The following is a 57,671-nucleotide window of genomic DNA, read 5'->3' as shown; positions in this document are numbered from 1 at the left end:
GTTGTCCTACTGGGGCGCGCTCGCGCCGTATTTCAAGGCATTGAACGACGAACACGGTCTCGGCCTCGCGCGCGCGCATCTGGCCGCGCTCGATGCGCCGGTGAGCGTGGGCCGCGAACCGGTCTACTACGACCGCGTGCTCGGCTTGTTCGGCGGCGGTTTCGTCGAGGGGCGTTATCGCTTCGACGACAACGGCCGCCTGGTCCCGAACTGGAGAAGCGCATGCTGATGCGAGTCAGGAAACGCGCATTGGCGCTTCACGTCGCGGCGGCGCTCGCCACGCTCACGCCGGTTGTGGCATCGGCGCAGACGAGCGATCCGTTGCAGGTGCTCATCGATCAAGGCAAATACTGGCAGGCGCACAAGCGCGGCGATCTCGCGGAACAGGCGTGGCAGAAGGTGCTGCGCGTGAATCCGCAGCAGCCGGATGCGCTGTTCGGCATGGGCATGGTGCTCGCGGACCGCAAGGACGGCAGCGGCGCGCAGCAATATCTCGCGCAGTTGCGGCAGGTCGCGCCTAGCTATCCAAACATCGACGAACTCGGGCGGCGGCTGGGCGAAACCAGTTCGCGCGATCAGACCGTCAACGATGCGCGCCGTCTCGCGCAGAGCGGACAAAGCGCGTCGGCGGTGCAGGAATACAAGCGCGCGATCGAAGGCAAGCCCGCGACGCCCGGCTTGCAACTGGAGTATTACCAGGCGCTCGCCGCCACGCCGCAAGGCTGGGACGAAGCGCGTCGCGGACTCGAACAGCTTGCGCGCCAGAATCCCGACGATCCGCGCTATGCGCTGGCGTATGCGCAACATCTGACCTACCGCGATTCGACGCGGCGCGATGGCATCGACCGGTTGGCGAAGCTCGCGAATGACAACACGGTTGGCGCGACGGCGCGTAAAAGCTGGCGTCAGGCGTTGTTGTGGCTCGGCGCGCGGGCATCCGATGCACCGCTGTATCAAGCCTATCTGCAAGGCTCGCCGGATGACGCCGCCGTGAAAGCGCGCTTCGATTCGATGGTGCAGCAAGACAGCGCGGCCCGCGAACGCGCGCAGGCGGATTCCGTCGTCAATGCGCGCGGACGCACGGTGGCCGAAGGTTTCGCGGCGGTGGATCGCGGCGATCTGGTGGCGGCGCAGGCGCGTTTCTCGTCGGTGCTCGCCAGCAACCCTAACGATGCCGATGCCCTCGGCGGGCTCGGCGTCGTCGCGCTCAAGCAGGAGCATTTTTCGGAAGCGCGCAATTATCTCGAACGCGCATCGCGGGCGGGAAATGCCGCGCGCTGGAAAGACGCGCTCACCAGCGCGACCTACTGGACTTACACGAGCGATGCCATCGGCGCGCGCAGCAACGGGCAGATCGCGCAGGCGAAGGCGCTGTTCGAACGCGCCATCGCCGTGAATCCGTCGGATGTCACCGCCCAGACGCAACTCGGCGAAATGCTGCTTGCCAACGGTGACCCGCGTGGCGCGGAGCAGGCGTATCGCATGGCGCTGCGGCGTCAGGCCGACAATCCCGATGCGATTCGCGGGCTGGTCGGCGCGCTCGCGGCGCAAGGTCGCGGCGATGAAGCGCTCGAATTCGCCAATCGCCTCAACACGGAACAGCAGACGAAGGCGGGCGGCATCAACAAGCTGCGTGGCGAGGCGCAGGCGGCACAGGCGCGCGCCGCCGAAGCGCGTGGCGATCTCGGCACGGCGCGCAGTCTCTTTGAAGACGCATTGCTCAACAGTCCCGACGATCCGTGGCTGCGGCTCGATCTCGCGCGCATTTACGTTCGGCAAGGCGCGGTGGGCAACGCGCGCAGCATGATGGACGGCCTGCTCGCGACCCATCCCGACATGACGGATGCGCTTTACGCAAGCGCGCTGCTTTCCGCCGAAACGCAGGACTGGTCGGCGGGACTCGCGCAACTCGATCGCATTCCGGCGGCGCAGCGCACCGCTGCGATGAGCGGGCTGCAACATCGTTTGTGGGTGCAGCAACAGGCCGAACTTGCGACGCGTGCGGCCGCAGCTGGCCAAAATCAGCAGGCGTTCGCGATTTTGCGCCGGGCCGAACCGGTCGCCGTGGGCAATGCGGAACTGACGGGCGCGGTGGCATCGGCGTATGTGAAGGCGGGTGATCCGTCGCGCGCGTTGGCGCTGATTCGTGGTGCAGTCGCCAATGCGCCGAACGATGTCGGCCTGCAATTGCAATACGCGGGCATTTTGTCGGCGACGCATCAGGACGCGGAACTTGGTTCGGTGATGCGACGCCTCGCCGCCACCTCGCTGACCACGCAGCAGCGCCGCGACTTCGACAATCTGAACGTGGGTATCGTGATCGCACAGGCGGATGCGGTGCGTCAGCGCGGCGATCTCGCCGCTGCGTACGACGTGATTTCGCCGTGGCTCGCATCGATGCCGGACAACGCCGATCTGCAAGCCGCGCTGGGCCGCATGTACACGTCGGCGGGCGATGATCGCAACGCGCTGACGTGCTATCAGACGGCGCTCGCGCGTCGTCCGGATGACATCGCCTTGCAGACGGCGGCGATGTCGGCGGCCAGCGGCGTGCGCGATTTCAAGCTGGCGGAAACGCTCGCGAATCAAGCGTACGAAGCCGCGCCGAACGATCCGGGCGTGCTCGCCGCGATCGGGCGGATGTATCGCGCAGAAGGCAAGCTCGACCTCGCCGCGCAATTCCTGCAACGCTCGCTGGTTGCGGCCAATACGCCCGCGATGGCGGCGGGCGGCGGCCAGAACAGCCGCGTGCCGCGTGACTGGCAGGCCGCGATGAACCGCATCGGCGCGATGCCGCTGCCGGGCACCAATCCGTTCGAAGGCAGGACCGCCGTCGATACGACCGCTGCTTCGTCGCTCACGGCGAACAGCGCGAATGTGTATCGACCCGCCACCACACAGACTTATCCGCAAGCCGTGCCGACCTATCTGCCGCCCAATCAGCCCTATCAGGCGCCGTATGTCGCGCCTTACTCCGCCCCGTCGATGGCTCCCGGCGCGCCGGCCAATGCGCCGCGCTCGGCTGCAAGCGGGGGTTATGGCGGCGATGCGTATGGTTCTGCGCAAGCCGGTGGCTACGGTGCGGATTCATACGGTGCTGCGCAAGCGGGCGGCGCACCGCTCCAGCCGTATCCGGGACAAGACGCGAACGGTTATCCCGCGCAGCCGTATCAGCAGCCCTACGCACAACAGCAAGCGCCGATGTACCCCAGCGCGCCGCCCGACGGCTACAACAATTCGCCCTGGCCGATGTCCCCCGCCGCCCGCGATGCACAGGCCAACGCCTACGCACCGCCGCCGGTGTCGAAGCGCAAGAACACGAAGGCGGCGCAGCCTGCTTATGCGTATGGCAACGCGCCGCAGCAACAGTATCAACAACCGTATCCGCAACAACCGTATCAGCAGCAACAATACGCACCGCAATACGCGCAACAGCCATACATCCCGCAGCCGCCCGCCGGATACGGTCAGCCCTACTACCCGCCGCAACCGCAAGCCGCCCAGCGCGCGGCATCGATCGGTGCGTCAGGCATGCCCGCGCCCGTAGCCAGTCCGCCAAGCGTGGGCGTCGCGGAAGAACTCGCGGCGATCAATCGCGAACAGGCGAGCACGGTGTCGGGCGGCGTCATCTTCCGCAATCGCAACGGCGAAGATGGCCTGTCGAACCTGACCGATATCGAAGCGCCGATCGAAGGCCGCATCAAGGCGGGCAACGGACATATCGTCGTGCGCGCGACGCCCGTCACGCTCGATGCCAGCAACGCCGGCAACACGCCCAACACGCTGGCGCGCTTCGGCGCGGGCACGAGCAACGGCGCGGGCACGCCCGGCAACACGGCCACGCTGAGCAACGATTTCGGCTCGCAGACGGCGACCGGCGTGGGCCTGTCGCTCGGCTATGAAAACCGCAACATTCAGGCCGATGTCGGCACCACGCCGCTCGGCTTCCGGCAAACGAACGTCGTGGGCGGATTGCAGTATCAGAACGCGATCACCGACAAGGTGTCGTATTCGCTCGCCATCGCGCGACGCGCGGTCACCGACAGCCTCTTGTCCTACGCCGGCGCACGCGATGCAGGCGCGGGCCTCGAATGGGGCGGCGTCACATCGAGCGGCGCACGCGGCGATCTCGGCTGGGACGACGGCACCAACGGCGTCTATGTGAACGCCGCGTTCCAGTTCCTCGACGGCCACAACGTCGCGACCAACACGGCCGAAAAGGGCGGCGGCGGCGTCTATACGCGCATCATCAAGGATGCGGACCAGACGCTGACAGTCGGCGCGAACACGACGCTGATGCACTACGACAAGAACCTTTCCTACTTCACGTACGGGCAAGGCGGTTACTTCAGCCCGCAGCAGTACGTGATCCTGAATTTCCCGGTCGAGTACATGGGCCGCACGGGCATGTTCAGCTATGACGTGAAGGGTTCGATCGGCGTGCAGCATTATCGTCAGGATGCGTCGAACTACTTCCCGACCGATGGCGGCCGTCAGAACACGGCGTCCGGCTCCACGCTCAATCCTGATTCGGGCGCGGTGTATCCGGGTTCGAGCAAGACGGGCGTGTCGTATTCGCTCAACGCGACGGGCGAATATCAGCTCGCGCCGCAGTTGGCGTTCGGCGCGACGGCATCGTTCGGCAACGCGTATCAGTATCGCGAATGGCTGGCGGCGGTTTATGTGCGCTATACGTTCACGAAGCAAGGCGGCGTGGCGCAGCCGGTGTTTCCGCCGCAGGCGTTCAGTTCGCCGTATTTGTCGATGGCGAATTAAAAGGACAGCGGCGATTTCGTTTGAAAGTCGCCGCTGCCCCTGCAGTTTCCCAACTGTCCGCAATCGCTTCGAATCCCCTTCCTGTTTGCGTGAACCGTTCGCCGCGCCCTTAGCGACGGCCTTCACGCATTCTCAAGCACGCTCTGCAAACGCTTAAAACCGTTGCGCGGACGTCACGCTCGTCTCAAAAAACCTGCATTCCGCAATGTTTCTTTCCAAAAATTTCTGTCGTGTGTAATGATACTGATTCGCATTTAGTTTATCGCAGCCATAGGCGACCCCTATGACTTGGCTGCGTGAACAGCGCGCAATCGGGCCTTCGCCGCAGGCAGTTCCGCCGGCTGGGCCCACTCCATCGGCAGATGAAAACCCGCTTCTCTGCCCACCGGACTCTCACTAACAAGCATCGGGGAAACGACAAATGTTGAGGAAAACGCCGCTTGCCGCGGCTTTGGTCACGCTGGCAACGGTTCCAATGGCCGCGCCGTTATACGCTCAGACCGCACCGCAAGCAGCATCGCAAGCTCCCGCCGCATCATCTGCAACACCCGCTTCTGCTTCAGCCGATACCACCGCCCTTCCCGCCGTCAAAGTCACCGGCACCGCCGACGCACCGGATTTCCAGCCGGACACGTCCAGCGTCGGCGCAAAAGTCCCGACCGCGCTGCGCGACATTCCGCAGGCCGTCACGGTCGTGCCGAAAGCCGTGCTCAATTCGCAAGCCGTCAGTTCCTTCTCCGATGCATTGCGCAACGTGCCGGGCGTCACGCTCGGCGCGGCGGAAGGCGGCCAGATCGGCAACAACATCAACCTGCGCGGGTTCTCGGCGCGCACGGATATTTACCTCGACGGTTTTCGCGATCGCGGCCAGTACTATCGCGACACCTTCAACCTCGAATCGATCGACGTGCTGTACGGCCCGTCCTCGCTGTACTTCGGGCGCGGCTCGACGGGCGGCGTCATCAATCAGGTCAGCAAGCAGCCGACGCTCAAGCCGCGCGCCGATGTCTCCGTGCAGGCGGGCACGCACGACCGCTACCGCACCACGGTCGATATCGATCAGCCGATGACGGATACCTCCGCGTTCCGCATCAACGCGTTCGGGCAGTCGCTCGGTTCCACGCGCGACGAGATGATCAACAAGGATTACGGCATCGCGCCGGAAGTAAAGTTCGGTATCGGCACGCCGACGCAGGTCACCTTGTCCGCGCTGATCCAACACAACCGCGATCAGCCCGACTACGGCATTCCGCCGCTGAACGGCCACCCCGCGCCGGTCGATACGAAGACCTTCTACGGCTTCACCGACGACCGCACGATCCAGGACGTGCAGACGGTGAACGCGCGCATCGAGCATCGTTTCGACGATATGTTCACGCTGCGCAACCAGACGCAGTTCAGCCACTACAGCACCGAAGCGCGCGCGACCAACGCCGCCGCCGTGCTGACCGGCCCGCTCGGCACGTCCACGGCGCTGACCAACGGCAATTACACGGCGCTGCCGCTGTCGTCACTGTTCGTGCGCTTGCAGGGCAAGGACCGCAACATCAACGATCACTCGGTCTACAACACGACCGATCTCGAAGGCAAGTTCGCGACCGGCCCGATCAAGCACGACATGCTGGTGGGCGTGGATCTGAGTCACGAGACGTACAGCAACCAGAGCTTCACCGCGACGACACCGGGCCTGCCGTCCAACACGCTGGCGATCGTGCCGCTCGTCAATCCGTCCTACGTGACGCGTCCCGCGAACTATCGCGAAGTGGCGACCAATCTCGCGGAGTCGAGCGCGAATGGCATCGGCCTGTATTTGAACGATACGATCTCGCTCGGCGAGCATTGGAAGTGGATCGGCGGCGTGCGCTGGGACCGTTACGAAGCGTCGCTCAACAACAGCATCAACGCGCCGGGTTACGCGACGCAGACGAACTACTTCACGAGCGTGCGCACCGGCGTGGTGTGGCAACCGACAGAAGCGCAGTCGTACTATGTATCGTATGGCACGTCGTTCGATCCTTCGCTGGAAGCGCTCACGCTCACCAACGGCCAGCAGAACCTGCCGCCGGAGCACAACAAGTCGTATGAAGTCGGCTCGAAGTGGGATCTGCTCAACGGCGGTTTGTCGATCACGCAATCGCTGTTCAACATCGAGAAGACGAACGCGCGCACGGCAAACTCGGACGGCAGCTACACGCTCGATGGCGATGTCCGCGTGCGCGGCTATCAGCTCGGCGTGGCGGGTCACATCACGAAGCAATGGCAGATGTTCGGCGGCTACACCTACATGGACGGCACGGTTTTGTCGGCCAAGGATGGCACCACCGGCAACCAGCTTGCCAACACGCCGCATCACATGCTGACGCTGTGGACGACTTACGATTTCACGCACGAATGGCAGATCGGCGGCGGGCCGTCGTACATCTCGTCGCGCTATGCGGCGAACAACGATCTCGTGCAGGTCGGTGGCTACGTGCGCTGGGACGCGATGGCCGCGTATCATCAGAAACGCTACGATATCCAGTTCAACGTGTGGAATCTGGCCAACAAGAAGTACTACGACTCGCTGATTCCGTCCGACGGCGGACGCGCGGTGCCGGGCATCGGCCGCACGTTCATCGCCACACTGAATTATCGTTTCCGTTGATGCATTGATGCACGCGCGCCGCTTTCAGCGAAGCGGCGCGCGTTCCATTGAGGGTAGTCATCGCAATGATTCTTTCCATACCGGATGTCCTGAACCCCGAACAAGTCGCCGCCATGCGCGCGCGGCTCGATGCCAGCGACGCCTGGGTCGATGGCCGCGCGACAGCGGGTTATCAGGGCGCGCCGGTCAAGCTCAATCAGCAGATCGCGGAAGGCTCGCCGATCGCGCATGAACTCGGCGATGTGATCGTCGGCGCGCTGGAGCGGCATCCACTGTTCATCAGTTCGGTGCTGCCGAACCGCGTGTATCCGCCGCTGTTCAATCGCTACGAAGGCGGCATGCATTTCGGCAGTCATGTCGATGGCGCGATCCGCATCGTGCCCGGTCATGGTGCGCGCGTGCGCACGGACGTGTCCGTCACGCTGTTTCTCACGCGTCCCGAGGATTATGACGGCGGCGAACTCATCATCGAAGATACCTTCGGCGTGCAGGAAGTGAAACTGCCGGCGGGTCATGCGATCGTCTATCCTGCGACGAGTCTGCATCAGGTGCGGCCGGTCACGCGAGGCGCGCGCGTATCGAGTTTCTTCTGGGCGCAAAGCCTCGTTCGCGACGATGCCCAACGCGCCCTGCTTTTCGATCTCGACAATTCCATTCAACGCCTGAACGCGACCAACGGCGACGAAGCCGCCAAGCGCACGCTGGTCGGCTGCTATCACAACCTGTTGCGTATGTGGAGCGAGACATAAACGTCATGGCGCGATGCAGCAGCGCGTTCTCTTGACTGCTGCTTGGTTCTTCGCATTCTCAAGCCAATGATTATGCTGCGATGCGAGCAAAAAGTGATGCCTCCAACAAGCGCCAACGCCTTCGAATAAGCGCACAATAGAACACCCGCGAACGCAGCGACGCGGAGGAGGCGCACCATGACGGTCATCACCTGGGTTCTCGCCGCGGATGTCAGCCGCGCGAGAATCTTCGAGACACGAGGGTTGAAACTCGATCTCCAGCAAGTCGAGGATTTACGCAATCCCGCCGCGCGCGTTGTTCAATCGAAGGATCAAACCGTTCAGGACGACAGCGCCAGCGAACGCTTCGCGCGCAGCATCGCGGAGTATCTGGAACGCAGCCGCACCCAGCATCGTTTCGACCGGTTGAGGCTTGCGGTTGATCCCAGATTTCTCGTGTTGTTGCGCGAGCAGTTGAGCCACGAAACACGCAAGCTCGTCTACGAAGAAAACAAGGAAGACGCCGCGAGCGACGAAGCCCGCGGCGCACAACGCCATCTGCAACGGCGCTGATTTTATCGACGCCAGGCTCACGCCGCCGGCACGATGTTCTGATTGCTGCGGAACACGTTCTCGGGATCGTAGCGCCGTTTCACCTGCGCCAGCCGCTCGAAGTTCGGCCCATACGCGGCCTTCACGCGCTCGCCTTCCTCGCCCGTCATGAAGTTGACGTACACGCTGCCGAGCGCGTGCGGCGTCATCGCGGCGAACATGTCGCGCGCCCAGCCGATGCATCGCTCGTCGTCAGCCGCATCGGTCCAGCGTCCGTGAATGTTGATCGTGTACGCGGATTCGCGATTCGCGTAGGCGGTGGCATCGGCGGGAACGCGGTTGGTTTGCCCCGCCATCGCGCCGATGAATACCTCGCAATGCGGCGATGGCAGGTTCTCCACGGCTTTCGTCAGGATGTCGAACGTTTCATCGTTTAACGAACCGAAGTTGTGCGACTTCCAGTAATTGCGTGCGCCGGGCGTGAGCAGCGGATCGAACGCCTTCTGCCATGCGGCGAAAGGCATCGGACCAAGATGTTCGCCGTAGGGCGTGCCGAAACCGTGTACCGCTTCCAACGCACGCGCGCCGTCTTCGATCGGCCCGATGTAACAGCACGCCAGCGCGACAATCGGCTTGCCGTGAACCTCGGGCGGCAGAAACGGCAGCGGAGGAGCCAGGCGCATCACGGCCCAGACGGTCAGATCGTCCGCACTTGCGTTCACGAACTCGCGATACTTCGGCAGCACTTGCGCGGCCTGTTCGAGCGGATACACGACCAACCCGCCATACACTTGCGGCCCGACTTCGTGGAGCCTGAACTCGAACAGCGTCACCACGCCGAAGTTGCCGCCGCCACCGCGCAAAGCCCAGAACAGATCGGCATCGTGTTCTTCGTCCACGCGCCGCCATTGACCATCCGCCGTCACGATTTCCGCCGCGACGAGGTTATCGACCGTCACGCCGAACTTGCGGCTCAGCCAGCCGAAGCCGCCGCCGAGCGTAAGACCCGCGACACCCGTCGTCGAGTTGATGCCGAGCGGCGTGGCAAGACCGAACGCCTGCGCTTCGTGATCGAAGTCCGAGAGCAGCGCGCCCGGCTCCACATATGCACGCTTCGCCTTCGGGTCGATGCGAACCGAGCGCAGAGTCGAGAGATCGAGCATGAGCGCATCGTCGCTGACGGCGCTGCCCGCGATATTGTGCGCGCCACCGCGTATCGACAACAGCAAGCCGTGTTCGCGCGCAAAGGCCATTGCGGTCATGATGTCCGCCGTGCCCGCGCAACGCGCGATCAACGCGGGACGCCGGTCGATGGTCGCGTTCCATACAGCGCGCGCTTCGTTGTAAGTGGGATCGGACGGTGTGATAACCGTGCCTCTCATCGATGATTTAAGTGTTTCCACCGCTTCGCGCGGAATGTCGATCATTGTGGACCTCGCTGCCTGAGTCGCGCGCTGCGTCGTGCCAGACCCTGCCATCGGGTACGCGAAAGCGCAAGGAACCGCCGCGCATGAACGCAACGGAAAGATTTGATGCAACGTTGATTAAAGGCGCTGACTTACTGAATGTAAAGGGCGATACCGAGCGCTTTCATGCATCGCATCTAGCATGCATCGGCCAGGCAGTTCGAATGGAATTCAGCGTTTCATGCTGATTGTTCCGGATGCCTTAGCTTTTTATTTTTTAAGCATGCGCGTTGTGCGCAATCTGTATGTGCGCAGCATCTAGGCAGATTTGATAACAAATGTTGAATGTCCTTACAACGGAATGCATTCCGTCAACGTGCGTGCTGCCTATGCGTTCTTGAAGGCGTCGCGAGCCATGTCGGCTTGCACGTTCCATCGAGGATTGATCGAATGAAAGCTCGTTTCGTAGTCGCACTGTTCATCGCTGCTCTGTCGTCCACCGCGTTTGCCAAGCATCATGGCGACGAGCATCACTTCAACGATCATCGCTTCAACGAGCACCACGAAAAGAACCGTGGCCATGACGAGCGCCGCGAGAACCGTGATCGCCACGAAGCGCGTGACAACCGTGATAACCGCGAGCGTCATGAAGCACGCGACGAGCATCAGGCGCCGAATCGCCAGGAAGGCAACCGCGACATGAACACGCACACCATGGGCGACGCAGGCTTCCCGAACGGCCACGCTCACTAAAGCTGCCGCCTCTCGGCCACGGCGACCAGGCCGGCCTTGTCGGACAGGCGCACCAGCTCCGCGAGCGAGTGCGCCTCCATCTTTTCCATCACGCGCGCCCGATGAACCTTCACGGTCTTTTCCACCGTGCCAAGCTCGCTTGCCACCTGCTTGTTCATCCAACCGCTCGCAACCAGTATCAAGACCTCGCGCTCACGCGGCGTCAGTCGCTCCACGCGCCGTCGAATAGCTTCGATCTCCGAATTGATGGCGAGCGATCGAGCGGAACGCTCTAGCGCCGCGCTTACCGCTTTCAACAGAACCGCCTCGGTCACGGGCTTCGCAAGAAAATCCGTTGCACCGGCTTTCATCGCGGCGACGGTCATCGGAATATCGCCGTGTCCGCTGATGAACACGATCGGCAGCGCGGCTTGCGTCGCCTGTAACGCCTGCTGCAATTCGAGGCCGTTGAGGCCGGGCAACTGGACATCGAGCACGAGACAGGCGCGGCCATGCGCGATGGGCGCATCGTCGAGAAACGCGCGTGCCGATGCGAACGCCGCCACGCGATAACCTGCCGCGCCGATCAACCGTGTCAGCGCGCGGCGCACGCTGTCGTCGTCATCGACGATGAACACGAGCGGTTCGATGGCGCTCATCGCGAGCCCGCCTCCGTCGGCAACGTGAAGAAGAACGTCGCGCCACGCTCCGCATTGTTGGCCGCCCAGATGCGGCCGCCGTGCATCTCGACGATGGAGCGGCTGATCGATAATCCCAGACCCAGACCATCGCGCTTGGACGTGCAGAACGGCTTGAAGAGATGCGCGGCAATCGCGGCATCGAGGCCGTGACCTTCGTCGCGCACGGAAACGCGAATGTGTCCCGTGTCATCGCGCACTGCGCGCACGAGGACGGTGCGTGGTGCGCTGCGTGAATCCATCGCGTCGAAGGCGTTGAGCAGCAGGTTCAGCACCACTTGCTGCAACTGCACGCGGTCGCCGCGCACGGGCGGCAAGTGCGGATCGATATCGAGCTTCACGTCGATGCCGCGCACGATGGCATCGCTATGAACGAGCAAGGCGACATCGCCGATCACGCTCACCACGGACACGGGCGCGAGTTCCAGTTCGCCCTTCTTCACGAGCGCGCGAATGCGTCGCAGGATTTCACTTGCGCGGTTAGTATCGGCGACGAGATCGCGCAGGATGTCGCGCATTTCCTCGAGATCGATCGGCTCGCGATTCATGAAACGCTGCGCGGCCTGCGCGTTGCTCAGCATCGCCGTCAAAGGTTGATTGAGTTCGTGCGCCAAGGATGCCGCGAGTTCGCCGAGCATCGACACGCGTGTCAGATGCGCGAGTTCCTGCCGGTTGCGCGCGAGTTCGTCCTGACCGGTGCGATCGGTGACCACGGCGAGCGTGCCCGGCATATCGCCGTTGATGGCGCTCAGGCTGACATCGGCGAGAAAGTGCGTATGGTCCTTGCGGCGGGCGAACAGCGTCATGCTGGTTTCGCCGTTCGTGGTTTGCATGTCGGGCAGAACCGCGTTGACGAGGATGCCGGCCATCTCTTGCCGCGCGTAGCCGAAGCGTTTTTCTGCGCTATCGTTCGCGAACGCGATGTGTCCGTCCGCGCTCATCATCAGCATGGCCAAGGGCACGCGTTCGAGCGTATCCGCCAATGTCTTGAGCGCCGTCTCGCGCAAGATCGGCATTGCCGCATGTTCAGGACTGCGCGAGACAAGACGAACACGCGATCTGAACATGGAAGGAAGTATTGCGGGAGAAGAGAGGACGCGTCTGTGCCACTTCGGCGGAGCGATGGCAAGCCCGAACCACACAGACCGGATGACCGCTGCGACGTGCGCGATAGCCATGACCCCGTGCTCCTGTCAGGCTCCCACACGGCATCGCGCGAGAGCGGGTGACATGCATGAAACCTTCATCTGTGTTGCCCGGTGCAATGGGAACACGAGCGCCGGGGTGAGAAAAATGGTAGGCGGTGCCGAATAGTTTGTAAACAGAATGCGCGTACACAATGGCATCTTGCTGCGCGCGATGTAGGAGTGTTTCGTTTTACGGGTGATTTACGTGGATTGTTTTGGTTATTGTGATGTTTCGGCTGGGCATGCGGTGTGCGCTTATCTTGGCATTGTCATCCTACCGAGCGATCCTCATGAAGAATCCCTGGACTAAGAAGAACCCTTTTATGAGTATGTGGCTTTCGGGCGCGAATTCGGTCGCTGGGACGGCGCGGGCGCGGGCTACTGCGGAGGTTAAGCGTCAAGCTGGGACGGCTGCCAGGCGTAGTCAGAAACAGGTGGCGGATTTTTGGACTGCGGTGTTGACGCCGCCTACGGTGGCGCGGGGGAAGAAGCGGAAGTGAGTTTTAGATAGGTTGGATTTTGTGGTTCTTTCATGAAAGGGGCTGCGCTTGTTTGTGGCTTTATTGCAGTAGCCGCCTCCCCGGCGGGGGGGTAACTTTCTTTGCTGCTGCAAAGAAAGTCACCAAAGAAAGCAGCTTTTACCCCTCCGCACGCTGGCTGGAAAGTGTGGTCTGAATTAACGATGCAGTGGCCGCAATAGGACTTTCCGCGCAAATCAAGCCGCTTAGGCAACCTCGCGATCACGCGCTCGAAAAATCTTCTCTTAGTGGACCGCATTCATTCAATCGGCCATGCGCTTCGCGCGCCGAGAGCTTTAGAACGGAATCCCGCAGCCTATAAGCGCCCAGCCACCTCATACTTCTCCGCAGGATTGCTATTCGGCCCTACCTTGGTTAGTGCTTCGACTAAAAGGTGACTTGCGTTGGTGTGTGCGCTTTGCCCAAAAGCACTTACCGAGGTAGGGCCGAATAACGAAATAGCGGTGACGTATGATTTGGCTGGGCGCTAATACGCTGCGGGATTCCGTTCTTAAGTTCTCGGCGCGCGCAGCGCATGGCCGAAAGAATGAATGCGGTCCACTAACACTAAAGACTTCGAGCGCTAAATCGCAAGGTTGCCCACACGCTTAACCAACCGAGGGACATCCTAACGCGGCCACTGCATCAGTTAATCCAGACCACCCTCTCCAGCCATCGTGCATGGGGTAAAAGCTGCTTTCTTTGGTGACTTTCTTTGCAGCAGTGTATAGACCGGAGACATGGTTGACAGATGTACGAGGACATCGTTGACAGTTTTATGGTCAGGCTTTTTCGCTCCTCAGGTCAAGTGTCATGATCCGATGATGGGCAAACCAGACGTCAAATACCCCGTCTTCACCCGGCTTTGCACGAGCCGCAACCGGCAGCCCATAAAGCGCGTTGGATAGCTTGATGCGTCGTCCTTCGAAGTCCACGCGCCCACCCGATCTGACCTTCATCACCACGTCGTCCGGGCTGTACTCGATCTCCGGCAGGACGGAGGGATACGCGCGCGAGCTTGCCCGATAACGGCTCTCGGGGGTGGCCATGCCGATTGCCTCGTGCGGCCGCTCGCAGTTATAGACGATGCGCCAGCGCTCAAACACCGTCTGCACGCGCTCCAGGTTCTCATAGCATCGCCCGTTCAGGACTTCGGCCTTCAGGGTGCGGTGAAACCGTTCCTCCTTGCCATTGGTCTGCGGGTGATAGGGCCGGCTGTAGCTGATGCCGATGTCCAGCCGGATCAGCCACACCGCCAGTTCGGTGAGTTGCCCCGGACTGCTGGGCGAGCCCCACGGCGCACCATTGTCGGTGTTGATGCGCGCAGGCAAGCCATACCGTGCGAACGCCTCGCACAGCCCCGCCTGCACGGCTGCGGTGTCGGTCGGGCCACAGGCACGCAGCAGGATATTGAAGCGCGAATGGTCATCGAGCACGGTCAGCGGACTGCAGCGCTGCTTGTCCAGCGTCTCGAAGTGTCCCTTGAAATCCATCTGCCAGAGCGCGTTGGGCTGCGCGTGCTCAAAGCGCTTCCAGGGCTCGCTCCGCGCCGACTCGGCCGGCAGGATGAGTTGGTGCCGATGCAGGATCGAAGTCACGGTGCTGGGGTGCGGCACCCCTTCAAAGCCCAGATCCTGAAGGCGTCGGCTGATTTTGCGTCCGCCCCAGCACGGATGGGCCAGACGCAGTCGAACCACTTCCTGCTCGATAGCCTCAGAACTCTTCGAAGGACTGCTGGCGGGACGGCGCGAGCGATCGGCCAGCGCCTGTTCGCCCCGCTTGAGCCATTTGTAGCCGGTCTGCCGGCTGATGTTGAAGCGCTCGCACAACTCCGTCATCGTGAGGGTGTGTTGAGTGGCCAAATGAACGAATTCTTGTCGCAGGCTCATCGTGTCTTTTATGTTCCAAGTCATGGTCGGCACCGGGGTTTCAGTACCCGAAAGTGTCAACCATGTCCTCGTACGTTTGTCAGCGATGTCTCCCGTCTATACACAGCAGCAAAGAAAGTTACCCCCCCGCCGGGGAGGCGGCTACTGCAATAAAGACCCAACCAACAGCAGCCCCTTCCACGCAAACCCAACCCAAGTCAAACCCTCTCCAACGCCACCAACTCCCTCACCACCACCAGCAACATCGACAAACTAGCCGTCCCACTCGCCCGCAACTCCGCCAGCAACCGCGTATACCGCTCAATCGCATCCGCGCGTTTCGCACGCCAGCTTTCCACGATCACATCCGGCGCATCGATGCCCCGCGACTGCTCCAGCGCGCTCACCGTCAACGCACGCCTGACGCGCGCGAACTCCTCCATCGCGGCCGCGCGCGCGAGCAAGTCCCAATGCGTCGCGACCGGCAAGGCCATCGCTCGTTCCGCGATACCGCTGTAATCCAGCAACGTCCCGATGCCGAAATACACACTCGCCACGAGCTCCAGACTGCGCTCCGAACACGCCGCCACTTCCGCGCTATCGAGCACGGCGGTCGCAATCTCGCCGCTTGCCACTTGCGCCGCAAGACTGCTCTCCACGCCCGCATCTTCAAGCTCACGCCGGCGCGCATACCATGCATCCAGTTGCGCGGACGGCAACAGCGCGGGCAATTGCGGCGCGAGCCGTTGCGCGGCTTCGCGGCAACGCGCGAGCACGGCACGAGCTTCCTGCACATTCGCTCCGTGATGCTTCAAATGCCGCAGGAACCACAGCGAGGTGTCATCGAGCAGACGCACGACTTCGAGGAACATGCGCGCCTGCACTTCATCCGCGACGATGTTGTCCAGCCCGTCGATACTCCGCCACAAGGCATCGAGCCCGAACACATCGCGCGCCATCAGCGCCGCGCGCACGATATCGCTCGCACGCGCATCGGTTTCTTCCATCAGACGATGCACGAACACGCAGCCCGTGCGATTCACCAACGCGTTGGTCAGATGCGTCGCGAGAATTTCGCGCTTCAGCGGATGCCGCTGCATGGCCGCGCCGTAACGCGCCTGCAAGGGCTTCGGAAAGTAATCCGGCAGAAGGTCCGCGACGAGCGCATCTTCGGGCACATCGGAGTCGAGCAGTTCGTCGTAGAGCCACATCTTTCCGTACGCGAGCAATACCGCGCGTTCCGGTGACGTCAGCCCTTGCTTCGCAGCGGCGCGTTCCGCGATGTCGTCATCGGAAGGCAGGAACTCGATCCTGCGCTTGAGCCGGCCGATGCGTTCGAGAAAGCGCATCATGCGCGCTTCGGCATCGAGCGTATCGGCCACGTGACGCTTCGCGATGGACAGCGCCTGCGTCTGCGCGTAATTGTCCTTGAGCACGAGCAGGCCGACTTCATCGGTCATTTCGGCCAGCAGCACATTGCGCTGCTTCTCGGTCATCTCGCCATCCGCGACGATCAGGCCCAGCAGAATCTTGATATTGACTTCGTGATCCGAACAATCCACGCCCGCCGAGTTATCGATCGCATCCGTATTGATGCGCCCGCCATTCTGCGCGAACTCGATTCGACCCAATTGCGTCAGCCCGAGATTCCCGCCTTCCGCGACCACTTTCACGCGCAGCTCGGCACCGTTCACGCGCACGGCGTCGTTCGTCTTGTCGCCAACTTGCGCATGCGTTTCGCCGCTTGCCTTCACATACGTACCGACGCCGCCGTTATAAAGCAGATCCGCTTCCGCAAGCAATATCGCGCGAATGAGTTCGTTAGGGGCAAGCGTCGATGCAGAAATACCCAACACTTTCTGCACCTGCGGCGAAACCGGAATGGTCTTCGCAGTGCGCGCATACACGCCGCCGCCCGTGGAAATCAAGGTGGAATCGTAGTCGGCCCAACTCGAACGCGGCAATGCAAACAACCGCTGACGTTCCGCAAAACTCGCCTCAGTGTCCGGCATCGGATCGAGAAACACATGCCGATGATCGAACGCCGCGATCAGCCTGATATGACGCGACAACAACATGCCGTTGCCGAACACATCGCCCGACATATCGCCGATGCCGACCACGCTGAAATCGGTCGTCTGCGTATCGACGTTCATCTCGCGGAAATGCCGCTTGACGGATTCCCACGCACCGCGCGCGGTAATGCCCATCTTCTTGTGGTCGTAGCCGACCGAGCCGCCCGAAGCGAAGGCATCGTCGAGCCAGAAGCCGTATTCGTGGGCGAGCGCGTTGGCGTAATCCGAGAACGTCGCGGTGCCCTTGTCGGCGGCAACCACCAGATAGGGATCGTCGGGATCGTGGCGCACCACGTCGGGCGGCGGCACGATGCCATCGGGCGTGCGGTTGTCGGTGACATCGAGCAGGCCGCGCAGAAACAAGCGATAACACGCGACGCCTTCCGCGAGAAATGCTTCGCGATCCGAAACAGGCGGCGGATTCTTCACGACGAAGCCGCCCTTCGATCCGACCGGCACGATCACCACGTTCTTCACCATCTGCGCCTTCATGAGACCGAGTACTTCCGTGCGGAAGTCTTCACGTCGATCCGACCAGCGCAACCCACCGCGCGCCACACGTCCGCCACGCAGATGCACGCCTTCCACACGCGGCGCATAGACCCAGATCTCGAACATCGGTTTAGGCTCGGGCAAGCCGGGCACTTTCGACGGATCGAGCTTGAAGGAAAGATACGGACGCGGATCGCCGTTCGGTTCGCGGCGGAAATGATTGGTGCGCATGGTCGCGCAAATCACGCCGAGAAACTGCCGCAGAATGCGGTCTTCGTCGAGATTCGGCACTTTGTCGAGCGCGGCTTCGATATCGTCCAGCACGCGTTGCGCGGCGCGTTCGCGGTCTTCGGGCGCACCGTGGCGCGCGGGATCGAAGCGCACCATGAACAGTTCGACGAACTTTTTCGCAATCCCCGGATTGCCGGTCAGCGCGCGTTCGATATAGGCATCGCTGAAGGTGGAGCCGACTTGCCGGAGATACTTGGCGTATGCGCGCATGATCGTGACATCGCGCGAATCGAACTGCGCGCGCAGCACGAGGCGATTGAAATCATCGTTCTCGATCTCACCGGACCACACGCTTGCGAACGCGTTCTCGAACAGCGGCTTCACGCGGTCGATGTCGAACTCCACATCGTCCTGCAATTCAAGGCCGAAATCGTGAATCCACGCGTTCGGTGCGCCCACGGGTTCGATCAGATAGGGGCGTTCCTCATCGACGCGCACGCCGAGATGTTCAAGCATCGGCAAGCTGGACGACAACGCAATCGGCTCACCCACGCGATACACCTTGAAGCGAAACGCGCGCTTCTTCGTATCGATGCCCGCCTCGATCGGCCGATAAAGACTCATCGCGATGCCACCGGGCCGCGTGTGCGTTTCCTCGATCAGCTCGATGTCGCGAACCGCCGTGCGCGCCGGATAGTCCTCGCGATAGCCCGCCGGGAACGAGTCCGCATAACGTTGCAGCAAGCGGTTACCTTCTTCTTCCCCACGACGGTCGATGAGCGCATCGGCGAGATCGTCCTGCCAGCGGCGCGCCACTTGCACCACGCGCGTTTCGAGTTCGCGCGTATCGACTTCGGGCATCGCGCCGCGTTCGGCCCGCACCACGATATGAATGCGCGCCAGCGGCGACTCCGACAACTGCGGCGTGAATTCGATGCTCGTGCCGTTGAACGCCTCCATCAGCACCTTGGAAATGCGCCGCCGCAGGTCGGTATTGAACTTGTCGCGCGGCACGAACACGAGGCACGACACGAAGCGATCGAAGCGGTCGCGCCGCACGAAAAGCCTTGTGCGCTGATGCTCCTGCAAACGCAATACGCCGATGGCGGTATCGAAGAGATCGTCTTCATCGGCCTGAAAAAGCTCGTCGCGCGGGTACTGCTCCAGCACCGTGACCAGCGATTTATGCAAATGCCCTTTCGCCAGAAACCCCGCGCGCCGCACGATATTCGCGCACTTGCGCCGCACAATGGGTATTTCGGAGGTCGAAAGAAAATACGCGGTGGACGTATAAAGCCCCAGAAAACGCCGCTCGCCAATCACCTTGCCTTCCGGCGACACGCGCTTCACGCCGACATAATCCAGATAGCCCGGCCGATGCACCGTCGCGCGCGAATTGGCCTTGGTGAGAAAGATCGGCGCCGCGCCTTCGATGATCGCCGCCGCGCCCGGCGGCAAGGGCGTGATGTCGTTCGCGGCGGGTTTGCGCAGGCTTTCGCGCAACAGGCCCATGCCAGAACCCGCGACGCCGCGCAGCGCGGGCGCGCCTTCGTGTTCGACCAGTTCGTAATCGCGGCAGCCCAAAAAGGTGAAGTGATCGTTCACCATCCATTCGAGAAACGCGCGGGACTCGATGCCGTCCGGCGTGGTTTCGCGGGCCTTGAGTTCGGCGACGGCCGCGCGCCCCGCTTCGATCAGCTTCGGCCAGTCTTCGACCGCTGCGCGCACATCGCCGAGCACGCGCTCGATGTTCACGCGCACTTCGTCGAGCCGTTCCGCTTCGCTGCATCGGTCCACTTCGAAATGGATGAACGATTCGAGTTCGGATGCGCCCTCGCCTGCATCCGCGTGGCCCTGACAGACGCGTTCGATATCGCCCGCGTGCGCGCCGCCAGACGCGCGCCATACACGAAAGACCGGGTGAATCGCGGAATGAAGCGCGAGGCCGAGGCGGTTGAGTTCCATCGTCACGGAATCGACGAGAAAAGGCATGTCGTCGTTGACGATCTCGATGACCGTGTGGTCCGAATGCCAGCCATGCTGCTCCAGATTCGGGTTATACACGCGCAGCACTTCGTGGCGGCCGGTGAACTTCTGCGCGGTCTGCCAGTGCGCCATGGCCGCGCCGTAGAGGTCCGCGACGTCGCGATTCGCGATGTCCTCGACATCGACCTGATCGTAGTAGTGGCGCAGCATCGGCTCGATGAGCGCGAAGGCGGGCTCGGGCAATCGCGCGCGCGCGAAGTCGAGAAGATCGTTGATGAGGTGCTCCACCTGCGCTTCGTTCCTGACCAGCATGGTGTCCTCCGAGTCTTGATGCTCACGGCGATTATGCGCTGCGATGCACGCGGCTGCCTTGGTCCATCATGTGCGGATGCACAACGGAGCCTGGCTTTACCTTAGCCGGTCATGGTGACCTTCCTGAGACACGCGTCAATTCGCGCCGGTGGGAATGTCGATCACGCCTTTGTCGGAGAAGCGCGCGCCGCCGAACACGCCGCCCGCCAGCCGGCCGCTCGCCGTGTAGGAGACGCGGCTCGTCGTGTCGCCGTTGGCGAAGCCGAGCGCCTGACGCGCGACCGACCATGCCGATACGGTCACCGGCACCGACAGCAAGGCTTCGCCGAAACGCGGCACGGTGCCGCTCTGATCGCTCACGCCGCTCGCGAAGGCGCGGCCATTGAGGTCGAGATCGAGCACCACGCCGCTATAGTCGATGGGTGCATCGTTCGGATTCTGCACGCGCAGCTTCACCGCGAAACGCATTTCCAGCCCTTGCCCCTGAAGCGGTTCGATGCCCGCGACGCTCACGCGCATGTCGTCGCGGCCTAAAAAGCTCGCGCAGCCGCCGAAGCTCAAAAGCGCGGCGCACAGACCGAGGAGAAGGAAAAAGCGCTTGAACGTGTTGATCGATGTCATCGGCAAATCCGCAATATCCGGCAAGGTCAGAAGAAAGCGCGCACCGCCTCGACGATACCTTGCGACTCGCCGAGCAACATGCGCCCATAAACATGATTGAACCAGACACCGTCCGCGACGAACAAGGCCGCCGCCCACGAAGCGGCCACGACGATGGCGTCGCACTTCCCGCTCGTCCAGAGATTGAGCGAATGACGCGCGCGAATCCACGGCACGCCGAGCGGATTGGGCCAGTCCGCGAACAGATGCATGAGGCCGCCGCACGCGAAACCGAACACGAACGGCGCGCCGGGAAAGCGTCCCAGCGAATGGTATGACGCTGCGCAAAGCGCGATCCAGGCCACGCCCCAATGCGTCAAGGTGCGGTGCGTGATCCACAAGCGCCGCGCGCGGCTCCACCACGCGACTTCGAGCCAATCCGGCGCGGTCGCGCCCGCAATCGCCGCGACCAGCGCCAGTCCGCACGAAAGATACTCCGCGTTCGCGTGGGTCTTCGCATGCATGCCCGATGCGCTGACGAGCGCCGCCGCGATGATGCCGGCCGCGAATCCCGTGGCGTGATGGGCCTTGCTCGATGCCATTTCGTTCCTGCCTTCGGGTGCGCGCGAATTAAAGCGCGAATGTTCGCATGCGCCCAACCCCGCCGCGCACCCGGAAACATAAACTTACGGAAATGCATGCGTGGAAACACGCTTGTGATAACGAAGGAAGCGAGACGGCGGATCAATGACTAGAATGGTCAATAGAACGCCGCGTGATGTCATGACTCGTTCGTCTGGCACAGCGCGCGCCATGCATTCAACGTTTCGCCACTCTCGCCGTCATGCAACAACTGAAATACCTGAGCGCCTATCCGAACACGCTGCAGGACAAGGTGCGTCGATTGATTGCCCAGCAGCAACTGGGCACGTATCTCGACACGCGTTATCCGGAGAAGCACGCCGTGCAATCGGACCGCGCGCTGTACGCGTTTTGCAGCGAACTGAAGCAGGAATTCCTGCGCGTCGCGCCCGCCATCGACAAGGTGTTCTACGACAGCAAGCTCGATGTGCTGCGTCACGCGCTCGGCTTGCACACGGCCATTTCACGCGTGCAAGGCTCGCGGCTCAAGGCGAAGAAAGAGATTCGCATCGCGTCGTTGTTCAGGGACACCGCGCCCGAGTTTCTTCGGATGATCGTCGTGCATGAGCTGGCGCATCTCAAGGAAAGCGAGCACAACAAGGCGTTTTATCGACTGTGCGAACTCATGCAGCCGGGCTACCATCAGATCGAATTCGATTTGCGGCTGTATCTCACGCACCGCGATTTGCAGCGCGAGACGGCGTGAACATTGCGCTGCATCAAAGCGACCAGGAAAGCGCTGCGGCGTAGCCTGAAGGTGCCTTGATTCGTGATACCGCGAACGCGCCCGCGTTTTGCGACAAGACAAAGCGGTCGTGCATGCATGGCATCACGGAGAACGTGTCCATGTCGAGCGCGCCCGCGCCCATGCCGGTGCCGTGCGTCTTGAGCAGCGCTTCCTTTGCGCTCCAGCATTCGAAGAACGCCGCGCGTTGTGTTTCGGCGGGCATGGCATCCACGGCTTGCTGGTCTGCGTTCGAGAACACCATGCGCGTCAGCTTTTGCCAGTCGAGCGATACGCGCGCTTCCTCGATGTCGATTCCCACGCGTCTTGTCGATGACAACGCAATCGCGCCATAAACGCCCGAGTGCGACACGTTGAAGTCCGGCGCATTCTGCAACGCAAGTGTGGGCCTGCCATGCGAATCCGTTTCGATGACGAGACTCGCCGCGTCTTCATCGACATGAAGCGACAGCAGCGTTCTCAACGCCGCGCGCACGGTGGCGAAGCGCGCACCAGCCGCATGCCTGAGATAGCGTTGCGCGCGGGCGCGTTCGGCTTCGCTGAGGACAAGATCGAACGGCGCGCTCGGATCGATTTCCACGAGCCACACGCGAATATCGTCGGGCACATGCTCGGGCAGCACGATACGCCGCACATGCGATGGAAGCTCGCTCAAGATTCAGCGCACATGCGGATGCAGCAGTAACTCAGGCACGCCGGCAAGCTCGACGAATACGACCGCGTTCTGTTCGAAGGCGAGCATGAACGCATCGGCCTGTTCGCGCGTGGCGTTGAGAACCAAGAGACTCGTTTCCGCCTGCCATTCGTTTTTTGGATCGAGCCCTGCGCCGGACAACGCGCGCAAGCCCATTCGTTCGACATACGCGTTCAGCGCGGCTTGGCGCTTCGCATTCTCTGATGCATCAAGCTTACGGCCAAACGGATTGAATGCCGTGACGAAGACCGCGCTCGTTGCGTTGTTCTGTTGCATGAGCGCGGACAACGCATCGTTCGCTACGTCGATTTTCATATCGAGCGCAGGCGTGACGTGGATGCGATAGATCGCCGCGCGATATGCATCGAGCGTGGCGTCGGGCAAAGTGCGCCGCAGATGGATCGGCTGGCCGTGCGGCGTGCGGCGCGCCGCCTCGTCCCATTCGATGCGACGCCGCGCCAGGGCTTCATCGTTCGTGCAGCCCTTCGCCGTGCTGATGCGTTCGAGCGCGCGCAGCCAGTGCGCGTAGTACGTATCGCCGTGATCGGGATCGCCTTCGGCCTGCGCTTCGCTGATCGTCTCGCTCAAGGCGTGCGCCCATTCCTTCCACGTGAAGATGCCGCGTTCATGCAGCGCGAGTGTCATGGCGAACGCCTGCGCTTCCCACGGCGCGTGGAACACCGGGTTGTCTGTATCGAATGGCAGATCGGGCAAGGCTTGCGTATTGGTCATGCGCGTGCCGCCGCTTCGAGATACGGTTCCCAGCAATCCACGAACACCGCCGATGCGGTCGTGTCCTCGCCCCACAATTCGGCCGCGTCGAAGCGCACCGTGTAAAGCCATTGCGGATGCTCGCCGTGATCGAGCGCGTTGGCATCGGGGAATACATGCGCGCCGCGCACCGCGACGATATGCCCGAGCTTGCCTCTGCAATAGCGCGGCAAACGCGTGTGCGTGGACGGGTTCATCACCTTGGCGCGCACTGCGTCGCCGGGAGCGAAACGCGCGGGCGCATCGGCTGTGCGTTCGGTTGGGGAACCGCGCAGCAAGGCGGCGGGAACATCGGCGGATTGCATGGCGCGCACGTTCGACTTCGGCGCTTCCTGCGACTGGCCCGAAGCGATTTCATCGGCATTCGCGAGACCCTTTGCAAGCAGCAGCTTCTTGAGCCCTTCGAACCAGATTTCGTAGTACGTGCTGCCAAGATATTGCGCGGGCGGCAGGCTTTCACGCGCCGCCCGCGATGTATCGATGTTCCATTGCCCCGTCGCGCCCATCGCCAGCGTGAGCGCGAGCACGCGACGCTCCCACGCCGCATGAAAGGGCGACGCGCCCGGTGCATCGCAGGCGTCCTGCGTCACGGGGCCGAACGCCTGCATGCCGCCCATGTCGTGTGCCGAATTCATGCCGATGCTCCTTCGTTCGTGCCCGGCGTGAGCGCGAGGCCAGTGCCGATCATCGAATCGCGCGTGACGAGTTTGGAAAGCGCTTCTTCGTCGAGATGATCCGTGCCCGGAGGACGCATGGGAAGCACGAGATAGCGCAACTCCGCCGTGGAATCCCACACGCGCAATTCGACGCGCTCGGGCAGTTGCACGCCGAAATCCGCGAGCACGCCGCGCGGGTCGATCACCGCGCGCGAGCGATACGGCGCGGACTTGTACCAGACCGGCGGCAATCCGAGCACCGACCACGGATAACACGAACACAGCGTGCAGACCACCATGTTGTGCACGTCCGCCGTGTTTTCCAGCGCGATCATGTGCGCGCCCTGACGTCCCGTGTATCCGAGCGATGCGATCGCGGCCGTCGCATCCTCCAGCAGCCACGCGCGGAACGTGGCATCGCTCCACGCCTTCGCGACGACGCGCGCCCCGTTGCGCGGTCCCACGCGATGCTCATACGTTTCGATATACACATCGAGCGCATTCGGATCGACATAGCCTTTTTCCACCAGCAGCGATTCGAGCGCGCGCACGCGCAGGTCCATGTCGGAGAGCGTGCTGCCTTCGTGATGGTGATCGTGGTCGTGGTCGTGGCTCATGAACGTGCCTTTGAGATGGGGCTCAACATCGAACGTTACCTGAGAGCGCGCGCGCCTGCAAAAGGCCGCATCAGCCGAGTTCGAAACTCGTCACGCCGAACACTTTGCCGAGCGGCAATTCGGGCGGCGTACGCGTGTACATGCGCGCCGTTTCGAAGACGTTCGTCATCTCGTGTTCGAGCGCCAGCGCGATGGCCGACGCATTGCCCTCCGGCACGTCGATGACGATGCGTTCATTCGCCACGCCCGACGTCAACGCGCGAAACAGTGCGCGCGCCACCTGAAGGTTCTCGGCGAACAGCGGCCCGATCTTGTGACCCGCGCGGCAACGGCGCATCACGCCGACGCCGCGAAGCATATCGCCATCGAGTGCTGCGACCGAGCGTGCATTCGGCGCATCGAGCCATGCGCGCAGGAATGCGGCACGTGGCGCGCAAAAGTGCAGCGTGTCGAAGGCCAGCATGCGGTCGAAGGGCACGCTGCGCGCATCGACGATAGGCATGTCTTGTGAGGGCTCGTCCGAAACACGCGCCACGCCTTCATACCGCACGTTGCGATACGCCAGCACGAAGCCCGTCTTGCGATAGTTCGCCTGCTGCGCGAGCACGCCGTCGAGCGCGATATTGCGCGTGCCGAGATAGGCCATGCCTGCTCGCCACAAAGGCATGCCGAAGCCCTTGCCGCGCCATCCGGGACGCACGATGTAGAGGCCGATGAAGCCCAGCGCATCGCCGTAGGCGACTGCCGATATGACGCCGACCGGCTCGCCCTTCCATGTGCCGATGAAAAAGCCCTGCGGATCGGCGGCGTAGAACGCGTGAGCATCGTCGAGACCGGGATTCCAGCCTTCAAGTGCGGCCCAGTCGAGTGCGATATCGACATCGGCGCGCGTCATGCGGCGGATCTCGAAAGATGCATCGAGCGGAGAGGCTTGCGAGGAGTCGGGCATGCGCATCTCATTCGGGTGAGCGTGCATGCAGTGTCGCGCTTTTTATGAAGCGCCGGGGAGGATGCGGGAAAAAGAAGCGATAGCGAGGCGAACACGCCCCGCTCAGGAACAACCTTGACGCCGCTCGGCGCGGCCAAAACTCTGGCGCGAACGCCAGTCTTCGGAACGCAGGACGTACTCGCCGTCCTCGCGTGCTTCATCCTCGGAATCGAAGCCGTCGTCGCTGTACGCCACGACCTTCATTCCACCGCCCGCCGTTCGTTCGACGGTAATACCCCAATGCCACCCGCCTTCCTGATGGAAGACATGCAGCGTCGGTTTCGACGTACTGGTCAAGTCCATTTTACGGCTCCCTCAAGTCGACATCCGGAAAAGCTGACGAAGCCGCCTCACCGAACGCCCTTGATTTACCGGGCGCTTCTCGTTTGCATCGTTGCCATGGAAGAACATCGGTATCGATGTGCCGCGTATCGCTACCGGACGGATTACCCTGCCACCCGCTTCATACAGCATACGCAATGCAATGCTGCGACGCAACACGGGGATTCCCCGAGCGTGGTCAATAATGCACGGCATCCAACACTGTCCATGTATTGCCGTGCAGCATGTCGTCAAAGCGTCATCTGCGAAGCAGCCAAATCGCTCTGATGCGAGTGCAGTCACCTTCAACGATGAGAAACCGCTCTTCGTTGACGTGATCACGATAAAAGGGAAGGCGCGGCAGGACATCGGCGGGCAGAAAAGAAGATCGAGTGCATCGAGTTCGACGATGAGCCCTGTCAAATAGTCTGTCGATTGGGGAATGTGCGGGCTTGTTGCGCGTCGGCGAGCCAGGCGGTCACCGCTTCGCATGTCCAGTCGGCGTCGTCGTGCGGCAGATCGTGGCCTGCCCACGGATGCACCGCATGCGCTATACGCCACCGCTGTGCGATGCGCGCGGAACACGCGGGATCGACGAGTCGATCCCTGGCGCTTGCAAGCAGCAAAACGGGGCACGCCGGTGCTTCGTCTCGTGCACGAAACCGTGCCGCTGCCCACAACTGGCGCAACGCATTGCCCGCGCTTGCACCCTGCGCGCGTCGCCAAGCGGACCATTGCGCCACATCCTGCACCGATGTGTCGGCCCGATGACACGTCAACGCATGAATCATGCGTTCGCATGCATCGGGATGGCTCCATTGAGTCGCGATGCGAAGCAGCATCGGCCACGCCGATGGCCGCAAACGCTCATGCATCGACGCGAACGGACGCAGGCTCGTGTTGATGAGCACGAGCCGCGCAACCTCATCCGGATGACACTGCGCCCAGTCCGCTGCGACCATCGCGCCGAGCGACATGGCGAGCACGCGGCAAGGCAGCGTGACACCGAGCGATGCCACGCGTTCGCGCACGAAGGCGGTCATCGCGTGCACGGAAGTGGGCGAACACAGCGCATGTTCCGCGCCGTTTCCCGGCAGATCGACGAACACCACGCGATCGTTTGCATCGAGCAGAGCGTGGGCGCGCATGGCCTGTTCGAACGCACCCCAGTGCCGCGTTTCGCGCGTGAGTCCGCGCAGAAGCACCCAATCGCTCATGCCGTGCCGGCGGGCTGCCAGTGCTCGCGGGCGCGGCGCATCACCTGATCGCGGAAGTCGCCGCACGGCAGCCAGCGGCGCGATGAAAACGCCGCGCGCGTCAGGAAATCGAAGAAGCCCGGATGCCGCCGCAACACGCGCCGCGTGCGATGCGCCTTGATCGGATTGAAGATGCCCATGCGCGAAAACAGTTGCATGGGGTTCTTGCGAATCCAGCGCCATGAGCCGAGTTCGAGCGTCATCGGCAAGAAGATGTTGGGTGCGCGCGTGCGGTCGTACGCGCAATCCCACAGATCGCCATGGAGCAGATATTGATGGCTTTGCGGCTCGAACGCATAACCATGATGCGGATACGATTCCTCGAACATGGTCTTGAGCATGAACATTTCCGGCAGATGCGCCATTTCGCGCTCGGTGCGCGCATACGGAAACCAAATGCTGTCGTCCCAGCCGAAGCCCGAATGGCAATCGAGCGCGAAGCTCAACGGGCGCGACATGAGTTCTTCCTCGACCACCGACAGCAAGGCCGCGCTTTCCGCTTCCAGAGGCGCGCCGCTCGGCCCGCGATACCACGGCAGCCACGGCCCGATCCGCTGCCCGCCCGCGAGAAACGGCACGCGGCCTTCGGCGTTCTGCGGCGCGTTGCGCATGAGATCGACGCCGTTCGGGTTCGAGCGCGTGCGCGCCGCCATGCCGCCCGGATTCACGATCGGCATGAAGACGAGACGAATCGCACGCAATTGCTCGCGCAGCAGTTCGTCCCATTCCAGCCGCCGCAACAGTGCGCGCATGTATTCGAGCACCAACTGCGTGCCGATGCATTCCAGCCCGTGCACGCCGCCGAAAAACCCGATGGCGGGCGCCGCGCGATCCGTCGAACCGATGGCCGCGGTCAGCAGCGGAAACGCCCGGCCGCGCGATTGCACTTCGCCGTGCGTGCGGCGCTCGAACCACGTCCCGCCCGCGATCAGGATCGCTTCGAGTTCGTCCATCTCGGAAAAGCTGTCGCTCATCGGGTGCGGCTCTTTTTGTTCGAGGTCGGGGTCATCGTTGTCGGTATTCGGATGCGATCGTCGCGCGAGTATAAAAGCATTGTCTGACAACATAATGTTGCTCGCTGCACGCTTTTTCTGGCTCGCCTAGAATGAATTCACCGTCATATGACGGCGAGAGGCAACCATCATGACTTCCTTATCCGGCTTATCGCGCCGCGTTGTGTTCGGCGCGCTCGCACTCGCTTGTGCGGGTTCTGCGTTCGCTCAAAGTGCATCGAGCACCAGTGATCCTTCCGCGCCTAAAACGCGCGCGCAAGTACGTGAAGAATTCCTCACGTGGCGCGCGGCGGGCTACGATCCGGCCGACTGGCTGAACTATCCGGACAACGCCATGCGCGCGGGCCGCATCGTCGCGAATCGGCAGGCGAATAACACGGGCGCGAACTGAAGCGCTTCGTTCATTCGTCGTACTCGGAATATTTGCGCGCATCGCCGCGTACCTTGTGCGCGGGATATTTCGCGCGATTGAGCGTCATCTTCTCGATGAACGCCTCGTGCAGATCGACGTCCAGCTTGTCCGCGAGCATGACGAGGTAGGCGAGCACGTCGGCCATCTCGTGACGAATCGCGGTGAGACGGGCGTCGTCGAGTTCGGACTTATCACCGGTTGCGAGCCACGTGAACGGTTCGAGGAGTTCGCTCGCCTCCACGCTCAGCGCGGCGGCGAGATTCTTCGGCGCGTGAAAGCGGCTCCATTCGCGTTCGTGGACGAACTCGCGCAACGTGTCGCGGATGTTTTCGAGGTCGCTCATTGTAGGCTCGCGTCCGGGTAAAGGCCCAGCGTGCGCGCATGCAATCGCGCGAGGCCGAGCAGTGCATCGGTGAAAGGCGTGGGCACGCCGGTCATCTGACCGAGTTCGCGCACGGACGCGACGAGCGCATCCAGTTCCACCGATTTTTTTGCTTCCACATCTTGCAGCATGGAGGTTTTCATCGCGCCGAGCTTGAGCGTGACGGCGTGGCGGTCCGCCGGTTCCTGATCGATCGGGATACCGAAACGTGCGCCGATCTCCTTCGCTTCCAGCATGATGCGCGTGACGAACTCGCGCACGAGATCGTCCGAGAGAATGCGGTCAGTGGTCGCGCCCGTGATCGCGCTGATCGGGTTCATCGTCATGTTGCCCCAGAGCTTGAACCAGACATCGCGCTGAATTTGCGGCGAGAGCGTGGCATCGAAACCGGCTTTCGAAAAGAGTGCAACGAGGTTTTCCGCTCGCGCGCTCGGCTGGCCGTTCGCCTCGCCAAGAATCAAACCCATGCCCTGCCGATGACGAATCACGCCCGGCGCATCCACCACGCAGCTTGCATGCACGACGCAGCCCACGGTTTGCGCGCTGGGAATCGCGGCGGCAATCGCGCCGTGTGGATCGACCGACGCGAGCCGCTTGCCCGCGAAGGCATCGCACAGTCCGTCGCAAAACCACCACGGCACGCCGTTCATGGCGGTCAGCACGATGGTGTTGTCATCGATGAGCGGCGCGATGTGCGCGGCGACTTCTTCCATCGCGGGCGCTTTCACTGCGACCACGACGAGCGCCTGCGGCCCGAGATCGGCGGGCGTGGCGCTGGCGGTCACCTTGACTGCGTGCGTCGCGTCCTTTTCGATGAGACGCAGACCGTGTGCTTCGAGCGCATCGAGTGTCGCGCCGCGCGCCACCACGCTCACGTCGCAGCCTGCCTGCGCAAGCTTCACGCCGATCCATCCGCCAATGGCGCCCGCGCCGTATATGCATGCTTTCATCGTCCGCTTCCCGTGGTGAAGGTGGTGAATGATCGACCGTCATTCTAAGGCGGCATCGCGCGAAACGGGCGGAGATAGTGGCGGTGACGCGGCTTTCAAGAGGCATCGGACGAATAAAAAGTCCCTTGAAAATGGCGCTCGCGCTATTGAAACCATAGCGGGCGAACTTATCTTGGATGCACAGGCAGCGAAGCAACACAGCGCAACGCTCGCCCTTCGACCTTGCAGACAACTTCCTGAAGCCGGCCTGGCCGTGCGCTATCGGAGACTGGACCATGAGTGACTTTTATTTTGGCGGCGACTTCTTCTCGGAACTGGACCGCGTGCAACGACAGCTCTTTGGCACCTCGCCTTCGAGCATCCGCACCAGCCGCGCCGATGCCTTCCCGCGTCTGAACATCGGTAGTACGGACGATTCCATTCGGATCGTCGCTTTCGCACCGGGCGTCGATGCGAGCACGCTCGACGTGACCGTCGACAAGGGCACGCTCACCATCAGCGGCGAACGCAAGCCGCAAGCGCAGACCGAAGGCTCGCGCACGTTCGCGAAAGAGCGTTTCACAGGCGCGTTCCGCCGTGTGATCGAACTGCCGCGCAATGCAGATGCCGATAAGGTCGAAGCACGTTATGAAAACGGCCTGCTGTCGATCACCATCGGCAAGCGCGAAGCGTCGAAGCCGCGCGCCATCACCATTCAATAAATTGGTTGGGAGAACATGATGAACGATACGACTCAAGTCACCGCGCGTAACACCGATGACGTCACGCACGCACGCCGCCCCGCGCTCACGCCTGCTGTCGACATCGTCGAGGACAGCAACGGCATCACGCTTTGGGCCGATCTGCCCGGCGTGTCGCGCGAAAATCTCGACGTGAAAGTGCATGACGCGCGTCTGTATATCGAAGCCGAAGCCACCGTTCCCGTCGATGCCGCTTTGCGCGTGCATCACACGGAAATTCGCGCGCCGCGTTTTGCCCGCGCCTTCACGGTGAGCGATGTATTCGACACCACGAAGATCGATGCGAACCTTCAGGACGGCGTGCTCAGACTGAGCATTCCGCGCCGCGAAGAAGCGCGTCCGCGTCGCGTGGAAGTGCGTTCGAACTGAGCGGGCGCATTATTCAGGAAGCCTTGACGGCCGCGAAGTTCGCGGCCGTTTTTCTTTGCGTTCGCTTCAAGCGTTCGTTTCACGCCTCTATAATCGATGACGCTGTTCCGGTCATTCAATCAAAAGAAAGCAGAGGGACGAACGTGAAGAAGTGCCTGACGGTGTTGTTGAGTTCGATGTTGGCCGTATCCATTCATGCGCAGGCGGGCGACTGGTCCACTATCCGCTTCGGCGTAGATGCGAGCTATCCGCCTTTCGAATCGAAAGCGGCCGACGGCAAACTGGTCGGCTTCGATATCGATGTCGGCAACGAGTTATGCCGCCGTCTCGCCGCGAAATGCGTATGGGTCGAAAACGCGTTCGACGGCATGATTCCCGGCCTCAAGGCGCGCAAGTTCGACGCCGTGCTCTCCACCATGTCGATGACGCCCGCGCGCGTCAAGCAGATCGCCTTCTCCAGCAAGCTCTTTCACGTACCCACGCGCCTCGTCGCTAAACGCGATTCGCAGATTCAACCGACCGCGCAGGCGCTTGCGGGCAAGTCGGTCGGCGTCGAGCAAGGATCGATGCAAGAGACTTACGCGAAAGCGCACTGGGGCGCGCAGGGCGTGAACATCGTCTCGTATGCGGATCAGGATCAGGTATATGTCGATTTGCTGTCGGGACGTATCGATGCCTCGCTGCAAAACGCCGTGCAGGCCGAACGCGGCTTTCTCGATACGCCGCGCGGCAAGCCCTACGCGTTCGCGGGCGGCACCATCGACGATCCCGCGATCTTCGGGCCGGGCACGGCGATCGGCTTGCGTAAAGAGGATACCGATCTAAAGGCGAAGCTCGACGGCGCTATCGCCGCGATGATCGCGGACGGCACTTATAAACGCATCGAGCAGAAGTATTTCGACTTCGATATTTACGGGCAGTGAGCGCATGATGAACGACATTCACCGCAGCGCTGCGGATGGTTATACCGCGAACGCCGACAGCTATGTACGCGGACGGCCTGATTATCCGCCTGCGCTCGCCGGTTGGCTGACCGAAACGCTTGGGCTGAGACCCGGCGCGTGCGTCGTCGATCTCGGCGCGGGCACCGGCAAGTTCACGCCGCGATTGATCGCGACGGGCGCGAGCGTCATCGCCATCGAACCGGTCGCCACGATGCGCGCAAAACTCGCGGCCGCGTTGCCCGAAGTCGAAGCGCTCGAAGGCACGGCGCAGTCGATCCCGCTCGCCGATGCATCGGTGGATGCAGTCGTGTGCGCGCAGTCGTTCCACTGGTTCGCGCGACACGATGCGCTGCGCGAGATTCATCGCGTGCTCAAACCCGGCGGGCGGCTCGGCCTCGTGTGGAATCTGCGCGATGCAAGCGTGCCGTGGGTCGCGAGGCTCGATGCCATCGTCAATCGTTTCGAAGGCGACAGTCCGCGTTTTTATACCGGCGAATGGCGTCAGGCGTTTCCGTATGCGGGTTTCGGACCGCTGATCGAATCGCGCTTCTCGATCGGGCATGCGGGCGCACCGGAGCAGGTTATTCTGGAGCGTGTGCGTTCGACGAGTTTCATCGCGGCATTGCCGGACGAAGAACGTGCGCGTGTCGATGACGAGATTCGCGCGCTGATCGAAAGCGAACCGGAACTGCGCGGACAAGAAACCGTGACCGTGCCTTACGAGACGTTTGCTTTTGTCACCATCAGACAAGACGACTGAGAGACGACCATGCCGACGCTCAAACAGATTCAGGCGAAGCTCAAACGTTTGCAGTCGCAGGCCGAAACGCTGATCGCGGATCACGCGCAGTCCGTGCTCGACGATATCCGCGCGTTGATGGAGCGTCATGGGCTCACCACTGAGGATATCGAAAAGCATCGCGCACGCGGCAAGCGCGCGGCGAAAACGCATGTCACGTTGCCTGCGCCGGCGAAGCGTCGCGAGAAGATGAACAAGCTCGCGACGAAGGGGAAGTTGCCGGCGAAGTATCGCAATCCGAAGACCGGGGAGACGTGGAGCGGTTGGGCGCGGCCGCCTGCGTGGATCGCGAATGTGAAGGATCGCAGTAAGTTTCTGATCGATGCGGAGGGGAGCGAGCGCGCGGTTAAGGCGAAGAAGACGGCCGTTAAGAAGGCCGCGGTCAAGCAAAGTGCGGCGAATCCTGCGACGAAGCGCAAGCGTGCTGCGAAGACTTCATCGTCGAAATAACGTGCGCTTCGCTCTGATGGAAAAAATTATTCGAAGCGGTATTTCATTTTTTCAAGGATCGTTGGGTGGCGGCGCGTGTAGGCGCGGTAGTTCGGCATCGGCATGGTGTTTGCATGAGGCTCTTGCACCAGATGAGTCTGTCGAGGACACCATGCATCATTCGATCGAACCGCATGAGTTGACCCGTATCGATCTTGCACGCTTTCATGTGGTGCAAGTGTCGGATGGGACGTTCACGGTGGTGTTGTGGGAAGCGCCGGAAGGGGTGTCGCAGATGCGCGTGCGAGATCGCGCTGAAACGCCGACGCTTACTATTCGTCTGTATGATCCGCTTAATCCGGTTAGAAGGAAGGATGTTTGTGATAGTTTGCGGGCGTCGTTGAGTACGGTGCGGTTTCGACGGCATCGGGTGTTGTCGCAGGCGGCGGGTTGAGTTTTGTTTTTTTGATCTTTGAGTTGTCTGTCGTGCAAAGCGCTGCTCTTGTTTGTGCTGTTTATGCAGTAGCCGCCTCCCCGGCGGGGGGGTAACTTTCTTTGCTGCTGCAAAGAAAGTCACCAAAGAAAGCAGCTTTTTACCCCATGCACGATGGCTGGAGAGGGTTGGTCTGGATTAACTGATGCAGTGGCCGCAATAGGACTTTCCACGCATCACGAGCCGCTTAGGCAACCTAGCGATTGCGCGCTCGAATAATCAAAGCTAGGTGGACCGCATTCATTCATTCGGCCATGCGCTGCGCGCGCCGAGAACGTAAGAACGGAATCCCGCAGCTTATAAGCGCCCAGCCACCTCACACTTCCCCGCAAGATTGCTATTCGGCCCTACCTTGGTTAGTGCTCCGACTAAAGATGTCTTGCGTTGGTGTGCGTGCTTTGCCCAGAAGCACTTACCAAGGTAGGGCCGAATAACGACATAGCGGTGAGGTGTGATGTGGCTGGGCGCTCATACGCTGCGGGATTCCGTTCTTACTTTCTCGGCGCGCGCAGCGCATGGCCGAAAGAATGAGCGCGGTCCACTGAATTTTGATTCTTCGAGCGCGCAATCGCCAGGTTGCCTAAGCGGCTCGTTATGCGTGGAAAGCCCTATTGCGGCCACTGTATCGATTAATCCAGACCAACACTTTCCAGCCAGCGTGCATGGGGTAAAAAGCTGCTTTCTTTGGTGACTTTCTTTGCAGCAGCAAAGAAAGTTACCCCCCCGCCGGGGAGGCGGCTACTGCAATAAAGACACAAACCACAGCAGCCCCTTGCACGACGACAGATACCCATCAGCACCCCTTCCCCACACGCTCCAAAAAACCCCAAAGCGCCCCATCCACCGAATACGGCACATTAAACCGAAACCAAGCACTCGGCACATCACCAGGCCGAAAATACCACCCCGGCGCAAGCCAAATCCCATCCGCCAGCGCCCGAGTCGCAACCTCGCTCGCATCGAGCGGATCAATCGGCAATCGCCCCCACAAGAACAAACCCGCCCCCGGCCGCCTGAACAACTCGATGCCCAGCGCATCCATGCGTTCCTCGACAAGCACATGCGCTTCCTTCAACTTGTCCACGACGACCGCGACATGTCGCGCATACCGCCCCTCCGTCAACACCTTCTCGACCACGCGCTCCGCCGCCTCCGATGAAGTCAGCCCCACCGCCATCTTCGTGCGCGCGAGTTCACGCAGCACGTCGCGCTCGGCGACGACATAACCGCATCGCAGCGCCGGAGTGATGGTCTTGGCAAAACCGCCCACGTACAGCACGCGCTTGAGCCCTTCCATCGCGGCGAGCAACGGCGCACCGGGCGGCGCGAGTTCGCGGTTCACATCGTCTTCCACGACCCATAGACCATGACGCTCGGCGATCTGCATCAATCGAAACGCGCAGGCCATGTTGAACGTCGCGCCGGTCGGGTTTTGCAGCGTCGTGTTGAGAAACACCGCTTTCGGACGATGCTCCACGACGATCCGCTCGAACACCTCCGTATCGATGCCCGCCGCCGTGCGCGGCACGCCATGCACGTGCAGTCCCGCAAGTTTAAGGATTTGCAGCAGATTGCAGTAACCCGGATCTTCGACGACCACTGCATCGCCGGGACGCAGCAGCGTGCGCACGATGAGATCGAGCGCTTGCGTCGCGCCTGCGGTGAGGAGCACGTTGGACGCGGCATCGACGGGCAAGCCGTGACGGTCCAACTGCTCGGCGATACGCTCGCGCAAAGGCGCGAACCCATACGGATGCCCGTAGTCCGCCATGCGCGCCGCCGGCACGCGTCCGACCGAGCGCAACGCCTGCTGCAAGCCCGTCTCGTTGACCCATTCGTTCGGCAGCCAGCCGCAGCCGGATTTGATCGGCACGGAATGATCGGCGAACACATCCGACAAGAGCCACGTGGCGGTGAGGCTCGGCGGCTGCCAGTCCACGGCCCGCGTGCGCTCGCCCTGCCCGCGCGTCGCGACACGATAGCCCGAACCGCGCCGCGCGGTGACGAGGCCCATCGACACGAGCCTGCCATACGCTTCGGTCACCGTGAATGTGCTTAAGTCATGCGCTTGCGCCAGGCGGCGGACCGAAGGTAGCAACGCGCCCGTGCGCAGCGTCTGCTCCTCGATGGCTTCCGAGAACGCCTGCACGACCTGTTCGACGAGCGTCGGCGTCAGCCGCGAGCCGCGCGTGAGCTTGAGTTCGATCATCGTTCGAGAATAGCGCGGCCTCTGCGCGCGTACCAATACAGTTTCCCGCATTTTGCCAGCACAGTTGGCAGCGCAGTAAAACAACTGTCTATGCCTTAGGATTTTGACGAGGAATAGAGTGACCCTTCTTATCGAGGAGACTTGTTCATGAACGCCCGCCCCGTCATCGATGATCTTTCGTCGTTCTGGATGCCTTTCACCGCCAACCGCCAGTTCAAGGCCGCGCCGCGCATGCTGGAAAGCGCGAAAGGCATGTACTACCGCTCGACCGATGGCCGCCAGGTCCTCGACGGTTGCGCCGGGCTCTGGTGCGTGAACGCCGGTCATTGCCGCGATGAAATCATCGAAGCGGTGCAGAAAGCGGTCGCCACGCTCGATTTCGCGCCGACGTTTCAGATGGGCCACCCGCTTGCGTTCGAAGCTGCCTCAAAGGTCGCCGAGATCATGCCGGAAGGACTCGACCGGATTTTCTTCACGAATTCGGGCTCGGAATCCGTCGATACGGCGTTGAAGATCGCGATTGCGTATCACCGCGCGCGCGGCGAAGGCCAGCGTACGCGGCTGATCGGACGTGAGCGCGGTTATCACGGCGTGGGATTTGGCGGCATTTCGGTGGGCGGTATTGCGCCGAATCGGAAGACGTTCTCGGGCGCGCTGCTCCCGTCCGTCGATCATCTGCCGCATACGCACGATCTCGCGCACAACGCGTTTTCGAAGGGTCAGCCGGCGTGGGGCGAACATCTTGCGGAAGAATTGGAGCGGATCGTCGCGCTGCACGATGCATCGACCATCGCGGCGGTGATCGTCGAGCCGCTCGCCGGTTCCACGGGCGTGCTCGTGCCGCCGAAGGGCTATCTGCAAAAGCTCCGCGAAATCTGCACAAAGCACGGCATCCTGCTTATTTTCGATGAAGTCATCACCGGTTTCGGGCGCTTGGGCAAGGCCACGGCGAGCGAGTACTTCGGCGTGACGCCGGACCTCATCACGCTGGCGAAGGCGATCAACAACGCGGCTATTCCGATGGGTGCGGTCGCGGCGCATCGCGATGTGCACGACACGGTGGTCAATGCGGGCGCGCAGAACGCCATCGAGTTGTTTCATGGGTACACGTATTCGGCGCATCCGGTGGCGAGTGCGGCGGCGATTGCCACGCTCGATCTGTATCGGCGCGATAAGTTGTTCGAGCGCGCGGCGTCGAAGGCTGAGAAGTTCCAGAGCGCTGTTCATGCGCTGCGCGATGCGCCTTTTGTGAAGGACATTCGCAATCTTGGGCTGGTTGCGGGTATCGAGTTGGAATCGCGTGAGGGTGCGCCGGGTACGCGGGCGTTCGATGCGTTTGTGAAGTGCTTTGAGGCGGGGGTTTTGGTGCGTTATACGGGGGATATTCTGGCGTTTTCGCCGCCGCTTATTATTGAGGATGATCAGATTGATCAGATTTTCGGGACGGTTAGGAAGGCGCTTGAGAGCGTGAAGTAAGGGCGTGCGAGCCCGGGGCGTTTTATGAGTGCCGGGCCGCGTTTCTTTTTAGGCAGAAGCCCTCGGCCTGACAGAGAGTGGTTGTTTTTGCTGTCGATTTGATTTTGTAGGTTTGTCGTGCAAAGGGCTTCTGTTGTTTGGGCTTTTATTGCAGTAGCCGCCTCCCCGGCGGGGGGGTAACTTTCTTTGCTGCTGCAAAGAAAGTCACCAAAGAAAGCAGCTTTTACCCCCATGCACGATGGCTGGAGAGGGTGGTCTGAATTAACGTTACAGTGGCCGCAATAGGACGTCCCACGTTTCGTTAAGCGTGTGGGCAACCTCGCGATTACGCGCTCGAATCCTTTGATCGCAGTGGTCCGCATTCATTCTTTCGGCCATGCGCTTCGCGCGCCGAGAACGTAAGAACGGAATCCCGCAGCGTATTAGCGCCCAGCCACATCACGCCACATCGCACCTCTCCCATTGGGCCCAACCTTGGTAAGCGCTTCCGGTCAAAGCGCACCCACCAACGCCAGTCACCTTTTAGTCGGAGCACTAACCAAGGTAGGACCGAATAGCAATCTTGCGGGGTGGTGTGATGTGGCTGGGCGCTAATAGGCTGCGGGATTCCGTTCTAAAGTTCTCGGCGCGCGAAGCGCATGGCCGAAAGCATGAGCGCGGACCACAGAACCAAGAAGATTTGAGCGCGAAATCGCGAGGTTGCCTAAGCGGCTCGTTACGCGCGGAAAGTCCTATTGCGGCCACTGTATCGTTAATCCAGACCAACACTTTCCAGCCATCGTGCATGGGGTAAAAGCTGCTTTCTTTGGTGACTTTCTTTGCAGCAGCAAAGAAAGTTACCCCCCCGCCGGGGAGGCGGCTACTGCAATAAAAGCCCAAACAAGAGAAGCCCCTTGCACGACATACTAAAAAGCCCCCAACGAACTCCGACAGACTAAAAAACCTAATCACCTCTCCATCACCAACAACGTAGAACTCGCCGAAGCAAACAACCTCCCACTAGCATCCCTCAACGTAGCTTCCGCAAACGCCGCGCGCCGCCCAATCGAAAGCACACGCCCTTCCGCACGCAGCAATCCCGCATCGCGCGTCACAGCCTTGTGATAGGCCACCTTCAATTCCAGCGTCGTATAAGCCTGCGTAGCCGTAAGACACGAATGCACCGAGCATCCGCATGCAGAATCGAGCAACGTAGCCGCATAACCGCCATGCACGGTGCCGATCGGGTTATACGCATGATCCCCCGGCACACCCGCGAACACAGCGCGACCCGCCTCCACTTCGATGAAATCGAAATCCAACGACACGAGAATGCCTGGCCTGCGCCCCGATGCGATTAGCTTGCGCAATTGCGCGAGGCCATCGAGACCGGCTGCGGTTTCTTCGATCAAACTCATTTCGTCTCCTTGCTCTGGGCCATCGCGGTCTGAATGGGACTATCGTCGTTCGTCACGCTCCAGCCGCCGCCGAGCGACCGGTACAACGCCACCGCCGCGAGCGCGTGTTCGCGGCGCGACTGGTTGAGGGCATCGGCATCGCGAAGATAGGCTTCCTGAGCGTCGAGCACGTCGAGAAAACTGGCCGCGCCGCCCTTGTAAAGCTGCGTCGAGAGCGTGAGCGATTTGCCGGATGCGGCGAGCGCATCGGTCAGACGCGCGGTCTGATCGGTCGTGCTGACAAGATCGCTGCGCGTGTCTTCGACATCCTTCAATGCCTGAAGCATGGTCTGATGCAGATTCAATTCGGACTCCCGCATTCTGCTCTCGTTCTGCTCGATTTCCGCCGTGATGCGGCCCGCGTTGAAGATCGGGCTGGTCGCATTCAAAGCGGCAGAAAACAGATTGTCCGTCAGCGTCGGCAAGCCGAGATACGACGAAGCGAGCAAGCCGTCCGTGAGGTTGAGCGAAAACTTCGGATAACGTTCGGCCCGCGCGACACCCACTTCCGCGGCGCGCTGCTGAACCTGCGCATAAGCCACGAGCACGTCCGGCCGATGCAACAACGCATCCGATGGCAACATATGCGGCGCGCCTTCAGCCGGAACGGGAATGACAGGCGCAGGACCGGCATCGGCGAGCATCAGTTTGTCGATGGATTCCGGCGTGCGGCCCGAATACACCGCGATCAGACTCAACTGATGCTGAATGGTCGCTTCCGTGCGCGGAACACGCGCCTGAAGATCGCTCAACTGATTCTGTGCGCGCGAGACATCGAGTTGCGTGGACAGACCGTATTGCAAGCGGCGTTGCGTGAGCTTCAACGCGCGTTCGCGAATCGTCAGGTTGTCCTGAAGAATTTTGCGTTCCGCCTGCGCCCAGCGCAAATCCACATACGCCGATGCCGTATCCGCTGCCAGCGCGAGCCTGAGTTGATCCGCTGCATGCTCGCGCCCGACAAGCTGCGCCTGCGATGCCAGCAATTCGAGGCGCTCGCCGCCGAACACGTCGGGCGTCCAACTCAATGCAAGACCGAAGCCCGCCTGACGCACATAGCCCAACGGCGGCGGCGTGTTCGAACGCGTGTCGGATGCGCCCGCGTTTGCATCGAGTTGCGGGAGCAGCGCGGCGCGGCGTTGCGTGGTCAACGCTTGCGCCTGCTTCACGCGTTCGACGGCGGCTTGCAGGTCGAGATTGCTGTCCAGCACGGAGGCGACGAGTTCGTGCATCGCGGGATCGTTGAACTGCGTCCACCATGCGGCGGGATTGGCGTCGGCGTTGGGCACGTCCACGCTCCAGCCAGCGGGCGCGGTGGTGTGCACCGTGTCGGGCAGATCGGCATGTGTCGCGGGCTGCACTGCACAGGCGGCCAGTGCGAACGTCGTCAGTATGGCGAAGTAAATGTTCTTCATGATCGGTTCACTCGATAAACTCAATGTGCTTCCGACGAGGGCGGCGCGCTGCCAATCGGCCTTGCAAACAACACGCTGATGATCCCCACGACAAAACACAGCGCAAGCGCGTAGAAACAATCGGCGAAAGTCAGCACGAGCGCCTCGCGCATCACCAGCGCATTGAGCGATGCCAGCCCCGCCTGCGATGCATCGAGCGCATCGCCCGCGACCGCCGCAAGATGCGCGGAACTGCGCGCGAGCATGCCTTCGATAGCAGGCCGCCCGATCGTCACGCTTTCAGCAAGCCGCAGGTAATGCAAGTTCAGCCTGTCGTTCAACATCGTCGCACTCACGGCAATGCCAATCGCACCGCCGAGATTGCGCATGAGATTGAACAAACCGCTCGCCGATTTGAGCCGCGATTGCGGCAGCGATCCGAGCGCCATCGTCACGATGGGCGGCACGGCGAATTGCTGACCGATGCCGCGCAACGCTTGCGGCAAGAGGAATTGCTGCCAGCCCCATTCGTTCGTCAGCGGCGTGTAGAAGTAACAGCCCAGCCCGAAACAAACGAGCCCGAACACGAGCAGCACGCGCATGTCGATGAAGCGCGACGCAAAGCCATAAACGCCAATCGACGCTAATTGAAAACAACCCACCGACAGCAACGCGATACCGATCTGCAAAGAATCGAAGCCTCGCACGCGGCCCAAAAACACAGGCGTCAAAAACACCGAAGTAAAAATCCCGATGCCGATCACAAACGACAGCAAACTGCCGATGCCGAAATTACGCACGGCCAACGCGCGCAAATCCACCACCGGATCTTTCGCCGTCAACGCATGCACGATGAACAAAAAGCCGCATATCGCCGAAATCCACGTGCATGCGACGATCACGCCATCGCCGAACCAGTTCTTGCGCGGACCTTCTTCGAGCACGTATTCCAGACAGCCGAGAAAGCCCGACATCAGTAGCATTCCCAAGTAATCGCCCTTCTTGAGCAGCGAGAGATCGGGCTTGTCGATATGTACGTACTTCGGCACCATCACCGCGACGAACAGACCCGGCACGAGGTTCAGATAGAACAACCAGTGCCACGACCATTGATCCGTGATCCATCCGCCGATGACCGGTCCGATGGCCGGCGCGAGCGACGCCAACGCGCCGATGGTCGTCGATGCAATCAACCGCTGTTTGCCGGGAAACAGCACGAACGCGGTCGTGAAGACAGTGGGAATCATCGCCGCGCCGAGCGCGCCTTGCAGTCCGCGAAAGAGGATCATCGAATTGATGTCCCACGCAAGGCCGCACAGCATGCTCGTGACCGTGAAGCCAACTGCCGACGCCGCGAACAGCCAGCGCGTGGAGAACACTTTGGAGAGCCAGCCGGACATCGGAATGACGAGGATTTCCGCGATGAGATACGAAGTCTGCACCCACGACAATTCGTCCTGACTCGCGGACAACCCGCCGCCGATATCCTTCAGCGACGATGCGACGATCTGAATATCCAGCGTCGCCATGAAAAAGCCGAGGCACATCAGCGCGAACGCGAAGGCGCGTTCCTTGACCGGCGCGTCGGCGGGATTGGCGAGAACGGTTGGGTTCATGACCGTGCGCCTTAGCCGTTCGTTTTGGTGAGATGCACTTTCACCGTCGCGGAAAGGCCGGGACGCAGCACGCTTTCTGCGCCCTTCGGCACGTCGAGCCGGATGCGCACCGGCACGCGCTGCACGATCTTCGTGAAGTTGCCGGTGGCGTTTTCGGCGGGCAGAACGCTGAAGGTCGCGCCGGTCGCAGGAGCAAGGCTTTCCACGTGGCCGGTGAAGGGAATGTTGGAAGCATCCAGTTCGACATCGGCTTCATCGCCGGCGTGCATCTTCTTGAGTTGATCTTCCTTGAAGTTGGCATCGACCCAAAGGCCGGTGGCGGGAACGATCGTCAGCAGCGACGTGCCGACGTTCGCCAGCACGCCCACCCGCGCCGTGCGATTGCCGACATAGCCATCCACCGGCGAACGGATCGTCGTGTACTCCACGTTGAGTTCGGCGACGCGGCGCGCGGCTTCGGCGGTCGCGACGCGCGCTTCTGCGTCCGCGATCTGCGCTTCGATCACCGTGAGTTGGCGCTTGGCCGCGAGCAGCGACGCGCCGCTCTTGTCCACCGACGCCTGCGCCTTGCTGTAGTCCGCATCCGCGCGTTCGACGAGTTGGTTCGACACGGCATCGTCCTTGACGAGTTCGCGGTAACGCACGCGGTCCTGCGCGCTGCGCGTGAGTTCCGCCGACGATGCGTGCACATCCGCCTGCCCCTGATTGATGACGGCGGCCTGCAACGCATCGCGGGCGCGCAGTTCTTCGACGGCCGCGCGTGCGCTCGATACTTCGGCGCTGGCCTGCGCGAGACGGGCGTCGTAATCGCGTGCATCGAGACGCACGAGCACTTGTCCGGCGCTCACGCGCTGGTTGTCCTGCACGAAGATGTCGGTGACGAAGCCGTTCACTTTCGGCGCGAGCACGGTGACATCGCCGCCGACGTAGGCATCGTCGGTCGTCTGGATGAAGCGCAGCACGAGCGCCCAGTAAGTCGCCGCCGCGATCAGCACGATCACGACGAGACCGAGCGCGAGCAGCATCCAGGGAATCCGGCGTGCGGGCCGCGCCAGCGCAGGCGCGGACGAAGGGAGATTGGTGGTGGGCGTCGTCATTTGATTGTGAAGTGCATATGCACCGTTCGTATGAGAAAAAGGGCAACTTTCGCTGCCTCGTCTAATCCGAAAGGCTAGATGTGCATATGCACCAAGTCAAGGCGCGCGCAGGGCACGAGATAAATGCAATGGCGGCAAGAATGGCGGGAGGATTCGTGCGGCGCGCGTTTCAGTCCCGCGACGCGGCCAATGAAGGAGCCTCGGCGCGCACATAGGGACGCTCGGCACAGAAGCGCACGGCATGTTCGACGAACGCGCGCACCTTGGCCGGCAGCAGCGCCCGCGAACTGTACGCGATGCGAATATCCGTCGTCGCACCGATCAGTTCGTACGCGGTCAGCAGCAAAACCAGCGAGCCCACCTCCACTTCGCGCTCGATCAGCGCACTTGGCAGCACGCCGATGCCGAAGCCTTCCATCACCATCTCGCGGTTGAAGACGGCGCTGTTCGAGGAAATATCGTAGGCAAGCGGCACGACAAGCTCTTCTCCGCCGATGCGAAACGTCAGCGCAGGCTTGCGAATCGACGATGAAAACGCCACGAACGCATGATCCGTCAGTTCGGACGGATGACGCGGCGCGGCATGCTTTTCCAGATACACAGGACTCGCGACCAGGGCCTGAGGAATGACTTCGAGCTGACGCGTGACGACCGTGTCCGTCGTCAGCATGAAAGGCAGCACGATGGCGAGATCGTAACCTTCGCCCACCAGATCGACGGGCCGCTCGGTCAGCGTCACATCGAGCCGCACTTGCGGATGCGCGCGCCGGAAATCGGCGACCAGCGGCGCGTAGCGATTCATCATCACTGTCGTGTGGGCGACCAGCCGCAAAAGCCCGGTGGCTTCGCTTGCGCGATTGGCGGCGCGTTCTTCCATCGCCTGGAGTTCGTCGAGCAAACGCGAGCAGTCGGTGAAGAAACGCTCGGCGGTCTCGGTGAGCGAAATCTGCCGCGTCGTGCGGTTGAACAGGCGGCTGCCGAGCCGTTGTTCGAGTGCCGCGATGGCGCGCGAAACCACCGGCGGCGAGAGCCCCAGAATATCGGCGGCACGCGCGAAGCTCTTGGCTTCCACCACCGTGCAGAAGACGCGCAGGTTCGTCAGATAGTCCATGGATCGACACTCTACAGCGAATGAGACGATCGCGCGGTTTTACGAGCCGCGCGCGCATTCACTCAGAGCGCGTGCAGACCTAAAGTTCATTCACGCCACGCAGCAATGCACACGGCAAGCAGTCAACCTCAATGAACTCAAGGAGTCGATCATGTCACGTCTCTCCCAGATCAATGTCAACGAAGCCACCGGCAAGCAAGCCGAATTGTTCGGCGCGATCAAGAAGGCAATGGGCCGTGTGCCGAATGCGTATGCAAGCGTTGGCACGCATAGCCCGGCCGTTCTCGGCGCAGCACTTGCGGGCGACGGCCTGCTCGCGAAAAGCAGCCTGGAAAAGCGCGATATCGAAGCCATCAAACTTGCTGTCAGCGAACTCGCCGGTTGTGATTACTGTGCCGCCGCGCATACGGCGGTCGCCAAAATGGTGGGCCTGACGCAAGTGGAAACGCAACAGATTCGCGCGGGCGAAGCCACCGGCAACGACAAGCGCGATGCACTCGTGCGCTTCGTGCGCACGGTCGCGGGAACGAGCGGCACGGTGGACGCGCAAGTGCTGAACGCCGTGCGTGAAGCGGGTTATACGGATACTCAGGTCGTCGAAACATTATTCGCGATGAGCGTCATCCACTTCACGAACCTGTTCAATCGCGTGAACGATACGACGGTGGATTTTCCTGCCCTCGTTTAAGGTCCGCTTTTTCCGAGCCGGTCGATCACTGCGCTGATGAGATCGATCGGCATCGGAAAGACAATGGTCGAGTTCTTGTCGCCTGCGATCGTCGTGAGCGTTTGCAGGTAGCGCAACTGCATGGCTTGCGGTGCCTGCGCCAGCATCTGCGCCGCCTGCAACAGCTTTTCCGATGCCTGCAATTCGCCTTCCGCATGAATGATCTTCGCGCGACGCTCGCGCTCGGCTTCGGCCTGACGGGCAATCGCGCGGATCATCGTCTCGTTGATGTCCACGTCCTTGATTTCCACGTTCGATACCTTGATGCCCCACGCATCCGTTTGTGCATCGAGGACGCGCTGGATGTCGGCGTTCAGACGTTCGCGCTCGGACAGCAGTTCGTCGAGTTCGTGTTTGCCGAGAATCGCGCGTAGCGTGGTCTGCGCAAGCTGGCTCGTCGCTTCCAGAAAGCGCGCGACCTGAATCACCGCTTTCTCGGGATCGACGACGCGAAAGTACACCACCGCATTCACTTTCACCGAGACGTTGTCGCGCGTGATGACGTCCTGCGGCGGCACGTCGAACACCACGGTACGCAGGTCCATGCGCACGACCTGCTGCACGGCCGGCACGATCAACACCAGCCCCGGCCCTTTCACCTTCCAGAAGCGCCCAAGCATGAACACAACGCCGCGTTCGTACTCCCGAAAAACGCGCACCGCCGACAGCAGCAGAATGACGATGAGCGCCAGAACCACGCCGGTAAATCCAAAAGTAAGCCCCATGTACGTGCCTCTTTGAGTTTGTTTCAATGTTCGATGACGGCGGGCAACGGCTCGATCGTCAACGTGAGTCCGTGCCGCGCCGTGACGCGCACACGTGCGCCTTGCGCGGGAAGTGCATCGCTCGATGCGGTTTGCACACGCCAGCGCTCGCCGTGAACCTGCGCCCAGTCGCCGTCGAGCATCACGCCGATGGTGCCGGGCAACGCTTCGCCGCCGCTCACGATGGGCCGCCGCCGCGCCTTCAGCGCGAGACTCCACACGGTGAAGACGAACAACGCCGTGACAAGCGCAAGCCCCGCGATCACGCCGACCGGAATGCCGAAGCCGGGTGCGTCCGTATCGATCAGCACCAGCGCGCCGATGGCGAACGCGATCAACCCGCCGATACCGAGCGTGCCGAACGTCGGCAGATAAAGCTCCGCAATAAGGAAGCCCAGTCCGAGCACGATCAGGCCGAGTCCGACGAGATTCACTGGCAGCAATTGCAGCGCGAACAAGCCGATGAGCAGGCAAATCGCGCCCGCGACGCCCGGCAGCACGAAGCCGGGATTGGCGAATTCGAAGAACAAACCGTAGACGCCGATCATCATCAGAATGAGCGCGACGCTCGGGTCGGTGATGGCGGCGAGAAAGCGCGCGCGCCAGTCGGGTTGCACGGCGATGACGGGTGCGTTGGCGGTCGTCAGCACTTTTTCGCCGCTTGCCGTGGTGATGTGGCGTCCGTCGAGCTTGGTCAGGAGATCGGGCAAATCGCGCGCCGTCAGATCGATCACCTTTTGTTCGAGCGCTTCGCTCGCCGACAGCGCGACGGCTTCCCGCACCGCGCGTTCGGCCCATTGCGCGTTGCGCGAACGCAATTGCGCCAGACCGCGGATATACGCCGATGCGTCCTGAATCTGCTTGCGCGTTTCCGCCGATTGCGCGCCTGCCTGAGACGCCGCACGGTCCGCGCTGCCGCCCATGCCGATTTGAACCGGCGTCGCCGCGCCTAAGTTGGTGCCGGGCGCCATCGCCGCGATGTGGCTCGCATACATGATGTAAGTGCCCGCGCTCGCCGCCCGCGCACCCGACGGCGCGATGAACGACGCCACCGGCACGGGCGAGGCAAGGATCGACTGGATGATCTTGCGCATCGACAGGTCGAGGCCGCCGGGCGTGTCGAGTTCGAGTATGACGAGTTGCGCGTGTTCGTCGGCGGCGCGCGCGAGGGAGCGAATCACGAAGTCGGCGCTGGCGGGGCCGATCGCGCCGTTCAAGGGAATCACGACGACGGGTGCATCGGCGGCGTGCGCACACGGCACAAGCACGCCGAGCGCGCTTATCAAAAACACGCAGCGGAAAAGATGCTTTAGCCAGTCGGCAAGGATCGTTGTCATGGCGAAGCCTGCGGGCATCGCTTGGGGTCTCGCTTCTAGCTTATGCCAATTCTCACTTGTGCACCGTCGTCCGATCGATCACGCGTTCGACATCGGCGGTTTCGCCGAGCGCGGACACGAAATGGGCGCGGTCGAAATCGCGCGAGACGCAGCCATCGATATAGACGAAGCGCCGTTGCAGCGTGAGCCAGAGCGATGTTTTCTCGCGCCATTGCAGCGACGCGTTGAGCGAGTTGAGGCGACGCGTCACCGATTCCGCGATCTCGTGGTCGTAGTCGTAACTGTTCGACAGACGGCAGCGCCCCGCGATCCAGCAGCTATTGCCGCGCTCGATGCGGTAGTGGGCGTCGTCGAGCCATTCCTTTTCGGTTTGGACGGGGCCGGGCGGCGCGGGACAATCGGCGATGGCGTTCGAGACGTGCAGGAAAGGATCGTTGCCGCGGTTCGTGCGGGCGGTGTCATCGGCGCGGGCGGGCGGCGCACTAAACGCAAAGAGGATCAGGATGGACGCAAGCAAACGGTCGGCTTTCATCGGACATGCCTCGTCGCGGACACATGCGAGCAGCATAGTGCAGCGATCCTCGCGCTGTCTTGCCGATACACTGTCGGCACGCGCACGCGCTTTGTATCGAGACCACAATGAAACAGGCACTCCACCATCTGACGGTCGCGACCGGTTCGCGCGGCCTGCATGAAGTCACGCGCGAAATCGATCGCTGGATCGATCTTCAGGGCATTCGAACCGGACTGCTCACGCTGTTTTGCCGGCATACGTCGGCCTCGCTCCTGATTCAGGAAAACGCCGATCCCGATGTGCGCGCGGACCTCGAACGCTACTTCGAAACGGTCGCGCCGGAAGCGCCGGGGCGGTATATCCACGATGCCGAAGGCCCGGACGACATGCCCGCGCATCTGCGCACCGCGCTCACCACGGTTCAGCTTTCCATTCCGGTCGAGGCCGGGCGCATGGTGCTGGGCACGTGGCAAGGCATTTACGTGTTCGAGCATCGGCGGGCGGAGCATCGGCGCGAACTGGTCTTGCATCTGATCGGCGAGTGACCTAATATACGCTCCGCGTACACAGGAGCGAAAAATGGTCAATCAGCAACAAGCAATGCTGCGCGACGCGATGCGTCGTCTGAACATGACGCGCGATGCATTCGCCGCGCGTATCGGCGTGACGCGGCGGGCGCTTGATACGTGGCTGCTGCCGGACGAATCCCCCGAATCCCGCGCGATGCCGGAAATCGCAGGTCGCTATGTCGGCGAGATTCTCAACGGCACGCCGAACGCGGACAGCGCTACGCAGAGCGTACAGACCGAGATTTCCTACGAAGGCCGTCCGCAACTCGTTTCCATCGACCAGTTTTCGCGCGATTCGGCCGAGGCGCTCTTTCGCGTGGCGGACATGATGCAACCCATCGCGCGCCGCCGCAAAATCACGCGCGTGCTGGAAGGCGCGGTGCTCGCGAATCTGTTCTTCGAAGCGAGCACGCGCACACGCGTGAGCTTCGGTTCGGCGTTTTGCCGGTTGGGCGGCTCTGTGTGCGACACGACCGGCTTTACGTTCTCGTCGATGGCGAAGGGCGAATCCATCTACGACACGAGCCGCGTGATCAGCGGTTACGCGGACGCGATTGTCGTGCGGCATCCTGAGCAAGGCTCGGTCGCGGAATTCGCGCGCGCGACGAACATTCCCGTCATCAACGCGGGCGATGGTCCCGGCGAGCATCCGAGTCAGGCGCTACTCGATCTCTATACGATTCAGCGTGAATTCTCGCGGCTCGGGAAGATCGTGGACGGCGCGCATATCGCGATGGTCGGTGATTTGAAATACGGGCGCACGGTGCATTCGCTGGCCAAGCTGCTGTCGCTGTATAAAGGCTTGAAGTTCACGCTGGTGTCGCCAGGTTCGCTCGAAATGCCGGCGCATATCATCGATCGGATCGCGCAAGGTGGGCATGTGATCGAACAGACCAGCGATCTGCATACGGGCCTGGCGGGCGCGGATGTCGTCTATGCCACGCGCATTCAGAAAGAGCGTTTCGCGGATGAATCCATCGAAGGCTATACGCCGGACTTCCAGATCAATCAGGCACTGGTCGATGCCGTGTGCGGACGCGATACGCTCATCATGCATCCGCTGCCGCGCGACAGCCGGCCCGGTGCGAACGATCTTGCGACCGACCTGAATCACGATTCGCGGCTCGCGATTTTCCGGCAGACGGACAATGGTATTGCGGTGCGCATGGCGATCTTTGCGATGTTGCTGGGCGTGGAAAATCAGGTGCGTCATTCTATGCGCGATGCGACTTGGAAATCGCCGGCTTCCGTTGGGCCGGATGATGCGGTGTTTCAGGGGTTTGATTGACAGTTGGATTCGGCATGCGTGAGTCGAATTGCGAATTCGGCTCACGCAGCGGAATTTCAACGCCCTTCCGCCTCGCCCTCACCCATCGCCGCCTTACCCACACGCAACACAAACGGCCTCAACTGCCTGAACTCTTCTTCGGAAAGGACGTAAGTGTCCGGGTCCATGTCGATCCCCCGCTGGATCAATGCTTCCTCCTCCGGCGTGTTCGTTCCGCGTTTGCTTGATACTGCGTTCATAGTGCGATTCCTCTCTGCTGTTGGCGCGGCGCAGGCTGATGATGCGCAACGACTCGACTCTTTGCGTGAAGACCACGCAGAAAATGCGATCCGGAAACGGCAAAAAACCCACTTCGCGAACCTCTCCATACTCACGACGCTCGTCCACCCGGCACATGACGCGTTCCCATTCGATCTCACGCGCAAGATCGAGAGGAAAGCCGTGCTGAATGCGATTCATCGCGTCCTTCACCGGATCAAACGTAATGTCGATATACATTGATTGTGCTCACACCTAGAAGAAGTAACAAGGTGCGAAAGTTCTGAATTTAGATCGACGATTGATCCGAACTCCGAACGATTCGCCGCACTTTATTCTTCAGCAAGCGTCACGGTTTTTCTATAGACCGTTCGGACGATGCACATGTGTGATCCTGCAATTCTTCGGCCGATGCCCAGTCACCCGGCTGAACGTGATCGTTGAGCAGATAGAACGCGGGCGCGCCGTCGCTGCGTACAGCGCCGACGAGCAACAACGTCTGATCGCCCATCGGCTCACCGCGTTGTGCCGCATACGGTGCGAGCAGTGCAAACGGATCGGTTTGATCGAGGTCGGCGTCGTCGATCCGCATCGCGCTGTAAAGATGACCGCGCAGACGCACCGGCAGCGGCGCCCATTGCGTGCCGATCGTCGGTCCCACTTCACGCAGCGTCCGCACGACATCCTGCGCGAGACAGTCGATATGAATATGCAACTGGTTCTGCGTGCGTCCGCTCATCGAATTGATGGCGAGGGAGACTTGATCGCGCGGCAACGTGCGCTTGAGTTTGTCATCGACATAAACGCGAGCCTGCCACGCATCGCGCCAATAATTGGGCGCGTTCGGTTCCAGCAATAAAGGACTTTCGATGCCGCTCACACGTGCCGTCGGAATCAACAAATATTGCGCGACGCCGACGAGATCCTTGAGCACCGCGTAACCGCCCGCGAGGTTCACGTCCGCGCATTTCTGCGTGACATGCGCACCTTCGGCAGCAGGCTCGCAATAGTCGTGGACGATTTCCCAAAGCGCGTTGGGATTCGCGGCATCGGCGGAAGGAGCGCCGAGCAGCAGCGCGGCGGTGAAGGCAAAAGCGTGGACGTGAGTGATGAATCGCATCGGCAATGATCCGGGGACGCAAAAAGAGTTAGCGTGCCGGATTATGCTTGCAGACGCGTGAACGCGTCAGAAATGCCCCACCAGGTGGGGCTTAAAGATTCATGCTGCATTCGGTTGTGCATCCCCCTCGCGCGGAACCGGATGCGGTTCTTTCAACTTGTTGACCACGCGCGCCGCTTCGAAGTACGACGCATTCGGCGGACGCTTGAGGTATTGCCCGGCACCGCGCACGGCCCGCAGATCGCCATCGGTCCATGCCAGCGCGCCGCGCGTGAGCGTGTGAGTGGCGACGCCTTGCACGGTCATGCCTTCGAACACGTTGAAATCCACTTTCTGATGATGCGTCTTCACGGAGATCGTGCGCGTCGCGTTCGGGTCCCACACCACGAGGTCGGCATCCGAGCCGACCAGCACATCGCCCTTGCGCGGATAGAGATTGAAAATCTGCGCCGCGTTGGTCGAAGTCACGCGCACGAATTCGTTCGGCGTGAGCCGTCCCATGTTGACGCCGTGATGCCACAGCACGCTCATGCGATCTTCCACGCCGCCGCATCCGTTTGGAATCCTTGTGAAATCCTCGCGCCCCATGGCTTTCTGCGATGCACAGAACACGCAATGGTCCGTCGCCGTCGTGTGAAGCTGGCCCGATTGCAGCCCGCGCCATAATGCTTCGCGATGCTCACTAGTTCTGAACGGCGGGCTCATCACATGCGCGGCGGCGCGTGTCCAGTCCGGGTCGCTATAGACGGATTCATCGATCACGAGATGGCCCGGCAGCACTTCGCCGAATACCCGTTGGCCTTCGTTGCGCGCGCGGGCGATGACATCGACGGCATCTTTCGCGGATACATGCACGATGTAGATCGGCACGCCGAGCACTTGCGCGATGCGGATCGCGCGGTTGGCGGCTTCTCCTTCCACTTCCGGCGGGCGTGATAACGGATGCGCTTCCGGGCCTCTGAAGCCTTTCTTCAGCAATTGCTTTTGCAACTGGAATACGAGTTCGCCGTTTTCTGCGTGGACGGTGGGTAATGCGCCTAGTTCCAGCGAACGGGTGAAGCTGTTCACCAGCACTTCGTCGTCGGCCATGATCGCGTTTTTGTAGGCCATGAAGTGCTTGAAGCTCGATACGCCGTGTTCATGCACGAGCAGGCCCATGTCGCGATGGACGCTTTCGTCCCACCATGTCACGGCTACGTGGAAGCCGTAATCCGATGACGCTTTCTCGGCCCAGCCGCGCCATTCCTTGAACGCTTCCATGAGCGGTTGTTTTGGGCTTGGGATCACGAAATCTATGATGCTTGTGGTTCCACCCGATAGGCCCGCTGCTGTGCCTGTGTAGAAATCGTCGCTGGCGGTGGTGCCCATGAAGGGCAGTTCCATATGCGTGTGAGGGTCGATGCCGCCGGGCATGACGTATTGGTTTCCTGCGTCGATTGTTTTTGTGTTTGCTGGCGGTTGGATGTTTTCGGCGATTTCCAGTATCGTGCCGCCGGATTCCGGGTCGGCGCATAGGATGTCGGCCCGGTAGGTGCGGTCAGGGGCGATGATGGTGCCGCCGCGGATCAGGGTTGGCATTTGAGGTTCTCTCCTTTTGCTTCGTGTCTCGTTTGATTGCGGTGAAGGCGCTTCTGTTGGTTGTGCTGTTTATTCAGTAGCCGCCTCCCCGGCGGGGGGGTAACTTTCTTTGCTGCTGCAAAGAAAGTCACCAAAGAAAGCAGCTTTTACCCCTCCGCACGCTGGCTGGAAAGGGTGGCCTGAATTAACCATACAGTGGCCGCAATAGAACTTCTTTCGTTTAGCAAAGCGCATGGGCAACCTCGCGATTTCGCACTCGAATTCTTCAGCGTTAGTGGACCGCATTCATTCCTTCGGCCACGCGCTACGCGCGCCGAGAGTAGAGAAACGGAACCCCGCAGCCTACTAGTGTCCAGCCACCTCAAACCTCCCCACACTATTGCTATTCGGCCCTACGTTCGCCAGCACTTTCATGGAAGCTCCCGTCAACTTAGGGCCCGATAGCGTGGATGCGATGCCGTCTGTTGAGGCTGGGCGCTCGCATGCTGCGGGGTTCTTCTCTTACTCTCTCAGCGCGCGCAGCGCATGGCCGAAACAATGAATGCGGTCCACTAAGAGTTGAGGCTTCGAGCATTTGATCGTAGGGTGCCTAAGCGGCTTGTTATGCGTAGGACATCCTAACGCGGCCACCGCAATCGTTAATCCAGACCACCCTCTCCAGCCATCGAGCATGGGGTAAAAAGCTGCTTTCTTTGGTGACTTTCTTTGCAGCAGCAAAGAAAGTTACCCCCCCGCCGGGGAGGCGGCTACTGCATAAACAACACAACCAACAGCAGCAGAACCACCAAAAAACCCTCAAACCCCAACCACTCCTCCACGAACGCCTCTAAAAACCTTCATCCAAGCCCCATAAACCACAGCAGCGATAAACAAGCCCACAAACCAAGCATACGTATAGATCACATTAAACACCGCAGGCACGCCAGAAAACGAACCCGGAAACGCCGTATGCAAAAACCCCGGCAAATTAGGTGCCACGCCTAACACAAGCGCCACAACAGCCGCCAAATTCCACCCCCCGCTATACGAATACTCCCCGTTCTCATCAAAGAGTTCCCGCTGATCGATCCGCGTCCCGCGAATAAAAAAGTAATCCACCATCATGATCCCGGCAACAGGCCCGAGCAACGCCGAATACCCCACGAGCCAGGTAAAAATATACCCCTGAGTGGTAGCCAGAATCTTCCACGGCATCATGACAATGGCGATAGTAGCCGTAATCATCCCGCCCGCGCGATAAGAAATCCCCTTCGGCCACAGGCTGGAAAAATCGTAAGCAGGACCAACAAGATTAGCAGCAAGGTTACAGCACATCGTATCGAGCGTGAGAATCACGAGGGCAACCCCAACTCCAATCCCCGTCATGCGGCTAGTGAGATCGATCGGGTCCCAGATAGCCTTGCCATAAATCACCACGGTAGCCGATGTCACAACAACAGAAATCACCGACAACAAAGCCATCGGCGCAGGCAAGCCAATCGATTGCCCGATGATCTGATCGCGCTGCGACCGCGCAAACCGCGTGAAGTCGGGAATATTGAGCGCAAGCGTCGCCCAGAATCCGACCATCGCCGTGAGGCCGGGCCAAAACGTCGCCCAAAACAGACCTTCTTTCTTGCCACCGGCCACGAATTGCGAAGGCGCGGAAAGCATCGAGCCAATGCCGCCTGCTTTAGTCGTCGCCCACCAGACAAGCGCAATACACATGACGACTTTAATCGGCGCAGACCAGCTTTCGAGCCAGCGAATGGAATCCGTGCCATGCAAGATGAAATAGATTTGCAGTGCCCAGAACACAAGAAAACACGCGAGCTGACCGATAGAAATATCGAGCATCGGCAACGCCGCACCATGCAATGCATTGCCAGTAAGAATATTCAACAACGTATAGATGGCACTGCCGCCGAGCCACGTCTGAATCCCATACCATCCACACGCGACGATCGCGCGCAACAACGCCGGCAACTTCGCGCCCTGCGTGCCGAACGACGAACGCACCAGCACCGCATACGGAATGCCGTGCTTCGCGCCGGCATGACCGATCAGCAGCATCGGCGCGAGCACGATCACATTGCCGAGCAACACGGTCGCCACCGCCTGCCACGGCGACATGCCCTGCTCCGTCAAACCCGCCGCGAGCATGTACGACGCAATGTTCATCACCATGCCGACCCACAGCGCCGCGAAGTGATACCACTTCCACGTGCGCTGCGCGGGACCGGTCGGCGCAAGATCGTCGTTGTATAGACTGCTCGCCTTCACGTCATGCACGGCTTGCTTCATCGGATGCGCTCCCGTAAAAAATGACGTTATCCTAAGGTTCAGGCGGCCTTGGCCGGTTCTTCCGCACCGACCCGCGCAGGATTGTTCGGATGCGTGGTCCAGTTCGAGTATTCACCCGCATCCACCCGTTCCATGGTGATGCACTGCTCCACCGGACACACATGCATGCAGAGATTGCAGCCGACGCATTCCGCATCCACTACTTCGAAATGACGCTTGCCGTCCTTCTCTTTCAAGATCGCCTGATGCGACGTGTCCTCGCATGCGATATGACACAGGCCGCACTGAATGCACTTGTCCTGATCGATGCGCGCCTTGATGTCGTACTGCATGTTGAGGTACTTCCAGTCCGTGACATTGGGCACCGCGCGACCGCGAATGTCGTCGAGCGTGGCGTAACCTTTTTCGTCCATCCAGTTCGAAAGGCCATCGGTCAGATCAGAGACGATGCGAAAGCCATAGTGCATCGCCGCCGTGCAAACCTGCACGCTGCCCGCGCCGAGCACCATGAATTCGGCGGCATCGCGCCATGAAGAAATACCGCCGATGCCCGAGATAGGCAGGTTCGGCGTTTCCGGATCGCGCGCGATTTCCGCGACCATGTTCAGCGCGATCGGCTTGACGGCCGGGCCGCAATAGCCGCCATGCGTGCCCTTGCCATCGACGGTTGGCATTGGCGCCATGGCATCCAGATCGACCGCGACGATCGAGTTGATCGTGTTGATGAGCGACACGCCATCCGCGCCGCCCTTGAATGCCGCGCGCGAACCCGTGCGAATGTCGCTGATGTTCGGCGTCAGCTTCACGAGACACGGCAGCTTCGTGCCTTCCTTGACCCAGCGCGTGACCATCTCGACATACTCAGGCACCTGCCCGACCGCCGCGCCCATGCCGCGTTCGCTCATGCCGTGCGGGCAACCGAAATTCAGTTCGACCGCATCGGCGCCGGTGTCTTCCACCTGCGTGAGAATCCATTTCCAGTCGCGCTCGTTGCACGGCACCATCAATGAAACGATAAGCGCGCGGTCCGGCCAATCACGCTTGACCTGCTCAATTTCGCGCAGGTTCACATCGAGCGGACGGTCTGTAATGAGCTCGATATTATTTAGTCCTGCCATGCGTTGCCCGTTCCATTGAACGGCACCGTAACGCGAACTGACATTCACCACATGCGGGTCGAGTCCGAGCGTTTTCCATACGACGCCGCCCCAACCCGCCTCGAATGCGCGATTGACGTTATAGGCCTTGTCGGTCGGCGGCGCGGACGCAAGCCAGAACGGATTCGGCGATGTGATGCCAGCAATGGTGCAAGTAAGATCGGCCATGTTTTTTCGGCTCCTTGTATGGGATCAGGCGGCTTTGATCGCAGTCAGCGCGAACGATGCATCGATCGACGCCGCCGCGAGCTTGCCATCCTGCACGGCCTGCACGGTGAGATCGAGTCCTTCATGCGTCGCGCAATCGCCGCCCGCCCACACCTTCGCGAGCGTGGTCTGACGGTTTTCATCGGTGACGATGCGTCCGCCATCGAGCGTCAATAATTCGGCATCCAGACCATTCTGCACGAGCGTCTGGCCGATTGCCTTGAGCACCATGTCCGCATCGATCGTGAAGCGTTCGCCTTCACGTTCGAATTCGACGCCTGTTACTTGGCCTTCCACGCCGATCAGCCGCACGGGCTTCGCATGCGTGACGATGCTCACGCCGTTGTGCTGCGCGAATTCGCGCTCGGCCCACGTCGCGCTCATGTTATCCACGCCGCGTCGATAGGCCATCGTCACTGACGCCGCGCCGAGTTTGCGGCTCTGCACCGCTGCATCGACCGCGGTATTGCCGCCGCCAATCACCACCACGCGACGTCCGACCGGCACGCGCGCGAGGTCATCGGCCTGACGCACTTGCTCGATGAAATCGACCGCATTCATCACGCCTGCAAGCAATTCGCCTTCTAACGCGAGTTCCCGCACGCCTGCAAGTCCGAACGCAAGGAACACCGCGTCGTATTGCTTGCGCAAATCGTCGAGCGTGAAGTCGCGGCCGAGCGCCATGTCCGTTTTTATCTCGATGCCACCAATCGAAACCAGCCATTCGATCTCGCGCTGCGCGAAATCCTCAACGGTTTTATAAGCTGCGATGCCGTATTCGTTGAGACCGCCCGCCTTGGCGCGCGCATCGAAAATCACGGCATGATGTCCCGCCAATGCCAGCCGATACGCGCAGGCAAGTCCCGCCGGCCCCGCACCGATAATCGCAATGCGCCGGCCCGTTTCCGGCGCGCGTTTGAACATGGGCTCGCCTTTGGCCATCGCCCAATCGGTTGCATGGCGTTGCAATGCGCCTATCTTTACAGGTTCGTCATCCTGATGATTCCGCACGCATGCGCCTTCGCACAGAATCTCCGTCGGGCACACGCGCGCACACATGCCGCCCAGCGGATTGGCCGAAAGAATATCCACTGCCGCGCCTTTCAAGTTGCCATTGCCGATCTTGCGAATGAAGCTTGGTATATCGATCTGCGTCGGGCATGCCTGCACGCAGGGCGCGTCGTAGCAATAGTGGCAACGGCTCGCGGCCGCTGCTGCGGCGGTGGCATCGAGCAAAGGCGCGACATCCGAGAATTCGCATGCAAGTTGTTCCTGCGATGCACGGCCGCCCGCGATGGCTTCTTTCGCTTTCATGGTCATGCGCGTTCCTTGTCTTCGGTTAAGACACTACCCGCCGTGCACGTGTGGGGCGTGCACGGTTTTCAGAACCACGTTTATTCGGATGTCTTACGAAGCCGGTTCCAAAGCACGCTCGACCATGGCATGCAGCAGCACGTTCGCGCCCGCTTCGATCCATTCAAGCGTGGCGTCTTCAACCTCGTTATGG

General features: G+C 61.4%; 50 protein-coding genes and 1 pseudogene (2 of these 51 only partly in view). 18 read left to right on the top strand and 33 right to left on the bottom strand.

Translation table 11 applies throughout. From position 1 onward, the window contains the following. The 5 genes from bcsZ to ACZCWR_RS18290 form a co-directional block, all read left to right on the top strand. A protein-coding gene (gene bcsZ, locus ACZCWR_RS18310; RefSeq protein ID WP_487304400.1) for a cellulose synthase complex periplasmic endoglucanase BcsZ crosses the window boundary here: on the top strand, positions 1–229 show its end. It extends 941 nt beyond the left edge of the window; 229 of the gene's 1,170 nt are visible here — the last part of the coding sequence; its start codon lies beyond the left edge, outside the window; the stop codon is at positions 227–229. Beyond that, complete coding sequence (locus ACZCWR_RS18305; RefSeq protein WP_487304739.1) at positions 229–4,776, top strand: cellulose biosynthesis protein BcsC; 4,548 nt, start codon at positions 229–231, stop codon at positions 4,774–4,776. Before bcsZ ends, ACZCWR_RS18305 begins: the two co-directional genes overlap by 1 nt. A 421-nt stretch (positions 4,777–5,197) precedes the next feature. Then, complete coding sequence (locus tag ACZCWR_RS18300; RefSeq protein WP_487304399.1) at positions 5,198–7,420, top strand: TonB-dependent receptor; 2,223 nt, start codon at positions 5,198–5,200, stop codon at positions 7,418–7,420. A 65-nt stretch (positions 7,421–7,485) separates the two neighbouring features. After that, positions 7,486–8,169 (top strand): Fe2+-dependent dioxygenase, encoded by a 684-nt coding sequence (locus ACZCWR_RS18295; RefSeq protein WP_487304398.1) that lies wholly within the window; start codon positions 7,486–7,488, stop codon positions 8,167–8,169. Positions 8,170–8,346: 177 nt separating this feature from the next. Beyond that, positions 8,347–8,721 (top strand): host attachment protein, encoded by a 375-nt coding sequence (locus tag ACZCWR_RS18290; RefSeq protein WP_487304397.1) that lies wholly within the window; start codon positions 8,347–8,349, stop codon positions 8,719–8,721. A 17-nt stretch (positions 8,722–8,738) separates the two neighbouring features. Here ACZCWR_RS18290 and ACZCWR_RS18285 read toward each other — a convergent pair whose 3' ends face one another. Continuing rightward, on the bottom strand, positions 8,739–10,127 hold the full coding sequence (locus tag ACZCWR_RS18285) for an FAD-binding oxidoreductase (RefSeq protein ID WP_487304396.1): 1,389 nt from the start codon (positions 10,125–10,127) through the stop codon (positions 8,739–8,741). A 429-nt stretch (positions 10,128–10,556) separates the two neighbouring features. On the opposite strand from ACZCWR_RS18285, the gene ACZCWR_RS18280 reads away from it, so the two are divergent. Then, positions 10,557–10,859 (top strand): hypothetical protein, encoded by a 303-nt coding sequence (locus ACZCWR_RS18280; RefSeq protein ID WP_487304395.1) that lies wholly within the window; start codon positions 10,557–10,559, stop codon positions 10,857–10,859. On the opposite strand, the gene ACZCWR_RS18275 is transcribed toward ACZCWR_RS18280, so the two are convergent. From ACZCWR_RS18275 to ACZCWR_RS18250, 6 genes are all read right to left on the bottom strand, one after another. Beyond that, entirely contained in the window at positions 10,856–11,497 is a 642-nt protein-coding gene (locus ACZCWR_RS18275; RefSeq protein WP_487304394.1) for a response regulator transcription factor, read from the bottom strand. The genes ACZCWR_RS18280 and ACZCWR_RS18275 overlap by 4 nt on opposite strands. Further along, the gene (locus ACZCWR_RS18270) at positions 11,494–12,552 is read right to left on the bottom strand and encodes a sensor histidine kinase (protein WP_487304393.1); all 1,059 of its coding nucleotides are present in this window, start codon (positions 12,550–12,552) and stop codon (positions 11,494–11,496) included. The genes ACZCWR_RS18275 and ACZCWR_RS18270 overlap by 4 nt, the downstream gene beginning before the upstream one ends. Positions 12,553–14,023: 1,471 nt before the next feature. Next, positions 14,024–15,154, bottom strand: coding sequence for an IS481 family transposase (locus ACZCWR_RS18265; protein ID WP_487300626.1), 1,131 nt, complete (start codon positions 15,152–15,154; stop codon positions 14,024–14,026). A gap of 173 nt (positions 15,155–15,327) precedes the next feature. Next, positions 15,328–20,205, bottom strand: a complete 4,878-nt coding sequence (locus tag ACZCWR_RS18260; RefSeq protein ID WP_487304392.1) for an NAD-glutamate dehydrogenase — start codon at positions 20,203–20,205, stop codon at positions 15,328–15,330. 135 nt (positions 20,206–20,340) lie between these two features. After that, positions 20,341–20,817, bottom strand: coding sequence for an LEA/WHy family protein (locus ACZCWR_RS18255; RefSeq protein ID WP_487304738.1), 477 nt, complete (start codon positions 20,815–20,817; stop codon positions 20,341–20,343). A 35-nt stretch (positions 20,818–20,852) separates the two neighbouring features. Further along, positions 20,853–21,407 (bottom strand): metal-dependent hydrolase, encoded by a 555-nt coding sequence (locus tag ACZCWR_RS18250; RefSeq protein WP_487304391.1) that lies wholly within the window; start codon positions 21,405–21,407, stop codon positions 20,853–20,855. A 242-nt stretch (positions 21,408–21,649) separates the two neighbouring features. Here ACZCWR_RS18250 and ACZCWR_RS18245 point away from each other — a divergent pair, with 242 nt between their 5' ends. After that, positions 21,650–22,153, top strand: a complete 504-nt coding sequence (locus ACZCWR_RS18245) for a YgjP-like metallopeptidase domain-containing protein (protein ID WP_487304390.1) — start codon at positions 21,650–21,652, stop codon at positions 22,151–22,153. A gap of 13 nt (positions 22,154–22,166) precedes the next feature. Here ACZCWR_RS18245 and ACZCWR_RS18240 read toward each other — a convergent pair whose 3' ends face one another. From ACZCWR_RS18240 to ACZCWR_RS18205, 8 genes are all read right to left on the bottom strand, one after another. Then, positions 22,167–22,847, bottom strand: coding sequence for a 4'-phosphopantetheinyl transferase family protein (locus ACZCWR_RS18240; protein WP_487304389.1), 681 nt, complete (start codon positions 22,845–22,847; stop codon positions 22,167–22,169). A gap of 3 nt (positions 22,848–22,850) precedes the next feature. Continuing rightward, the gene (locus ACZCWR_RS18235; protein WP_487304388.1) at positions 22,851–23,618 is read right to left on the bottom strand and encodes a nitrile hydratase accessory protein; all 768 of its coding nucleotides are present in this window, start codon (positions 23,616–23,618) and stop codon (positions 22,851–22,853) included. Further along, positions 23,615–24,292: a nitrile hydratase subunit beta gene (gene nthB / locus ACZCWR_RS18230; protein WP_487304387.1), complete on the bottom strand. Its 678-nt coding sequence runs from the start codon at positions 24,290–24,292 to the stop codon at positions 23,615–23,617. The genes ACZCWR_RS18235 and nthB overlap by 4 nt, the downstream gene beginning before the upstream one ends. Next, positions 24,289–24,930, bottom strand: coding sequence for a nitrile hydratase subunit alpha (gene nthA, locus ACZCWR_RS18225; protein WP_487304386.1), 642 nt, complete (start codon positions 24,928–24,930; stop codon positions 24,289–24,291). Before nthA ends, nthB begins: the two co-directional genes overlap by 4 nt. Before the next feature lie 70 nt (positions 24,931–25,000). Continuing rightward, positions 25,001–25,879 carry a GNAT family N-acetyltransferase gene (locus tag ACZCWR_RS18220; RefSeq protein ID WP_487304385.1) on the bottom strand — a complete coding sequence of 293 codons (879 nt, stop codon included), beginning with the start codon at positions 25,877–25,879 and terminating at the stop codon, positions 25,001–25,003. A 102-nt stretch (positions 25,880–25,981) separates the two neighbouring features. After that, positions 25,982–26,221 (bottom strand): hypothetical protein, encoded by a 240-nt coding sequence (locus ACZCWR_RS18215; RefSeq protein ID WP_487304384.1) that lies wholly within the window; start codon positions 26,219–26,221, stop codon positions 25,982–25,984. A gap of 437 nt (positions 26,222–26,658) precedes the next feature. Then, positions 26,659–27,456 carry an alpha/beta fold hydrolase gene (locus ACZCWR_RS18210; RefSeq protein ID WP_487304383.1) on the bottom strand — a complete coding sequence of 266 codons (798 nt, stop codon included), beginning with the start codon at positions 27,454–27,456 and terminating at the stop codon, positions 26,659–26,661. Next, entirely contained in the window at positions 27,453–28,469 is a 1,017-nt protein-coding gene (locus tag ACZCWR_RS18205) for a M14 family zinc carboxypeptidase (RefSeq protein WP_487304382.1), read from the bottom strand. The genes ACZCWR_RS18210 and ACZCWR_RS18205 overlap by 4 nt, the downstream gene beginning before the upstream one ends. A 169-nt stretch (positions 28,470–28,638) precedes the next feature. On the opposite strand from ACZCWR_RS18205, the gene ACZCWR_RS18200 reads away from it, so the two are divergent. Beyond that, on the top strand, positions 28,639–28,899 hold the full coding sequence (locus ACZCWR_RS18200) for a DUF4148 domain-containing protein (protein WP_487304381.1): 261 nt from the start codon (positions 28,639–28,641) through the stop codon (positions 28,897–28,899). Between the two features lie 10 nt (positions 28,900–28,909). On the opposite strand, the gene ACZCWR_RS18195 is transcribed toward ACZCWR_RS18200, so the two are convergent. Both ACZCWR_RS18195 and ACZCWR_RS18190 read right to left on the bottom strand, forming a co-directional pair. Continuing rightward, entirely contained in the window at positions 28,910–29,263 is a 354-nt protein-coding gene (locus ACZCWR_RS18195) for a nucleotide pyrophosphohydrolase (protein WP_487304380.1), read from the bottom strand. Next, positions 29,260–30,252 carry a 2-dehydropantoate 2-reductase gene (locus ACZCWR_RS18190; RefSeq protein ID WP_487304379.1) on the bottom strand — a complete coding sequence of 331 codons (993 nt, stop codon included), beginning with the start codon at positions 30,250–30,252 and terminating at the stop codon, positions 29,260–29,262. The genes ACZCWR_RS18195 and ACZCWR_RS18190 overlap by 4 nt, the downstream gene beginning before the upstream one ends. Positions 30,253–30,527: 275 nt before the next feature. Here ACZCWR_RS18190 and ACZCWR_RS18185 point away from each other — a divergent pair, with 275 nt between their 5' ends. The 6 genes from ACZCWR_RS18185 to ACZCWR_RS18160 all read left to right on the top strand — a co-directional run bounded on the left by ACZCWR_RS18185 (position 30,528) and on the right by ACZCWR_RS18160 (position 33,987). Further along, positions 30,528–30,953: an Hsp20/alpha crystallin family protein gene (locus tag ACZCWR_RS18185; protein WP_487304378.1), complete on the top strand. Its 426-nt coding sequence runs from the start codon at positions 30,528–30,530 to the stop codon at positions 30,951–30,953. An 18-nt stretch (positions 30,954–30,971) separates the two neighbouring features. Further along, complete coding sequence (locus ACZCWR_RS18180) at positions 30,972–31,361, top strand: Hsp20/alpha crystallin family protein (protein ID WP_487304377.1); 390 nt, start codon at positions 30,972–30,974, stop codon at positions 31,359–31,361. Positions 31,362–31,504: 143 nt separating this feature from the next. Beyond that, positions 31,505–32,284: an ABC transporter substrate-binding protein gene (locus ACZCWR_RS18175; RefSeq protein WP_487304376.1), complete on the top strand. Its 780-nt coding sequence runs from the start codon at positions 31,505–31,507 to the stop codon at positions 32,282–32,284. 7 nt (positions 32,285–32,291) lie between these two features. Beyond that, entirely contained in the window at positions 32,292–33,065 is a 774-nt protein-coding gene (locus ACZCWR_RS18170; RefSeq protein ID WP_487304375.1) for a class I SAM-dependent methyltransferase, read from the top strand. A gap of 9 nt (positions 33,066–33,074) precedes the next feature. Then, positions 33,075–33,554 carry an H-NS histone family protein gene (locus ACZCWR_RS18165; RefSeq protein ID WP_487304374.1) on the top strand — a complete coding sequence of 160 codons (480 nt, stop codon included), beginning with the start codon at positions 33,075–33,077 and terminating at the stop codon, positions 33,552–33,554. Between the two features lies 1 nt (position 33,555). Then, positions 33,556–33,987 carry a hypothetical protein gene (locus tag ACZCWR_RS18160; RefSeq protein ID WP_487304373.1) on the top strand — a complete coding sequence of 144 codons (432 nt, stop codon included), beginning with the start codon at positions 33,556–33,558 and terminating at the stop codon, positions 33,985–33,987. Positions 33,988–34,819: 832 nt separating this feature from the next. Here the strand turns inward: ACZCWR_RS18160 and ACZCWR_RS18155 are convergent. Beyond that, positions 34,820–36,235 carry an aminotransferase-like domain-containing protein gene (locus ACZCWR_RS18155; RefSeq protein ID WP_487304372.1) on the bottom strand — a complete coding sequence of 472 codons (1,416 nt, stop codon included), beginning with the start codon at positions 36,233–36,235 and terminating at the stop codon, positions 34,820–34,822. A gap of 147 nt (positions 36,236–36,382) precedes the next feature. Between ACZCWR_RS18155 and aptA the strand changes: the two genes are divergently transcribed. Beyond that, positions 36,383–37,711, top strand: coding sequence for an omega-aminotransferase AptA (gene aptA / locus ACZCWR_RS18150; RefSeq protein WP_487304371.1), 1,329 nt, complete (start codon positions 36,383–36,385; stop codon positions 37,709–37,711). A 947-nt stretch (positions 37,712–38,658) separates the two neighbouring features. Here the strand turns inward: aptA and ACZCWR_RS18145 are convergent. From ACZCWR_RS18145 to ACZCWR_RS18125, 5 genes are all read right to left on the bottom strand, one after another. Then, on the bottom strand, positions 38,659–39,108 hold the full coding sequence (locus tag ACZCWR_RS18145) for a PaaI family thioesterase (RefSeq protein WP_487304370.1): 450 nt from the start codon (positions 39,106–39,108) through the stop codon (positions 38,659–38,661). Beyond that, complete coding sequence (locus ACZCWR_RS18140; RefSeq protein WP_487304369.1) at positions 39,105–40,559, bottom strand: efflux transporter outer membrane subunit; 1,455 nt, start codon at positions 40,557–40,559, stop codon at positions 39,105–39,107. Before ACZCWR_RS18140 ends, ACZCWR_RS18145 begins: the two co-directional genes overlap by 4 nt. Positions 40,560–40,579: 20 nt before the next feature. Beyond that, entirely contained in the window at positions 40,580–42,154 is a 1,575-nt protein-coding gene (locus tag ACZCWR_RS18135) for a DHA2 family efflux MFS transporter permease subunit (protein ID WP_487304368.1), read from the bottom strand. An 11-nt stretch (positions 42,155–42,165) separates the two neighbouring features. After that, entirely contained in the window at positions 42,166–43,251 is a 1,086-nt protein-coding gene (locus ACZCWR_RS18130) for an HlyD family secretion protein (protein ID WP_487304367.1), read from the bottom strand. A 169-nt stretch (positions 43,252–43,420) separates the two neighbouring features. Further along, positions 43,421–44,362, bottom strand: a complete 942-nt coding sequence (locus tag ACZCWR_RS18125) for a LysR substrate-binding domain-containing protein (protein ID WP_487304366.1) — start codon at positions 44,360–44,362, stop codon at positions 43,421–43,423. A gap of 151 nt (positions 44,363–44,513) precedes the next feature. Here ACZCWR_RS18125 and ACZCWR_RS18120 point away from each other — a divergent pair, with 151 nt between their 5' ends. Beyond that, positions 44,514–45,050 (top strand): carboxymuconolactone decarboxylase family protein, encoded by a 537-nt coding sequence (locus tag ACZCWR_RS18120; RefSeq protein WP_487304365.1) that lies wholly within the window; start codon positions 44,514–44,516, stop codon positions 45,048–45,050. Here ACZCWR_RS18120 and ACZCWR_RS18115 read toward each other — a convergent pair. From ACZCWR_RS18115 to ACZCWR_RS18105, 3 genes are read right to left on the bottom strand one after another with little or no spacing between them, the layout of a single operon-like run. Beyond that, positions 45,047–45,814: a slipin family protein gene (locus ACZCWR_RS18115; protein ID WP_487304364.1), complete on the bottom strand. Its 768-nt coding sequence runs from the start codon at positions 45,812–45,814 to the stop codon at positions 45,047–45,049. The genes ACZCWR_RS18120 and ACZCWR_RS18115 overlap by 4 nt on opposite strands. Positions 45,815–45,837: 23 nt before the next feature. Then, the gene (locus ACZCWR_RS18110; RefSeq protein WP_487304363.1) at positions 45,838–47,190 is read right to left on the bottom strand and encodes an NfeD family protein; all 1,353 of its coding nucleotides are present in this window, start codon (positions 47,188–47,190) and stop codon (positions 45,838–45,840) included. Between the two features lie 52 nt (positions 47,191–47,242). Then, the gene (locus ACZCWR_RS18105; RefSeq protein WP_487304362.1) at positions 47,243–47,722 is read right to left on the bottom strand and encodes a BON domain-containing protein; all 480 of its coding nucleotides are present in this window, start codon (positions 47,720–47,722) and stop codon (positions 47,243–47,245) included. A gap of 107 nt (positions 47,723–47,829) precedes the next feature. On the opposite strand from ACZCWR_RS18105, the gene ACZCWR_RS18100 reads away from it, so the two are divergent. Both ACZCWR_RS18100 and ACZCWR_RS18095 read left to right on the top strand, forming a co-directional pair. Continuing rightward, a complete protein-coding gene (locus tag ACZCWR_RS18100) occupies positions 47,830–48,249 on the top strand; it encodes a secondary thiamine-phosphate synthase enzyme YjbQ (protein WP_487304361.1) in 420 nt (139 codons plus the stop codon). A gap of 34 nt (positions 48,250–48,283) precedes the next feature. Then, entirely contained in the window at positions 48,284–49,561 is a 1,278-nt protein-coding gene (locus tag ACZCWR_RS18095; RefSeq protein ID WP_487304360.1) for an aspartate carbamoyltransferase, read from the top strand. A 309-nt stretch (positions 49,562–49,870) separates the two neighbouring features. Here ACZCWR_RS18095 and ACZCWR_RS18090 read toward each other — a convergent pair. From ACZCWR_RS18090 to ACZCWR_RS18060, 7 genes and pseudogenes are all read right to left on the bottom strand, one after another. Continuing rightward, positions 49,871–50,020, bottom strand: a pseudogene (locus tag ACZCWR_RS18090) (BrnT family toxin); the annotation flags it as partial. 148 nt (positions 50,021–50,168) lie between these two features. After that, positions 50,169–50,939, bottom strand: a complete 771-nt coding sequence (locus ACZCWR_RS18085; RefSeq protein ID WP_487304359.1) for a CDP-diacylglycerol diphosphatase — start codon at positions 50,937–50,939, stop codon at positions 50,169–50,171. A gap of 99 nt (positions 50,940–51,038) precedes the next feature. Beyond that, complete coding sequence (gene hydA / locus ACZCWR_RS18080; protein WP_487304358.1) at positions 51,039–52,517, bottom strand: dihydropyrimidinase; 1,479 nt, start codon at positions 52,515–52,517, stop codon at positions 51,039–51,041. Positions 52,518–53,312: 795 nt separating this feature from the next. Beyond that, positions 53,313–54,800 (bottom strand): NCS1 family nucleobase:cation symporter-1, encoded by a 1,488-nt coding sequence (locus ACZCWR_RS18075; RefSeq protein ID WP_487304357.1) that lies wholly within the window; start codon positions 54,798–54,800, stop codon positions 53,313–53,315. A gap of 38 nt (positions 54,801–54,838) precedes the next feature. Then, a complete protein-coding gene (preA, locus tag ACZCWR_RS18070) occupies positions 54,839–56,125 on the bottom strand; it encodes an NAD-dependent dihydropyrimidine dehydrogenase subunit PreA (protein WP_487304356.1) in 1,287 nt (428 codons plus the stop codon). Between the two features lie 24 nt (positions 56,126–56,149). Continuing rightward, entirely contained in the window at positions 56,150–57,484 is a 1,335-nt protein-coding gene (locus ACZCWR_RS18065; RefSeq protein WP_487304355.1) for an NAD(P)-dependent oxidoreductase, read from the bottom strand. An 87-nt stretch (positions 57,485–57,571) separates the two neighbouring features. Beyond that, on the bottom strand, positions 57,572–57,671 hold the end of the coding sequence (locus ACZCWR_RS18060; protein WP_487304354.1) for an allantoate amidohydrolase. 1,190 nt of this gene lie beyond the right edge of the window; only the last 100 of its 1,290 coding nucleotides appear in the window; its start codon lies off the right edge, out of view; the stop codon is at positions 57,572–57,574.

This window comes from Caballeronia sp. A2-2, from assembly GCF_057612605.2.
Note: the sequence above shows the minus strand (reverse complement) of the source record. Positions and strands in the feature narration are given on the sequence as shown.

Coding starts and splice junctions, on each gene's coding strand:
- aptA (WP_487304371.1), top strand. CDS start 36,383: ATGAACGCCCGCCCCGTCATCGATGATCTTTCGTCGTTCTGGATGCCT.
- ACZCWR_RS18110 (WP_487304363.1), bottom strand. CDS start 47,190: ATGACAACGATCCTTGCCGACTGGCTAAAGCATCTTTTCCGCTGCGTG.
- ACZCWR_RS18180 (WP_487304377.1), top strand. CDS start 30,972: ATGAACGATACGACTCAAGTCACCGCGCGTAACACCGATGACGTCACG.
- ACZCWR_RS18170 (WP_487304375.1), top strand. CDS start 32,292: ATGAACGACATTCACCGCAGCGCTGCGGATGGTTATACCGCGAACGCC.
- ACZCWR_RS18270 (WP_487304393.1), bottom strand. CDS start 12,552: ATGCCGATCTTGCGCGAGACGGCGCTCAAGACATTGGCGGATACGCTC.
- ACZCWR_RS18305 (WP_487304739.1), top strand. CDS start 229: ATGCGAGTCAGGAAACGCGCATTGGCGCTTCACGTCGCGGCGGCGCTC.
- ACZCWR_RS18245 (WP_487304390.1), top strand. CDS start 21,650: ATGCAACAACTGAAATACCTGAGCGCCTATCCGAACACGCTGCAGGAC.
- ACZCWR_RS18235 (WP_487304388.1), bottom strand. CDS start 23,618: ATGACCAATACGCAAGCCTTGCCCGATCTGCCATTCGATACAGACAAC.
- ACZCWR_RS18210 (WP_487304383.1), bottom strand. CDS start 27,456: ATGAGCGATTGGGTGCTTCTGCGCGGACTCACGCGCGAAACGCGGCAC.
- ACZCWR_RS18065 (WP_487304355.1), bottom strand. CDS start 57,484: ATGACCATGAAAGCGAAAGAAGCCATCGCGGGCGGCCGTGCATCGCAG.
- ACZCWR_RS18260 (WP_487304392.1), bottom strand. CDS start 20,205: ATGCTGGTCAGGAACGAAGCGCAGGTGGAGCACCTCATCAACGATCTT.
- ACZCWR_RS18140 (WP_487304369.1), bottom strand. CDS start 40,559: ATGAAGAACATTTACTTCGCCATACTGACGACGTTCGCACTGGCCGCC.
- ACZCWR_RS18220 (WP_487304385.1), bottom strand. CDS start 25,879: ATGCCCGACTCCTCGCAAGCCTCTCCGCTCGATGCATCTTTCGAGATC.
- ACZCWR_RS18130 (WP_487304367.1), bottom strand. CDS start 43,251: ATGACGACGCCCACCACCAATCTCCCTTCGTCCGCGCCTGCGCTGGCG.
- ACZCWR_RS18105 (WP_487304362.1), bottom strand. CDS start 47,722: ATGAAAGCCGACCGTTTGCTTGCGTCCATCCTGATCCTCTTTGCGTTT.
- ACZCWR_RS18275 (WP_487304394.1), bottom strand. CDS start 11,497: ATGAGCGCCATCGAACCGCTCGTGTTCATCGTCGATGACGACGACAGC.
- ACZCWR_RS18135 (WP_487304368.1), bottom strand. CDS start 42,154: ATGAACCCAACCGTTCTCGCCAATCCCGCCGACGCGCCGGTCAAGGAA.
- preA (WP_487304356.1), bottom strand. CDS start 56,125: ATGGCCGATCTTACTTGCACCATTGCTGGCATCACATCGCCGAATCCG.
- ACZCWR_RS18295 (WP_487304398.1), top strand. CDS start 7,486: ATGATTCTTTCCATACCGGATGTCCTGAACCCCGAACAAGTCGCCGCC.
- ACZCWR_RS18075 (WP_487304357.1), bottom strand. CDS start 54,800: ATGAAGCAAGCCGTGCATGACGTGAAGGCGAGCAGTCTATACAACGAC.
- ACZCWR_RS18100 (WP_487304361.1), top strand. CDS start 47,830: ATGAAACAGGCACTCCACCATCTGACGGTCGCGACCGGTTCGCGCGGC.
- ACZCWR_RS18300 (WP_487304399.1), top strand. CDS start 5,198: ATGTTGAGGAAAACGCCGCTTGCCGCGGCTTTGGTCACGCTGGCAACG.
- ACZCWR_RS18165 (WP_487304374.1), top strand. CDS start 33,075: ATGCCGACGCTCAAACAGATTCAGGCGAAGCTCAAACGTTTGCAGTCG.
- ACZCWR_RS18095 (WP_487304360.1), top strand. CDS start 48,284: ATGGTCAATCAGCAACAAGCAATGCTGCGCGACGCGATGCGTCGTCTG.
- ACZCWR_RS18125 (WP_487304366.1), bottom strand. CDS start 44,362: ATGGACTATCTGACGAACCTGCGCGTCTTCTGCACGGTGGTGGAAGCC.
- ACZCWR_RS18085 (WP_487304359.1), bottom strand. CDS start 50,939: ATGCGATTCATCACTCACGTCCACGCTTTTGCCTTCACCGCCGCGCTG.
- ACZCWR_RS18280 (WP_487304395.1), top strand. CDS start 10,557: ATGAAAGCTCGTTTCGTAGTCGCACTGTTCATCGCTGCTCTGTCGTCC.
- ACZCWR_RS18250 (WP_487304391.1), bottom strand. CDS start 21,407: ATGGCATCGAGCAAGGCCCATCACGCCACGGGATTCGCGGCCGGCATC.
- ACZCWR_RS18145 (WP_487304370.1), bottom strand. CDS start 39,108: ATGAGTTTGATCGAAGAAACCGCAGCCGGTCTCGATGGCCTCGCGCAA.
- ACZCWR_RS18285 (WP_487304396.1), bottom strand. CDS start 10,127: ATGATCGACATTCCGCGCGAAGCGGTGGAAACACTTAAATCATCGATG.
- ACZCWR_RS18155 (WP_487304372.1), bottom strand. CDS start 36,235: ATGATCGAACTCAAGCTCACGCGCGGCTCGCGGCTGACGCCGACGCTC.
- ACZCWR_RS18200 (WP_487304381.1), top strand. CDS start 28,639: ATGACTTCCTTATCCGGCTTATCGCGCCGCGTTGTGTTCGGCGCGCTC.
- ACZCWR_RS18120 (WP_487304365.1), top strand. CDS start 44,514: ATGTCACGTCTCTCCCAGATCAATGTCAACGAAGCCACCGGCAAGCAA.
- ACZCWR_RS18215 (WP_487304384.1), bottom strand. CDS start 26,221: ATGGACTTGACCAGTACGTCGAAACCGACGCTGCATGTCTTCCATCAG.
- ACZCWR_RS18190 (WP_487304379.1), bottom strand. CDS start 30,252: ATGAAAGCATGCATATACGGCGCGGGCGCCATTGGCGGATGGATCGGC.
- hydA (WP_487304358.1), bottom strand. CDS start 52,517: ATGCCAACCCTGATCCGCGGCGGCACCATCATCGCCCCTGACCGCACC.
- ACZCWR_RS18115 (WP_487304364.1), bottom strand. CDS start 45,814: ATGGGGCTTACTTTTGGATTTACCGGCGTGGTTCTGGCGCTCATCGTC.
- ACZCWR_RS18205 (WP_487304382.1), bottom strand. CDS start 28,469: ATGAGCGACAGCTTTTCCGAGATGGACGAACTCGAAGCGATCCTGATC.
- ACZCWR_RS18265 (WP_487300626.1), bottom strand. CDS start 15,154: ATGACTTGGAACATAAAAGACACGATGAGCCTGCGACAAGAATTCGTT.
- ACZCWR_RS18185 (WP_487304378.1), top strand. CDS start 30,528: ATGAGTGACTTTTATTTTGGCGGCGACTTCTTCTCGGAACTGGACCGC.
- nthB (WP_487304387.1), bottom strand. CDS start 24,292: ATGAATTCGGCACACGACATGGGCGGCATGCAGGCGTTCGGCCCCGTG.
- nthA (WP_487304386.1), bottom strand. CDS start 24,930: ATGAGCCACGACCACGACCACGATCACCATCACGAAGGCAGCACGCTC.
- ACZCWR_RS18290 (WP_487304397.1), top strand. CDS start 8,347: ATGACGGTCATCACCTGGGTTCTCGCCGCGGATGTCAGCCGCGCGAGA.
- ACZCWR_RS18195 (WP_487304380.1), bottom strand. CDS start 29,263: ATGAGCGACCTCGAAAACATCCGCGACACGTTGCGCGAGTTCGTCCAC.